The organism is Rhodanobacter sp. Root561, from assembly GCF_001427365.1.
In the GTDB taxonomy this organism is placed as follows: Bacteria; Pseudomonadota; Gammaproteobacteria; order Xanthomonadales; family Rhodanobacteraceae; genus Rhodanobacter.
This window is the reverse complement of sequence record NZ_LMGH01000016.1, coordinates 139708-196812: the sequence shown is the minus strand read 5'-3', so window position 1 is coordinate 196812 and position 57105 is coordinate 139708. Positions and strand designations below refer to the sequence as shown.

52 protein-coding genes (2 of these 52 cut by a window edge) are annotated in these 57105 nt (G+C 66.6%); 26 read left to right on the top strand and 26 right to left on the bottom strand.

Translation table 11 applies throughout. The features are described from left to right. Positions 1–996, top strand: the 3' portion of a protein-coding gene (gene rmuC, locus ASD55_RS17280) for a DNA recombination protein RmuC (protein WP_056768193.1). The gene continues 447 nt to the left of window position 1, outside the view; only the last 996 of its 1443 coding nucleotides appear in the window; its start codon lies beyond the left edge, outside the window; it ends in the stop codon at positions 994–996. 28 nt (positions 997–1024) lie between these two features. On the opposite strand, the gene ASD55_RS17275 is transcribed toward rmuC, so the two are convergent. Both ASD55_RS17275 and ASD55_RS17270 read right to left on the bottom strand, forming a co-directional pair. After that, positions 1025–1237, bottom strand: a complete 213-nt coding sequence (locus ASD55_RS17275; protein WP_056768190.1) for a helix-turn-helix transcriptional regulator — start codon at positions 1235–1237, stop codon at positions 1025–1027. Further along, positions 1234–1878 (bottom strand): hypothetical protein, encoded by a 645-nt coding sequence (locus ASD55_RS17270; protein ID WP_157599048.1) that lies wholly within the window; start codon positions 1876–1878, stop codon positions 1234–1236. Before ASD55_RS17270 ends, ASD55_RS17275 begins: the two co-directional genes overlap by 4 nt. A 165-nt stretch (positions 1879–2043) precedes the next feature. On the opposite strand from ASD55_RS17270, the gene folE reads away from it, so the two are divergent. Then, positions 2044–2646: a GTP cyclohydrolase I FolE gene (gene folE / locus ASD55_RS17265; RefSeq protein ID WP_056717997.1), complete on the top strand. Its 603-nt coding sequence runs from the start codon at positions 2044–2046 to the stop codon at positions 2644–2646. 8 nt (positions 2647–2654) lie between these two features. Next, a complete protein-coding gene (locus ASD55_RS17260; protein ID WP_056768186.1) occupies positions 2655–2978 on the top strand; it encodes a hypothetical protein in 324 nt (107 codons plus the stop codon). A 50-nt stretch (positions 2979–3028) separates the two neighbouring features. On the opposite strand, the gene ASD55_RS17255 is transcribed toward ASD55_RS17260, so the two are convergent. From ASD55_RS17255 to ASD55_RS17225, 7 genes are read right to left on the bottom strand one after another with little or no spacing between them, the layout of a single operon-like run. After that, positions 3029–4234 carry an ABC transporter permease gene (locus tag ASD55_RS17255; RefSeq protein WP_056768184.1) on the bottom strand — a complete coding sequence of 402 codons (1206 nt, stop codon included), beginning with the start codon at positions 4232–4234 and terminating at the stop codon, positions 3029–3031. After that, the gene (locus ASD55_RS17250) at positions 4231–4965 is read right to left on the bottom strand and encodes an ATP-binding cassette domain-containing protein (RefSeq protein WP_056717994.1); all 735 of its coding nucleotides are present in this window, start codon (positions 4963–4965) and stop codon (positions 4231–4233) included. Before ASD55_RS17250 ends, ASD55_RS17255 begins: the two co-directional genes overlap by 4 nt. Beyond that, positions 4962–6521, bottom strand: coding sequence for an alpha/beta hydrolase (locus ASD55_RS17245; RefSeq protein ID WP_056768182.1), 1560 nt, complete (start codon positions 6519–6521; stop codon positions 4962–4964). The genes ASD55_RS17250 and ASD55_RS17245 overlap by 4 nt, the downstream gene beginning before the upstream one ends. Before the next feature lie 9 nt (positions 6522–6530). After that, the gene (locus ASD55_RS17240; RefSeq protein WP_007806678.1) at positions 6531–6725 is read right to left on the bottom strand and encodes a helix-turn-helix transcriptional regulator; all 195 of its coding nucleotides are present in this window, start codon (positions 6723–6725) and stop codon (positions 6531–6533) included. Beyond that, complete coding sequence (locus ASD55_RS17235; protein ID WP_056768181.1) at positions 6718–7128, bottom strand: hypothetical protein; 411 nt, start codon at positions 7126–7128, stop codon at positions 6718–6720. The genes ASD55_RS17240 and ASD55_RS17235 overlap by 8 nt, the downstream gene beginning before the upstream one ends. A 43-nt stretch (positions 7129–7171) precedes the next feature. Next, positions 7172–7792, bottom strand: a complete 621-nt coding sequence (locus ASD55_RS17230) for a hypothetical protein (protein WP_056768177.1) — start codon at positions 7790–7792, stop codon at positions 7172–7174. A 9-nt stretch (positions 7793–7801) separates the two neighbouring features. After that, positions 7802–8719 (bottom strand): alpha/beta hydrolase, encoded by a 918-nt coding sequence (locus ASD55_RS17225; protein WP_056768175.1) that lies wholly within the window; start codon positions 8717–8719, stop codon positions 7802–7804. Positions 8720–9197: 478 nt separating this feature from the next. Here ASD55_RS17225 and ASD55_RS17220 point away from each other — a divergent pair, with 478 nt between their 5' ends. From ASD55_RS17220 to ASD55_RS18205, 4 genes are all read left to right on the top strand, one after another. Continuing rightward, the gene (locus ASD55_RS17220) at positions 9198–9740 is read left to right on the top strand and encodes a fimbrial protein (RefSeq protein WP_056717989.1); all 543 of its coding nucleotides are present in this window, start codon (positions 9198–9200) and stop codon (positions 9738–9740) included. Between the two features lie 91 nt (positions 9741–9831). Then, positions 9832–10575: a molecular chaperone gene (locus ASD55_RS17215; protein WP_056768173.1), complete on the top strand. Its 744-nt coding sequence runs from the start codon at positions 9832–9834 to the stop codon at positions 10573–10575. A gap of 104 nt (positions 10576–10679) precedes the next feature. Further along, the gene (locus tag ASD55_RS17210; protein ID WP_235577868.1) at positions 10680–13433 is read left to right on the top strand and encodes a fimbria/pilus outer membrane usher protein; all 2754 of its coding nucleotides are present in this window, start codon (positions 10680–10682) and stop codon (positions 13431–13433) included. Between the two features lie 224 nt (positions 13434–13657). Beyond that, a complete protein-coding gene (locus ASD55_RS18205) occupies positions 13658–14761 on the top strand; it encodes a fimbrial protein (RefSeq protein ID WP_082542843.1) in 1104 nt (367 codons plus the stop codon). Between the two features lie 584 nt (positions 14762–15345). On the opposite strand, the gene ASD55_RS17200 is transcribed toward ASD55_RS18205, so the two are convergent. Next, positions 15346–16092 (bottom strand): FAD-binding oxidoreductase, encoded by a 747-nt coding sequence (locus tag ASD55_RS17200; RefSeq protein ID WP_056768164.1) that lies wholly within the window; start codon positions 16090–16092, stop codon positions 15346–15348. A 91-nt stretch (positions 16093–16183) separates the two neighbouring features. Here ASD55_RS17200 and ASD55_RS17195 point away from each other — a divergent pair, with 91 nt between their 5' ends. From ASD55_RS17195 to ASD55_RS17185, 3 genes are all read left to right on the top strand, one after another. Beyond that, entirely contained in the window at positions 16184–17146 is a 963-nt protein-coding gene (locus tag ASD55_RS17195; protein WP_056717984.1) for an ABC transporter ATP-binding protein, read from the top strand. Next, complete coding sequence (locus ASD55_RS17190; RefSeq protein WP_056768159.1) at positions 17143–17919, top strand: ABC transporter permease; 777 nt, start codon at positions 17143–17145, stop codon at positions 17917–17919. Before ASD55_RS17195 ends, ASD55_RS17190 begins: the two co-directional genes overlap by 4 nt. Before the next feature lie 107 nt (positions 17920–18026). Beyond that, the gene (locus ASD55_RS17185; RefSeq protein ID WP_056768157.1) at positions 18027–18746 is read left to right on the top strand and encodes a pseudouridine synthase; all 720 of its coding nucleotides are present in this window, start codon (positions 18027–18029) and stop codon (positions 18744–18746) included. Between the two features lie 99 nt (positions 18747–18845). On the opposite strand, the gene tsaD is transcribed toward ASD55_RS17185, so the two are convergent. Then, complete coding sequence (gene tsaD / locus ASD55_RS17180) at positions 18846–19877, bottom strand: tRNA (adenosine(37)-N6)-threonylcarbamoyltransferase complex transferase subunit TsaD (protein ID WP_056768154.1); 1032 nt, start codon at positions 19875–19877, stop codon at positions 18846–18848. Between the two features lie 101 nt (positions 19878–19978). Between tsaD and rpsU the strand changes: the two genes are divergently transcribed. Both rpsU and ASD55_RS17170 read left to right on the top strand, forming a co-directional pair. Beyond that, entirely contained in the window at positions 19979–20194 is a 216-nt protein-coding gene (gene rpsU, locus ASD55_RS17175) for a 30S ribosomal protein S21 (RefSeq protein ID WP_007081639.1), read from the top strand. Between the two features lie 202 nt (positions 20195–20396). Further along, positions 20397–20843: a GatB/YqeY domain-containing protein gene (locus tag ASD55_RS17170; RefSeq protein ID WP_056768151.1), complete on the top strand. Its 447-nt coding sequence runs from the start codon at positions 20397–20399 to the stop codon at positions 20841–20843. A 24-nt stretch (positions 20844–20867) separates the two neighbouring features. Here the strand turns inward: ASD55_RS17170 and ASD55_RS17165 are convergent, their stop codons facing one another. Beyond that, positions 20868–21164, bottom strand: coding sequence for a hypothetical protein (locus tag ASD55_RS17165; protein ID WP_056768149.1), 297 nt, complete (start codon positions 21162–21164; stop codon positions 20868–20870). Positions 21165–21315: 151 nt separating this feature from the next. On the opposite strand from ASD55_RS17165, the gene ASD55_RS18200 reads away from it, so the two are divergent. Beyond that, complete coding sequence (locus ASD55_RS18200; RefSeq protein WP_082542842.1) at positions 21316–21486, top strand: DUF1328 domain-containing protein; 171 nt, start codon at positions 21316–21318, stop codon at positions 21484–21486. On the opposite strand, the gene ASD55_RS17160 is transcribed toward ASD55_RS18200, so the two are convergent. Then, the gene (locus ASD55_RS17160; protein WP_056768146.1) at positions 21483–22121 is read right to left on the bottom strand and encodes an N-acetyltransferase; all 639 of its coding nucleotides are present in this window, start codon (positions 22119–22121) and stop codon (positions 21483–21485) included. The two genes, ASD55_RS18200 and ASD55_RS17160, sit on opposite strands and share 4 nt — an antisense overlap. An 88-nt stretch (positions 22122–22209) precedes the next feature. On the opposite strand from ASD55_RS17160, the gene dnaG reads away from it, so the two are divergent. The 3 genes from dnaG to ASD55_RS17145 all read left to right on the top strand — a co-directional run bounded on the left by dnaG (position 22210) and on the right by ASD55_RS17145 (position 25708). Beyond that, positions 22210–23946, top strand: coding sequence for a DNA primase (gene dnaG / locus ASD55_RS17155; RefSeq protein WP_056768143.1), 1737 nt, complete (start codon positions 22210–22212; stop codon positions 23944–23946). Between the two features lie 130 nt (positions 23947–24076). Beyond that, a complete protein-coding gene (locus ASD55_RS17150; RefSeq protein WP_056717976.1) occupies positions 24077–24697 on the top strand; it encodes a DedA family protein in 621 nt (206 codons plus the stop codon). 9 nt (positions 24698–24706) lie between these two features. Continuing rightward, complete coding sequence (locus tag ASD55_RS17145; protein WP_056768140.1) at positions 24707–25708, top strand: bile acid:sodium symporter family protein; 1002 nt, start codon at positions 24707–24709, stop codon at positions 25706–25708. 798 nt (positions 25709–26506) lie between these two features. Here the strand turns inward: ASD55_RS17145 and mgtA are convergent. The 6 genes from mgtA to ASD55_RS17115 all read right to left on the bottom strand — a co-directional run bounded on the left by mgtA (position 26507) and on the right by ASD55_RS17115 (position 33271). Further along, positions 26507–29137 (bottom strand): magnesium-translocating P-type ATPase, encoded by a 2631-nt coding sequence (gene mgtA / locus ASD55_RS17140; protein WP_056768138.1) that lies wholly within the window; start codon positions 29135–29137, stop codon positions 26507–26509. 186 nt (positions 29138–29323) lie between these two features. Continuing rightward, on the bottom strand, positions 29324–29554 hold the full coding sequence (locus ASD55_RS17135; protein WP_056715427.1) for a hypothetical protein: 231 nt from the start codon (positions 29552–29554) through the stop codon (positions 29324–29326). Between the two features lie 303 nt (positions 29555–29857). Further along, entirely contained in the window at positions 29858–30760 is a 903-nt protein-coding gene (cyoE, locus tag ASD55_RS17130; RefSeq protein WP_056768135.1) for a heme o synthase, read from the bottom strand. A 2-nt stretch (positions 30761–30762) separates the two neighbouring features. Then, a complete protein-coding gene (locus ASD55_RS17125; RefSeq protein WP_056768133.1) occupies positions 30763–31938 on the bottom strand; it encodes a COX15/CtaA family protein in 1176 nt (391 codons plus the stop codon). Then, the gene (locus tag ASD55_RS17120; RefSeq protein WP_056768132.1) at positions 31938–32510 is read right to left on the bottom strand and encodes a hypothetical protein; all 573 of its coding nucleotides are present in this window, start codon (positions 32508–32510) and stop codon (positions 31938–31940) included. Before ASD55_RS17120 ends, ASD55_RS17125 begins: the two co-directional genes overlap by 1 nt. Further along, positions 32507–33271 carry an SURF1 family protein gene (locus tag ASD55_RS17115; RefSeq protein WP_056768129.1) on the bottom strand — a complete coding sequence of 255 codons (765 nt, stop codon included), beginning with the start codon at positions 33269–33271 and terminating at the stop codon, positions 32507–32509. Before ASD55_RS17115 ends, ASD55_RS17120 begins: the two co-directional genes overlap by 4 nt. Positions 33272–33330: 59 nt before the next feature. Here ASD55_RS17115 and ASD55_RS17110 point away from each other — a divergent pair, with 59 nt between their 5' ends. Next, positions 33331–33546: a twin transmembrane helix small protein gene (locus tag ASD55_RS17110; protein WP_007806734.1), complete on the top strand. Its 216-nt coding sequence runs from the start codon at positions 33331–33333 to the stop codon at positions 33544–33546. Positions 33547–33657: 111 nt separating this feature from the next. Here ASD55_RS17110 and ASD55_RS17105 read toward each other — a convergent pair whose 3' ends face one another. From ASD55_RS17105 to ASD55_RS17090, 5 genes are all read right to left on the bottom strand, one after another. Next, entirely contained in the window at positions 33658–34545 is an 888-nt protein-coding gene (locus tag ASD55_RS17105) for a cytochrome c oxidase subunit 3 (protein WP_056715413.1), read from the bottom strand. A 114-nt stretch (positions 34546–34659) separates the two neighbouring features. Then, positions 34660–34803: a hypothetical protein gene (locus ASD55_RS18595; RefSeq protein WP_157599047.1), complete on the bottom strand. Its 144-nt coding sequence runs from the start codon at positions 34801–34803 to the stop codon at positions 34660–34662. A 55-nt stretch (positions 34804–34858) separates the two neighbouring features. After that, the gene (gene ctaD, locus ASD55_RS17100; RefSeq protein WP_056768127.1) at positions 34859–36475 is read right to left on the bottom strand and encodes a cytochrome c oxidase subunit I; all 1617 of its coding nucleotides are present in this window, start codon (positions 36473–36475) and stop codon (positions 34859–34861) included. Positions 36476–36546: 71 nt separating this feature from the next. Beyond that, positions 36547–37458, bottom strand: coding sequence for a cytochrome c oxidase subunit II (gene coxB / locus ASD55_RS17095; RefSeq protein ID WP_056715406.1), 912 nt, complete (start codon positions 37456–37458; stop codon positions 36547–36549). A gap of 20 nt (positions 37459–37478) precedes the next feature. Beyond that, positions 37479–37919, bottom strand: coding sequence for a DUF2244 domain-containing protein (locus ASD55_RS17090; protein ID WP_056715440.1), 441 nt, complete (start codon positions 37917–37919; stop codon positions 37479–37481). Between the two features lie 260 nt (positions 37920–38179). Here ASD55_RS17090 and putA point away from each other — a divergent pair, with 260 nt between their 5' ends. The 9 genes from putA to ASD55_RS17045 all read left to right on the top strand — a co-directional run bounded on the left by putA (position 38180) and on the right by ASD55_RS17045 (position 53717). After that, positions 38180–41368: a bifunctional proline dehydrogenase/L-glutamate gamma-semialdehyde dehydrogenase PutA gene (gene putA, locus ASD55_RS17085; protein WP_056768126.1), complete on the top strand. Its 3189-nt coding sequence runs from the start codon at positions 38180–38182 to the stop codon at positions 41366–41368. A gap of 170 nt (positions 41369–41538) precedes the next feature. Beyond that, positions 41539–41730: a hypothetical protein gene (locus ASD55_RS17080; protein WP_157599046.1), complete on the top strand. Its 192-nt coding sequence runs from the start codon at positions 41539–41541 to the stop codon at positions 41728–41730. A 201-nt stretch (positions 41731–41931) separates the two neighbouring features. Continuing rightward, the gene (locus ASD55_RS17075) at positions 41932–43017 is read left to right on the top strand and encodes an AraC family transcriptional regulator (protein WP_056715396.1); all 1086 of its coding nucleotides are present in this window, start codon (positions 41932–41934) and stop codon (positions 43015–43017) included. Positions 43018–43241: 224 nt separating this feature from the next. Further along, positions 43242–44477 carry a parallel beta-helix domain-containing protein gene (locus ASD55_RS17070; RefSeq protein WP_056768121.1) on the top strand — a complete coding sequence of 412 codons (1236 nt, stop codon included), beginning with the start codon at positions 43242–43244 and terminating at the stop codon, positions 44475–44477. Next, a complete protein-coding gene (locus ASD55_RS17065) occupies positions 44474–45640 on the top strand; it encodes an SO2930 family diheme c-type cytochrome (RefSeq protein WP_056768118.1) in 1167 nt (388 codons plus the stop codon). The genes ASD55_RS17070 and ASD55_RS17065 overlap by 4 nt, the downstream gene beginning before the upstream one ends. A gap of 71 nt (positions 45641–45711) precedes the next feature. After that, positions 45712–48204: a TonB-dependent receptor gene (locus ASD55_RS17060; RefSeq protein ID WP_235577867.1), complete on the top strand. Its 2493-nt coding sequence runs from the start codon at positions 45712–45714 to the stop codon at positions 48202–48204. 159 nt (positions 48205–48363) lie between these two features. Continuing rightward, positions 48364–49773 (top strand): coniferyl aldehyde dehydrogenase, encoded by a 1410-nt coding sequence (locus ASD55_RS17055; protein WP_056768114.1) that lies wholly within the window; start codon positions 48364–48366, stop codon positions 49771–49773. Between the two features lie 93 nt (positions 49774–49866). Further along, positions 49867–50160: a YcgL domain-containing protein gene (locus ASD55_RS17050; RefSeq protein WP_056768369.1), complete on the top strand. Its 294-nt coding sequence runs from the start codon at positions 49867–49869 to the stop codon at positions 50158–50160. Between the two features lie 122 nt (positions 50161–50282). After that, on the top strand, positions 50283–53717 hold the full coding sequence (locus tag ASD55_RS17045; protein ID WP_056768111.1) for an ankyrin repeat domain-containing protein: 3435 nt from the start codon (positions 50283–50285) through the stop codon (positions 53715–53717). A gap of 44 nt (positions 53718–53761) precedes the next feature. Here ASD55_RS17045 and ASD55_RS17040 read toward each other — a convergent pair whose 3' ends face one another. Both ASD55_RS17040 and dcp read right to left on the bottom strand, forming a co-directional pair. Further along, a complete protein-coding gene (locus ASD55_RS17040; RefSeq protein WP_056768107.1) occupies positions 53762–55597 on the bottom strand; it encodes a monovalent cation:proton antiporter-2 (CPA2) family protein in 1836 nt (611 codons plus the stop codon). Between the two features lie 148 nt (positions 55598–55745). Beyond that, positions 55746–57105, bottom strand: partial view of a peptidyl-dipeptidase Dcp gene (gene dcp / locus ASD55_RS17035; RefSeq protein WP_056768105.1) — the 3' portion only. It continues 836 nt past the right edge of the window; 1360 of the gene's 2196 nt are visible here — the last part of the coding sequence; the start codon falls outside the window, past its right edge — the gene reads right to left on this strand; its stop codon occupies positions 55746–55748.

Below are 57105 nucleotides of genomic sequence, written 5' to 3'. Positions count from 1 at the left end.
AAGCGCATGGGCGAGATGCGCGCCACGCTGGAAGCCAAGCTTGGCGCGATCCAGCAGGACAACGCGGCGAAACTCGAACAGATGCGCGCCACCGTGGACGAAAAGCTGCACGCCACGCTGGAAACCCGCCTGGGCGAATCGTTCAAGCTGGTGTCCGAGCGGCTCGAAGCGGTGCAGCGCGGGCTGGGCGAAATGCAGAACCTGGCCACCGGCGTGGGCGACCTGAAACGCGTGCTGACCAACGTGAAGAAGCGGGGCATCTTCGGCGAAGTGCAGCTGGGCGCCCTGCTGGAAGATATGCTCACCGCCGAGCAGTACGCGTCCAACGTGATCACCGTGCCGGGCAGCAACGACCGCGTCGAGTTCGCGATCCGCATGCCGGGCCAGGACGAGGGCGAACACGTCTACCTGCCGATCGACGCGAAGTTTCCGGTGGAGGACTACCAGCGCCTGCTCGACGCCCAGGAAGCCTCCGATGCCGATGCCGCGCAGGCCGCCGGCCGCGCGCTGGAACTGCGCGTGCGCGAGGAGGCCAAGCGCATCCACGGCAAATACGTGGCGCCGCCGCACACCACCGATTTTGCCGTGCTGTACCTGCCCACCGAGGGCCTCTACGCCGAGGTGATCCGTCGCCCCGGCCTGTTCGAGAACCTGCAGCGTGACCACCGGATCACCGTGGCCGGTCCGACCACGCTCAGCGCCCTGCTCAACAGCCTGCAGATGGGCTTCCGCACGCTGGCGATCGCCAAGCGCAGCAGCGAGGTGTGGAAGATCCTCGGCGCGGTGAAGAACGAGTTCGGCAAGTTCGGCGTGGTGCTGGAAAAGACCCGCAAGCAACTCGACGCAGCCCGCAACAGCATCGACAGCGCCGGCCAGCGCACCCGCGCGATCGAGCGCAAGCTGCGCGACGTGGAATCGCTGTCCGGCGACAGCCCGTTGCTGCTGGATGATGTTCCCGCGCTGGATGACGGTGGTGACGACGCCACCGCGCCGTAGGACGAATGCGCCTACGGACAGACGGCGCTCACCGTTTCCACTGGAACACGTCTTCCACGCCCGCGCCGAACACGCGGGCGATGCGGAACGCCAGCTCCAGCGAGGGCGCGTACTTGCCCGCCTCCAGCGCGATCACCGTCTGCCGGGTGATGCCGCAGGCATCGGCAAGGGCCTGCTGGGTCATCTCGCCATGCTCGAAGCGCAGCTTGCGGATCAGGTTGTCGATCGGCGTGCCGGTCATGCGCCGCGCCGGTCGTGCCAGTAGGTGATGCCCGTCACCGCGTACTCGAGCAGGCAGGAGCCGATCAGGCCGGCCATCAGCAGGTTGGACATCGCCATCGGCCTTGCCCAGGCCAGATGATCCAGCGGCGAGAACGCGAACATCACCGCCAGCGCCAGCACGAAGACCGACAGCCCCCCGCGTGCCCAGCCGCTGGCGCGCGCCTCGATCTGGCGATCGCGCTCGTCGGCCTCCACGGTGTCGCGCCAGCGCTTGCGCAACACCTGCATCATCACCAGCCACGCGACCACCAGCCAGCCGACGTGCCGGCCGATCGCCGAGGCCTCCGGCGCCATCGAGCCATCCGCGGCGACCATCTGCGAGCCGCGCAGGGCGTAGTAGGCGAGGATGGCCGCGGTGAAGATCACGCCGATCCAGGCGCGCTGTTCGCCGGGGGACACCGTCGCCATCGACTCATCCGTCTTCGCCGCGGCCGCCGATTCGCGCATGGTCGACCACAGCAGGTACCAGACCAGCCATGCCGCCCCCAGCACGGCCACGCCACCAGGCCAGCCCAGGTCGATGTCCGGCAGCACGAACAGCACATAGAACGCGAGAACCGACAGCGGGATCAGCACCGCATAACGCAGGGATCGAGGCATGATGTCTACTCCATTGGACGTTATGTACGTTATACATTACATATTGTCCTGTCAACATGACCTTCAGCGGAGCAGCTTGCACCGGCCCGGCATCGGAACGAGCGCTGCACAGACGCCACTGGACACGGACGCTAAACTGGTACGTCCGCATACCGAGGCCTTCGCATGAGCGACCAGCGCAACCCGAACGATGTCAGCCAGGAACAAGCCGAGGAGGCGGTGCGCACCCTGCTGCGCTGGGCCGGCGAAGACCCCACGCGCGAAGGCCTGCTCGACACGCCCAAGCGGGTGGTGAAGGCTTACGGCGACTGGTTTTCCGGCTACGCCGAGGATCCGGCCGACTTCCTCAAGCGCACCTTCAAGGAGGTCGAGGGCTACGACGAGATGGTGGTGCTGCGCGACATCGAGTTCGAGAGCCATTGCGAGCACCACATGGCGCCGATCATCGGCCGCGCCCACGTCGGCTACCTGCCGACCAACCGCGTGGTCGGCATCAGCAAGCTGGCGCGCGTGGTCGACGGTTACGCGCGGCGCTTCCAGGTGCAGGAAAAACTCACCGCGGAAATCGCCCACTGCATCCAGGAAACCCTGCAACCGGCTGGCGTGGCCGTGGTGATCGACGCCAGCCACGAGTGCATGACCACCCGCGGCGTGCACAAGCGCGGCGTGTCGATGGTGACCAGCCAGATGCTGGGCACCTTCCGCGAGGACGCCAGGACGCGCGCCGAGTTCCTGCAATTCATCGGCATCCACGGCGGCCGCCGCTGAACACGCGGGTGGTCGCTGCCGCCGCGGCCCTGCTGCTGGCATCGACGGCGACCCATGCCCAGTCCAGCCGCGAGGAGTACCTGCGGCGCTTCGACGGCAACGGCGACGGCCGGGTCAGCGCGGCGGAATACGTGGCCTACATGAGCCAGGGTTTTCGCAACATGGACAGCAACGGCGACGGCATCATCGAAACCGATGAACTGCCCAGTGGCCGCGGCCAGCCGATCACGCTGCAGGAAAACCGCGACAACCTGCGCCGCCAGTTCCACAAGCTGGACCGCAACCGCGACGGTTACCTCAACGCCCACGAACTGACCGCGCCACCCGGATAATGCCCCACCCCTGCGTGCAGGGGAGGGGCCGGGGTGGGGTCGCCCCTGGCTCAGGCCGAGATCGCCAGCTTCTCGGAGCGATACAGCTGCGCGGTCACCAGCACCGCGAGCAGGGCCGCCGCCAGGCTGCCGGCCAGGCACAGGCCGAGCTGTTCGCCGGTGACACCATCGCCGCGCAGCAACTGCATGATGCCCAGGTTCTGCCCCAGCAGCGGGATCGCGTACATCCACGCCTGCGCCTTGATCGGCATGAACGACAGCAGCGCACTGGGAATGATCGGCACCAGCATCAGCAGCGAGATGTAGGTCTGCGCCTCGCGATAGCTCTTGGCAAACGCCGCCACCAGTGACTGCAGCGCGGACAGCAGCAGCACCAGCGGCAGCATCAGCAGCAGCACGTAGGTGGCGAAGTGCAGGCCAAGGTCCAGCTCCATGCCGATCTTCTCGGCGGGGATGAAGCGGCCGACCACGGCGAAGCCCAGCAAGGTGATCAGCAGGCTCGCGGTGGAGAACGCGCAGATCGCCGCCAGCTTGCCGCACAGGATCTTCCAGCGCGCCACCGGGTTGGCGAACAGCGGTTCCAGCGATTGCCGCTCGCGCTCGCCGGCGGTGAGGTCGATCGCCAGGTACATGCCGCCCATGAAGATGGTGATCACGAAGAAGTACGGCAGCATCGCGAACATCAGCACCGCGCGCGACTGCGGCGTGGCCTGGTCGCGCTTGGCCACCTGCAGCGGCCACGCGGTGCCGGGTGACATCCCCCGCGCGACCAGTCGCATCGCACCCTGTTGCCGCGCATAGTTCTCGACCAGGTCGCTGACCCGCTCCACCGACGTGTTCGCGTCACGCCGCGAGGAGTCGTAGAACAGCTCCACCTGCACCGGCTCGCCCTTGCGCCAGGCCTTGCCGTAGTCGGGGGCGATGCGCAGCACCACGTCGGCGTCCTGCTTGCGAACGGTCTGCGCGGGATCGGCCACCGCCGCGCCCGGCACCACGCCGCCGGCCTTCAGCGCATCGATCAGGTTGGGCGCATACCCGGCGCCCAGCACCGGCACCGGCAGCGGCTTCTCGGCCTTGTCCAGTTCGCGGTTGAGGGTGAGGTTGATCAGCATCACGAACAGCAGCGGCCCCAGCAGGGGGCCGGTGAGGAAGGCGCTCATCAGGGTGCGGCGGTCGCGCAGGTTTTCCTTCACCTCCTTCAGGAACACGGTGAGGAAGGCGCTGCTGCGCCGGATTTTCGTGGACATGTCGTTCATGCGGCGAGACCCTCTTCGCTGCCGATGATCTTCACGAAGGCATCCTCCAGGTTGTCCTCGCCGGTCTGGGCGCGCAGCGCGTCCGGCGTTTCGTCGGCCACCACGCGGCCGTGTGCGATCACCACGATGCGGTCACACAAGGCGCCCACCTCCTGCATGATGTGGCTGGAAAACAGCACGCAACGCCCCTCCTCCTTCAGCCGCGTCATGAACTGGCGCAGCGCACGGGTGGCCATCACGTCGAGGCCGTTGGTGGGTTCGTCGAGGATGACGTTGCGCGGGTCGTGCACCAGCGCGCGGGCGATCGCGGTCTTCACCCGCTGGCCCTGCGAGAAACCCTCGGTGCGGCGGTCGGCGATGTCGCCCATCTCCAGCGCCTTGACCAGGGCTTCGCGCCGGCTCGCCAGCAGTTCTTCGGGCAGACCGTGCAGGCGGCCGAAGTAGTCGATGTTCTCGCGCGCACTGAGCCGCTTGTACAGCCCGCGCGCATCCGGCAGCACGCCGAGCTGGCGACGCACGGCCAGCGGGTCGGCCGCCGCATCGATGCCATCCACCAGCACCTGGCCACGATCCGGCGCCATCAGCGTGTACAGCATGCGCAGCGTGGTGGTCTTGCCGGCGCCGTTGGGGCCGAGCAGGCCGGTGATCTCGCCGTCGCGGGCAGTGAAACTGACGCCGTCGACGGCCTTCACCGCGCCGAACGCCTTGTGCAAATCCCTTACCTCGATCATGGGGTCGCTCCGTTGAAGTCGATGAAGATCGGCGTCGGCTGCAACCGGTCCAGGCAACTCGCGTCCAGCGTCTTCGGGTCGAGCTTCTCGATGAAATGCTGGATCAGCTGCGGCGTGCAGCCGGTCGCCATGACACTGTGCGCCTGGCCCTTGAGGGTCAGCACCCGCGCGTTCGGCAGGCCCTTGGCCACTTCCTCGGCGTAGCGCGGCGGGGTCACCGGGTCGTACTGGCCGGCCAGCAGCAAGACCGGCTTGTCGGTCTTCAGCGGCGCATGGAAATCGGCCGGGCGCGTGCCTTTCGGCCACACCGAACACACCGCCTTCAGCGCGTCGACCATGCGCGTGCCGAGGATGGTCTGCGCATCCTGCGGGCGCACGGCCAGCAGGTCGGCGTCCTCGCTGCAGATCACCGAATACTGCATGCCGCTGCCCATCAACTCCGACAGTTCGCCGGACAGCAGCTTGGCCTGGCCCAGCAGCGGACCCACGTCGCCATGCGCCGCCGCGTCGATCGACAGCGGCAACAGCGCAGCGGTGGCTGGCGTGTAAGCGAACATGCGCACCACGCTGGCCAGCGAGTCCTCGTCCAGCATCTGCTTGACCGTCTGGTAGTTCTGCGGATCGCGAAAACTGACCTGGTGCGGATTGGCCCGCAACGCGTCGCGCAGCTGGTACAGGGTCTGGTCCGGATCGCCGAACTGCTTCTTGCAGGCCGGCTCGGCGGTGCAGCGGGCGAACTGCGCCTTCAGCGCGTCGTCCAGGTTGCGGGCGAAGTCCTCGCCCAGGGCCAGCGAATTCGGCACGGCGCTGTCCAGCACCACGCTGCGCACCGATTGCGGGAAGCGCATCAGGTACTGCTGCGCCATCCGCGTGCCGTACGACACCCCGAGCAGGTCGAACTGCGGCGAACCGATGGCCTTGCGCACGTCCTCCAGATCCTGTGCCGCGATCGTCGTGGTGTAGTAGCGCGGATCGGCGCGACCGGCCAGCAGCTTCAGGCACTGCGCCGCCGCTGCGCGCAGCTTGTCGGCGTCGAAGGTGCTGTCGTCCGGCGTGGTCGTGGCGGCGGACTCCTTGCAGCTGAGTGCGTTGGAGCCGCCGGTGCCACGCTGGTCGAGCAGCAGCACGTGGCGATGGGCCAGCAGCGGCTTCAGCACCGTCGCCACCTGGCCCGCTGAATCGGTGGCCGCCTGTCCCGGGCCACCGGCAAGAAAGGCCAGCATGTCGGGACTGGCCACCTGCGCCCGCGAACGCAGCACGGCCAGCTTCAGCTTGATCGTGCGGCTGTGCGGATCGGCCCGGTTTTCCGGCACGGGGAAGTCCGCGCACCAGGCCGCCGTGCTCAGGCCGCTGTTCGGCGCGGCAAGCTCGCACGCGGTCAGGGTCAGGCTGCCGAGTTTCCAGGTGGCGGCCGGAGCGGGTGCGACGGCTGCAGTCGAGGCCGAAGCCGGCGCAGGTGGCGCCGGGTCCTTCTCACGATGATGGGCGACGCGGTTGGCCGAGATGATCGCCACCGCGACGGCGACCATCACGCCCATGCGTTTTCCGGGTTTCATGCTCACGTATCATTCCCCAGGTTCAAAAATGGATTCGATCGTTTGCCCGAACAGACGGGCAATCTTGAAGGCCAGCGGCAAACTCGGATCGTACTTGCCGGTCTCGATGGCGTTGACGGTTTGGCGCGAAACGTCCAGCCGCTCGGCCAGGTCGGCCTGCGACCAGGCCTGCGCGCCGCGCAGTTCACGCACATGGTTATTCATGACTGCGATAGCGCCACAGCACCAGCAACTTGGCGATGCCGAAGCTGGCGAACAGGCACGGCATCACCCAGATGGCAACCACCTGTCCCGACACCGACCAGCCCACGTTGGCGCCCATCAGCAGGCCGAAACTGAAGAAGCCGAAGCCGGTGGCCATGGCGGAGATCGCGAACGCCTCCAGGTCGATGCGCCGCTCCAGTTCATCCTGGTCGCGAACCACGCGAACCATCGCGCGGATGGCCAGCAGGATGGGCAACAGAGGCAGCAAGGCCAGCACGACGCGCCAGGTGACACTGTCGACCCGAGCCGATACCAGCACCGAAAGGAAGATCAGCACGACATACGCGGCCATGGCCGGCAGGAATTCGCGCAGATAACGCTTGTGCACTTCACGCATGGCCATCAGACATGTCCCCCGTTTGATGGTGTCCTCGACGACGCGGGATTCATCCCTGCCTCCGGTCATCTGCCAGCGCCGCCTTCTGCCGACGGTGACGGATCAGCTGCAGCACGGCAAAAGCGATGAATGCCGCTGCCATCCCTGCGAACACACCCCACAACTGATCGTCGTTCTTCACGTAGGCAAAGACGGCCACCACCGCCATCAGCACGGCGATCAGCAAGGCACGCACGTAACCGGGAATGCCCGAATCGCCGGCGCAGGCAAACATGTCGCCGCCATAGCGCCGGACCAGCAGCGACCGGGTGATTCCGTAACTGGCCATCATCAGCGGGAACACCCAGATCAGGATCGATCCGTCGATGGCGAGCACGTGCGCCGCCGCCAGAAAGCCGCCGACCAGGCTGAGCGCCGCCGTAAGCATCGTGGCCACGCCCAGCGCCACCAGGTGCATGCGCTGCTCCAGTTCGTCGCTCTCGCGGATACGGCGGGCCATCAGCATGAACAGGTAGAGCATCGGCAGCACCGGCGCCAACGCCAGCAAGCCTTTGGCCGCCCAGCCCTCCACCGTGCGTGCCAATGGCCATACCAGCAACAGCAGCACGATGTAGACACTCATGCTGAGCAGGGTCTGCCACTGGTAGCTCTTGTTCGAAAGACGGGTCATCACGTGGCCTCAAAGCGACTTCAGGAAAACGTCCAGTGCCTGCTGAAACTTCGCTGGCTGGTCGAGCATCACGAAATGCCGCGACGGCGAGATCGAGACCACCTTCGCCTTCGGCGCATCGGCCAGCAGCGACTGGTAGTACGCCGCCTTCTGCGCCTCGCTCATCATCATCGGTGGCTGGCTGAAGTCAGATGCGTTGTATGGCGAGATCTCCAGGATCGGCACGTTCGCGTTCTTCAGCGCCGCGCGTCCGTCGAAGGCGAGATCCTCGGCCATGTACTGCGCGCTGGCCTTGATGTCGCTGCGCGCATTCATCGGCGCGTAGCGCGCGGCCAGCTGCGGATCGATCACGCCGATCTTCTGCATGTAGCCCAGCGACTGCGCCTGGAACTGCTCCGGCGTCACCGCCGACATCTGCTGCTGCATCTGCGCCGCCATCGCCTTGCGCTGCTCCGCGCTCACCCGCTCCATGCCGGGAAAAATCGGCAGTCCATCCACCGCCACCACGCCCGAGATCAGTGCCGGATGCTCGCCGGCAAAGCGCAGCGCCAGCGTGCCGCCCAGGCTGTGGCCGACCAGCACAGGCTTGTCGATCTTCCGCTGTTCGATCAACTGCTCCAGCGACGCATCCGCCCGATCGAACAGGTTGCCGCCGTCAGCCGGCGCCGGCACGCCATCAAAACCCGCCAGCGTCACCGCGTACACCACGTGATCCTTCTGCAACTGCTCGATCGTCCGCTGCCACACCCACGGCCCACCCTGCAGCCCGGGGACCAGGATCACCGCACGACCATGGTCGCCATGACGCTCGACCTTCAGCGTGCCGACCGTGCTACCTGCCGGTGACTGCGCCAGCGCCACCGGCGCACCGGTCAGCAGCGCCAGTGCCAGCACCGGGAAAATCCAGCGACGCGATCCTTTTTTCATGGCGATATCTCCTCGGAAATGATGTCAAGCAACCTTGACAAATCCAGAGTAAGGAGTCCGCCCACAAAATGTCAAGCGACCTTGACTAAACTTCTCAAACCGGTGGCGGCAAGGTCGGAACGCCGTGAAAAACTTCCGACATCGCCACCATCAATTGGTGACCAAGTTCGCACTTTCTGGTGCCAAATTTTGTCAGGGAATCCTGACAACTGGCCGAAATTCGTTGGCCTGCCTCATTCCGTCCATCGTCGAGGCCTGCCTCGCAGCCCAAGTAATCGTTTACGCGATAACATGGCACGCATGTTGCTTGAGGCGTGTTGGTCACGGCGAAATTCGCGACTGACACTTCGTCCGGGGGGACGCAAGACGTTGGCCCAGGCGAATCCCGCAGTACTGAATCCTGCAGATCGCAGATTCCGTCTCATCGTCCATCCCAAGTTCAAGTCAAACCCAACCGCTACCCACCAAGGAAACTGCAATGAACAAGACCCTGCTTTCCAGCGCCCTGGTTGCCGTCATGGCTGCCGTCGCTTTTGCCCCGAGCGCCCAGGCGACCGACGGCACCATCAATTTCACCGGCGCCGTCACGGGCTCCACCTGCACCGTCCAGATCAACGGCGCCGCTGGTCCGGCCACCGTCACCTTGCCGACCGTCTCGACCACTGCGCTCTCCGCCTCAGGCGCCACCGCCGGCCAGACCGCATTCAAGATCAACCTGTCCGGCTGCGCCGGTTCGCCGACCGCCACCAAGGCCTCGACCTTCTTCGAGAACGGCCCGACCGTGAATGCCGCTGGCCGCCTGGCCAACACCGGCACTGCCACCGGCGTCGATGTGCAGCTGGTCAACAGCGACAACAGCGTGATTACCGCCGGCAGCGCCGCTCCGACCACGGGCGCCGGCGTGGCCACGATCACCGCCAACGCCGCCACCCTGAACTACTACGCCCGCTACTACGCCACCGCCGCCGCCACCGCCGGCACCGTGGCCAGCAGCGTGCAGTTCTCGGTGATCTACCAGTAATACCGCAACACCACGTGGGCACCGCGACCGGCCACGCCGCGTCGCGGTGCCACGCCAGGATTCCTGTCCAGCAATCGCCTGAGGCTGCCCCGTGAAAAATTCCATCCACGCCCTGGCTGTGGCGTTGCTGCTGTTTTGCCTGAGCGTTGCCACTGCCCAGGCAAACGTCGTCATCGGCGGAACGCGAGTGGTGTTTCCCGCTCAGGACGGCGAAGTCACGGTCCGATTGACCAACGACAACGATATGCCTGCCCTGGTCGAGGCCTGGATCGACAGCGGGGACGAACATTCCACGCCGGACAAGGTCAACACGCCGTTCCTGATCACGCCACCCATCTTTCGGATGGATCCGCACAGGGACCAGAGCCTGCGCATCATCGCGACCGCGGCACCGTTGCCGACCGATCGCGAGTCACTGTTCTGGCTCAATGTGCTGGAAATCCCACCCAAGCCCAGCGGCAAGGCATTTGCCGGCAAGAACCTGCTGCAATTCGCGATTCGTTCGCGCCTCAAGCTTTTTTATCGCCCCGCTCGTCTTGCTGGCGATCCAGCCAAGGCACCTTCGCTGGTGACCTGGACGAGCGCGCCCGATGGACAAGGCTACGCACTGGAAGTGCACAACCCCACGCCCTATCACGTCACCATCGTGCAGGCCACGATCCTGGTCGACGGCAAATCCTATGTCAGCGATTCCGGCATGGTCGATCCATTCGGCAAGCTTGCGCTGAAGTTCAAGAATCTTGCCGCGAAGCCCGTGGCCGGTACGACGGTCACCTATGACATCGTCAATGACTACGGCGCCACCACGTCGCTCAAGGGCAGCGTGGCACCGTGAAGGCAAGGCACACCACTGACCGGGCGATGCCATCGCACCGGCATGGGGTGTGCCGGCAGGCATTGCTGAGCGCGGCGATCACGCTGGTACTTGGCGCCTGGAGCATGTCGACTCTGGCTGCCTCGGCCAATGCAACAGCAGCGGTGGATGCGGCCGGCGGGGCGATCGCCGGTCCTGTCGCGACCGGTGCCGACTCCACCAGCAACGTTGCGGACGCCGGAACCACCAGTGATGGTGAGGCCGACATGGCGTTTTCGTTCGATCGCAGCATGCTGTCCGGCGCGGGCAGCAACACCACCGACCTTTCCCGTTTCGAGCATGGCAATCCGGTGTTGCCCGGCTCGTACAACGTCGACATCTATCTCAACAACAACTGGGCAGGCAGGCGCGATGTGCGCTTTGCATCAGCGGCACCCGATGCCAGTGCAGCACCATGCGTCGATCGTCAACTGCTCGCCCTCTTGGGATTGCATCCGGCCAATCTGTCCAGCGAACTCGTCAAGGCGCTGGCGGACCCTGTCACCTGCGTCAGCATTGGCGACCTGATCCCCGGGGCGTCGATGAGCTTCGACATGGGCAATCTGCGCCTGGATACCAGCGTGCCGCAGGCTTACCTGCAGCAGCGCGCGCGCGGCTATGTCAGCCCGGAATACTGGGATGAGGGTGTGCCGGCGGCACTGCTCAACTACAACTTCAACAGCTACCGCAGCAGCAGTCACGGGCAGACGCAGACCACCTCCTATCTGGGCCTGAATGCCGGCTTCAACCTCGGCGCCTGGCATTTCCGTCAGGACTCGACCGTCAACTGGCAATCCGCCACCGCCGGCATGCGTGCGCGCAAACGCTGGCAGAACATCGACAGCTACGTGCGCCGTGATCTGCCGTCGCTGGGCGCACAGGTGACGATCGGCGACAGTTACACCGATGGCCAGGTCTTCGACAGCTTCGGCATTCGCGGTGTGCAGTTGGCCACTGATGACCGCATGCTGCCCGACTCGCTGCGCGGCTATGCGCCGGTGGTGCGCGGCGTGGCCAACACCAACGCCAAAGTCACCGTGACCCAGAACGGCGTGCAGCTCTACCAGACCACGGTGGCACCGGGACCGTTCGTGATCAACGACCTGTATCCGACCGGCTACGGCGGCAACCTGGACGTGACCGTAACCGAAGCTGACGGCCGCACGCATACGTTCGCCGTGCCGTATGCGTCGGTCGCGCAGTTGTTGCGCCCCGGCACCACGCGTTTCGACGTGGCCGCCGGTCAATTGCGCAACACGGCCTTGCTGAACTCGCCGAACGTGTTGCACGCCACCGTGCAGCACGGCTTCAACAACCTGCTGACCGGCTATGCCGGTATCGAGGGGTCCCGGGGATATGCCGCGCTCCTGCTGGGCAGTGCCATCAACACGCGCTACGGTGCCTTCGCTCTCGATGTCACCCAGGCGCGCACGGCCATTCCCGGTTTCGGCAGCCACTCCGGGCACAGCATGCGCCTGAGCTACAGCAAGATCCTGCCCGACACCCAGACCTCGCTGACGGTTGCCGCCTACCGCTACTCCACCAGCGGCTTCCTGAGCCTGACTGATGCGGCACTGGCTCGCGATTATGCGCGCCGTGGACTGGATGCCTTCAGCTACGCCGCGCCGACGAATGTCACCCTGATCGACGGCATGCCTCTGCAAACCGTGCTGACCCCGGCGCAGCAGGCGGCACTGGCCGGCCACAGCTACGACCCGGTGATCAATCCGACCGGGCTGCAGCGGCAACGCAACCGTTTCCAGCTCAGCATGAACCAGCGCCTCGGCATGCGCGGCGGCTCGCTGTATGCCAACGTATCGGCCAGCGACTACTGGAACCGCACCGGCAACGATACGCAGTTCCAGGTGGGCTACAGCAATTCGTACCATCGACTGAACTACGGCATCTCGGCGACCCGCACCCGCGACGCACTGGGCCGCTACGACAACGAGTACTTCGCCACCTTCAGCCTGCCACTAGGTGGCAGCGCACACGCACCCAGCCTGATGCTCAACCTGGCCCATGACAGCAGCGGCGACAACCGGGATCAGGCCATGCTGAACGGGTCGCTCGGTGCGGACAATCAATTCAACTATGGTGCCACCGTCGCGCACAACAGCGGCAACGACGCCGGCGGCAGCAGCGGCAGCGTCAACCTCGGCTACCGCAGCCCTTACGCCATATTCAATGCCAGCGCCGGTACCGGCAGCGGCTATTCGCAGGCATCGCTGGGCATGAGCGGCGCTGTCGTGGCCCACCCCGGCGGCATCACCTTCGGCCAACCGATCGGCGATACCGTGGGCATCGTCTACGTGCCCGGCGCCGCCGGCGCACGACTCGACAACGCCGCCGGCGCGCGAGTGGACCACTTCGGCTATGCCATCGTGCCCTACCTCACGCCCTACAGCCTTAACACCATCCAGGTAGACCCCAAAGGCCTGCCGCTGAACGTGCAACTGGACGCCACCAGCACTCAGGTGGCGCCGCACGCCGGCGCGGTGGTGATGATGAAATTCAAGACCGAAAATGGCCGCACCATCCTCGTGCGCGCACGCCTTGCTAGCGGCGACACGCTGCCGTTCGGCGCGCAGGTCTTCAATGCCGAGGGAGCCGCGCTCGGGGTGGTCGGGCAGGCGGGGCAGATTCTTGTTCGTGGCGTCGACCCGGCCGGCACGCTGACCGCGCGCTGGCAAGATGATAGCGGGACAGCGCAATCGTGCTCGTTCCACTATCAAGTCGAGCCGCATGGCAAGGGGCGCCACTTGAGAAATTATCAGGGGGTCAACGCAACATGCAGCCCAGCCACCGTAATTAGCGCTACAAGCAGGGAAGGCACTTAAGGCATTTGCTGAGCATGAACGCCCATGAACCGACAGACTGGCAAGAGGAATACCAGGTTACTGAGTTGGCTTTTTCAACCATCTTTTTGATGCTGATGAAGCCTGACCATGTTAAATGAAGCGGGCTTCGCTTCCGGCGATTTTATGTGATGAATCCAAGGTGCCCAGCAAAGTACCCTTCCGTACCGTAAAACATCGCACCTCTTGAATATGCCGAGACCGATATGCACCATTCACTCATCGCGGCCATGCAAGACCCCGTGTCCTGCAACCGGTTCAGTCGATCAAGCCCAGCTTGGACTTGGTTGTGCCTGCTGATACTGCTGTCGGTTTTGTTTGCCTGGCCGGCGGCTGCCTTTGCGCAAGCCCAGTGTTACTACGAAGACGGCAACGGCAATGCCATCAATGCGCCGGCTACGCAAATTGTCACCTTCAGCAGTGTCACCATTGCGCTCTCAAGCCAATCCGCTGGTAGCACCATTGGCCCCCCGCGGACAGCCACGACCACAGGCGACACCATCTACATAGCATGTCTAAACGGCGGCACTCCAGGCGGCCTGCAACCATCCTATGGTACCTATGACGCCGCCACTAAGACCATTTACAGCCCAACGCCAGGAGTCGCATTCAAAATATTGCGATCAGGCACCCCCATACCGTTATACCCAAACGATTCGTTGACGAATGGCACATCGACTTTTTCCAATACGACGACATTCCAGCTGATTTCGACCGGAGTGCTTCCAAGCAGCGGAAATCAAATTCCCGCGGGCACGGTCTTGGGTCAATGGAATTTCGACGATGTGTGCACCAAACCGGTCATTAGAAATAATGGCGACTATAAAAGTTGCGACATCAACGCACCCATAAAAACCGTCATTATATTTCAATCAGGCGGCGTCACGTTCACAGCTTCCACATGCACTGTGTCCACAGGCAGTCAAAACTTGACCGTAGCCTTGCCCTCCGTATCCGCCAATGCGCTCGGTGCTGTCGGAGCCACGGCGGGCACGACGCGATTCGGAATCAACCTCACTGGCTGCACATCCAATCTTGCCGTCAGCGCCACGTTGAGTAGCAGCAACGCCTATACCGTCAATGGCGTCATCGCACCCACAATCGGCGCCGGCTACGCCAGCGGCGTGGGTATCCAGATCCTTCGCGCCGATGGCATAACACCGGTTACATTCGACAGCGCGTTTCCGACAGGTACCACGAACGGCGCCAATTACAGCTTCAATCTCTACGCACGCTACTACCAGACCGCCACACCAGTAACGCCTGGCCAGGTTCAAGCCACGGCAACCTATACGTTGACCTACCAGTAGCGGCGACCGCGGTTGTTTCGAACACCGATGCCGGCTATTCGTAAGTCTGCGTGACCAGCATCGGTGCGGCGTCGACTCGACTGGCGCTGAGGTAGCCGTAGAAGTACTTCAGCACGCGATCCGATTCCGCATGGGTCAGCCGTCTGACTGTCACGACATGGGTTCGTGGTGACGACATCGGCGAATCAAGTTCGGCACAGCTCTGTCGATAACTTCGTCGCGGGGCAACCGAAGCTTGAGCCGAAGCGCTGGTATCCGTTGCCACATGGCACGTTGGCACAACGATGCGGCCCGAAAAAGTGATTCGGCCGTCTGCTGCTTCCGCAGCAGGCACGAACAGCATCCAAGTGCACATGCAACCGGACAATACGGTACAAAACCGATCAGTCACGTCCATGCCCTCCATTGCATCCCGCCGCGCAAGATGACCGGAGGTGTTGCCGCAGATTCCTCCGGCTTCCCGAAGATCCACTAGGGGCGGATTCTCAGGGATGAAGCTAATTACACTTCAGATGTGAGGTACTCGTGAAGATTCGGTGCACCGAAGGAAGCGAAGGCCCGGCCACGCTGCCGATCCGAGGCCTTCACCGCGACGAAATGTACTTCTCGCGCCTGATCTGCTTCACCGGCAGGCCGAACTCCTGCAGCGCCGCAAACGCCGCGTCGACCATGTTCGGGTTGCCGCACAGGTAGGCGATGTCGCGGTCGGCGTGGGGGCCGAGTTCGGCCAGCACGTGCTGCACGTGGCCGCTGCGGTCGCTGCTGCGGGGCACGGCGCGGGCTTCGCGGCTGAGGCAGCCATGGAAGTGGAAGCCGGGATGGGCCTGGGCGAAGGCCTCGAACTCCTCGCCGTAGAGCAGCTCGGTTTCGTTGCGGGCGCCGTACAGCAGCACCACTTCGCGATCACCGGCGGCCAGCAGCTTTTCGATCTGCGGCAGCATGGCGCGGTACGGGGTGACGCCGGTGCCGGTGGCCAGCAGCAGGTAGCGCGGATGGGTGTCCGCTTCCTGCAGGCAGAAGCGGCCGTACGGGCCGCTGGCGTCGATCACGCCGCCGTGTGCCAGCCCGCCAAGCAACTTGGTTGCCGCACCGCCGTCGACATAGCTCACTGCGATCTCAATGCGCTGCACGGGTGAACTGCCGTCGCCGACGCTGCCCACCGAATAACTGCGCTTGGTCGCGGTGCCATCGTCGTAGTGGAAATGCACCTGCAGGAACTGCCCGGGCTGGAACGCCAGCGGCTGGCCGTCGACGCGCTCGAACACCAGGTGGCGCACGGTGGGCGCCAGCATGACGCTGTCGACAAGACGGAGCTGGAAATGATCGGCCATGGGGTTTCCGGAAACAGTGTGTGCCGCCAGACAGGCTCGGGCGGTGCGGCTTGGCCCGCTATAATAAGGGCTAACCCCCTCGGTGCAGCCCATGTCCCCGGAAATCCGCCCCACGGCACCCGCGCTTGTCGTCGACAATCTGCGCAAAACCTATCGCAATGGCGTCGAAGCGCTGAAAGGCATCAGCCTGACCGTGCAGCCCGGCGATTTCTTCGCCCTGCTCGGCCCCAATGGCGCCGGCAAGTCGACCCTGATCGGCATCCTGTCGTCGCTGGTGAACGCCACCGACGGTGACGCCCAGGTGTTCGGCGTGTCGGTGAACAATCAGCGCAGCGAGGCGATGAAGCTGATCGGGCTGGTGCCGCAGGAGATCAACTTCAACCAGTTCGAGAAGCCGTTCGACATCTGCGTCAACGAGGCGGGCTTCTACGGCATCCCGCGCAAGCTCGCTGCGGAGCGCGCGGAAAAGTACCTGAAGGAACTGCGCCTGTGGGACAAGGCCTTCCACCAGGCGCGCGAGATGTCCGGCGGCATGAAGCGGCGGCTGATGATTGCCCGCGCGATGATGAACGAGCCGAAGCTGCTGATCCTGGACGAGCCCACCGCCGGCGTCGATATCGAGATCCGCCGCTCGATGTGGCAGTTCGTCAGCGCGATCAACGCGGCCGGCACCACCGTGATCCTGACCACGCATTACCTGGAGGAAGCCGAGTCGCTGTGCCGCAACATCGCGATCATCGACCACGGCACCATCATCGAGAACACCAGCATGAAACGCCTGCTGGCCACGCTGGACGTGGAGACCTTCGTGCTCGACGTCAGCGAAGTGCCGCCCGAGCTGCCGCAACTGGACGGCATCGGCTTCCGCCGCATCGACGAGCGCACGCTGGAGGCGGAAATGGCGCGCACGCAGAACCTCAACGCACTGTTTGGCGCGCTCACCGCCGGCGGCATCACGGTGAACTCGATGCGCACCAAGACCAACCGGCTGGAGGAGCTGTTCGTGCGGCTGGTCGAGCAAGGTCGAGCGCCAGCCCGGGAGAAAACGGCATGAACGCCTCGACCAACCTTGTCGCGCTGTACACCGTGGCGCGCCGCGAAATCGTGCGAATCGTGCGCATCTGGACGCAGACGCTGATCCCGCCCATCATCACGATGACGCTGTACTTCATCATCTTCGGCAAGCTGATCGGCAGCCGCATCGGCATCGTCGAGGGCGGCTTCAGCTACATGCAGTACATCGTGCCGGGGCTGGTGATGATGAGCGTCATCAACAACAGCTACATGAACATTTCCAGCTCGTTCTACGGCGCCAAGTTCCAGCGCTCGGTGGAAGAGATGCTGGTGTCGCCGATGGCCAACTGGGCGATCCTCTACGGCTACGTGATTGGCGCGGTGGCACGCGCCCTGGTGGTCGGCGCGCTGGTCCTGCTGGTGGCGCTGTTCTTCACCTCGCTGCACGTGGCGCACCCCTTCATCGCGCTGGGTGCGGTCACCCTGGGCGCGGTGATCTTCGCGCTGGCCGGCTTCATCAATGCCGTGTTCGCCAGCAAGTTCGACGACATCGCGCTGGTGCCGACCTTCGTGATCACCCCGCTGACCTACCTCGGCGGCGTGTTCTATTCGATCAACATGCTGGGCGAACCGTGGCGTGGCATCTCCCACGCCAACCCGATCCTGTACATGGTCAACGCGTTCCGCTACGGCGTGCTCGGCATCAGCGACGTATCGGTGGGCGGCGCGTTCGCGGTGATGCTGGTGTTCATCGTCGCGTTGACGGTGGCGTCGCTGCAGTTGCTCAAGCGCGGCGTGGGGCTGCGGTCTTGAAAGCCGGGATTCGGGATACGGGATTCAAGATTCGCAAAAGCCGCAAGCTCGCGAGAACGCGCCTTGCCCAACCCCAAATCCCCAATCCCACATCCCGGCCCTGATTCATGCGCGTCAACAAATACATCAGCGAAGCCGGCCTGTGCTCGCGCCGCGAGGCCGATGAGCTGCTGCTGGCCGGTCGGGTCAGCATCAACGGCGAGGTCGTCTCCACCGGCGCCAAGGCGTTGGAGGGCGACGAGGTGCGGGTGGATGGCGAGATCGTCAAGGCGCGCGTGCTGGCCGCCACGCCGGGCGCGAAGAAGGCGATCTACGTGGCACTGAACAAGCCGGTCGGGATCACCTGCACCACCGACCAGAGCGTCGATGGCAACATCGTGGACTTCATCGATCATCCGCAGCGGATCTTTCCGATCGGCCGGCTGGACAAGGATTCCGAAGGGCTGATCCTGCTGACCAGCAACGGCGACATCGTCAACGAGATCCTGCGCGCGGAGAACCACCACGAGAAGGAATACCTGGTCGGCGTCAACAAGGCGGTCACCGACGAATTCCTGGCCGGCATGGCCAAGGGCGTGCGCATCCACAACCAGATGACCCAGCCGTGCAAGGTGCGCCGCATCGCCAAGTTCGGTTTCTCGATCGTGCTGACCCAGGGCCTGAACCGGCAGATCCGGTTGATGGCCGCCGCGTTCGGTTACCGCGTGACCCAGTTGCGCCGCGTGCGCATCGACAACGTGAAACTGGCCCACCTGAAAGTTGGCCAGTGGCGCAATCTCACCGAGGCGGAACTGAAGGGCCTGCTGCCCGGACGCACGCAGTGGTGAACCCGTAACCCGGGAACGCGACCGTGGGGCGGGTACTGTCCGCCGGCCCTTCCGGTGCCGTGAAAAACGGCGGGCAGTGCCCGCCCTACAAAAACCGGATCAGGCCGCCGGCAGTGTCTGCAGATCCCAGCGCGGGCGCACCTGGATGGTGTCATCCTGGTGCTGGCCGCTGGCCAGGCGGATCGCGCCGGCCAGCGCGATCATCGCGCCGTTGTCGGTGCAGAAAACCAGCCGCGGGAAATACACCTGGAAGCCGTCCTTCTCGCCAGCTTTGGCCAGCTCGCTGCGCAGATGCCGGTTGGCGCCCACGCCTCCGGCGATCACCAGCCGGCTTGCGCCACTGGCTTGCAGCGCGCGGCGGCACTTGATGATCAGCGTGTCGACGATCGCCTCCTGGAAGGCGCGGGCCACGTCGGCGCGGGTCTGCTCGCTCTGGTCGGACTTCTGCCAGGCCAGCAACACTTGGGTCTTCAGGCCGGAGAAGCTGAAATCCAACCCGGGCCGATCAGTCATCGGCCGCGAGAAACGGAACGCGCCTGCGGTGCCCTGTTCCGCCAGTTTCGCCAGCGCCGGGCCGCCCGGATACGGCAGGCCCATCAGCTTGGCGGTCTTGTCGAACGCCTCGCCGGCCGCGTCATCCAGGGTGTCGCCCAGGATCGTGTACTGGCCGATCGCCTTCACCTCGACCAGCAGCGAATGGCCGCCGGATACCAGCAAGGCCACGAATGGCGGCTCCGGCGGGTTTTCCTCCAGCAGCGGCGCCAGCAGGTGGCCTTCCATGTGATGCACCCCGATCGCGGGCACGCCCAGCGCCCAGGCCAGCGCGCGGCCCAGCGAGGCGCCCACCAGCAGGGCGCCGACCAGGCCCGGCCCGGCGGTGTAGGCCACCCCGCCCAGGTCCTGCACGGTCAACCCGGCCTCGGCCAGCGCCTCGCGAATCAGCGGCACCAGCTTGCGCACGTGGTCGCGGCTGGCCAGCTCCGGCACCACGCCGCCGTAATCGGCGTGCAGCTTGATCTGGCTGTACAGCGTATGGGCCAGCAGCCCCTTCCCGGGCGCGTCCGGTTGCCAGCGCAACAGCGCCACGCCGGTCTCGTCGCAGGAGCTCTCGATGCCCAGAATCGGCTTCATCGGCCCGGCCTTTGAAAATTCTTCGTCATGCACGGTATAATTCCCGGCTCACCACATTCAGCTGTCCTGCAAGAGCAGGCAGATTACCACCCGGAGTTTCCATGCCCAACGTAAAAGTTCGCGAGAACGAGCCGTTCGAGATCGCACTGCGTCGTTTCAAGCGTACCTGCGAAAAGGCCGGCGTCCTGGCCGAAACGCGCAAGCGCGAGTTCTACGAGAAGCCGACCCAGGAACGCAAGCGCAAGCGCGCTGCCGCCGTGAAGCGTCACCTGCGCCGTCTGTCGCGCGACGTTTCCCGCAAGGTTCGCCTGTACTGAGTTTCCCGACCTGCCGCCCGGCAGGTCATGCGGCGCCCCGGCGCTGCGCACCCGGAAACACGGTCGGCGCCAGCTCTTCGACGAGAGCCGCTCGCAGCCACCGCAGGCACAGCCGATACGACATGGCCGGTGTTGTCCCCAGGGGCAACGCCGGCTTTGTCGTTTCCGTAGAATGGTCCATTCATCCCATAAGGCCCCGCCCATGACGCTCAAGCAGCAGCTCACCGAAGACATGAAGAACGCCATGCGCGCCGGCGAAAAGCACCAGCTGGGCGTGATCCGGCTGATGCTGGCCGCGATCAAGCAGCGTGAGGTCGATGAGCGGATCGAACTGGACGACGTCCAGGTGCTGGCCACGCTCGAGAAGATGATGAAGCAGCGCAAGGATTCGGTCAGCCAGTTCGACGCGGCCGGTCGCGACGACCTGTCGGCGATCGAGCGCGCCGAGATGGTGGTGATCGAGACCTATCTGCCGGCCAAGCTGGACGAGGCCGAGATCGACGCGCTGATCACCGCCGCGATCGCCGAGACCGGCGCCAGCTCGCCGCGCGACATGGGCAAGGTGGTGGCCGCGGTGAAGGAGAAAGCCGCCGGCCGCGCCGACATGGGCGTGGTGTCGGGCCGCATCAAGAGCCGCCTGGCGGGCTGATCTCCGTTCGCGGCGTACGCCGCCTCAGCCCTGTCGCAGCAGCACCATCAGCGCCAGCAGGCCGAGCAGGATCGCCATGACGGCCAGCGCCACGCGCTGGCGCCGTTTGCGCAGCCGCTGCCAGTTCGCCATGTCCAGGAAATAGCGCCCCTCGCCGGGGCAGCGCAACACCGCGTGCTGCACCAGCGAATACCAGGCCATGCCCTGCTTCAGGCCCAGCTGTTCCGGGCGGCACGCGGTGGCGGGCGTGGTTGCCGCCGCCCGCTCGAACGCGCGGACGATCTTCCGCTGTTTCACCATCATCACCGCGATGATCACCACGATTCGTCACTCCCGGCTGGCCCGGCAGCTTGCCGCGGCCAGCCGGTGCGGGCAAGTGGCGTGATGCATCGGCTTCACGCCACTGGCGCTACAAAGCAAACCGAGCCGGTGGAGTCCCGCCGCGCCTAACCCGCAGTTGCAGGAGATCGTCATGCTGAAGTGGGCCATCATTTTCGCCATCATCTCGCTGGTCACCGGCTGGCTCGGCTTCGGTGGCGTGTCAGGCGCCAGCGCGACCATCGCCAAGGTGCTGTTCGCCTGCTTCGTGATCCTGTTCCTGCTGGCCGTGCTGGCGGTGATCGGCGTCTTCCACATCCTCTAGGCGTGCTCCGCCGGCGCCTGCCATTGCATGCGCCGGTGGCCCGGCACGCGGCCCTGCGGATTGGCCAGCGTCGATGGGCGCTCGGCAGTCACCACGAACCCCAGCCGCTGATAGAGGCGCTGGGCATCGGGGTTGGTCACGGCCACGTCCAGCACGACGGGGCCGAGCGCAGCCACCGGCCGCTGCGCAAGCAGGTGGGCGACCAACGCAGTGCCGGCGCCCTTGCCGCGCAGGGCCGGGTCGACGCCGAGATGTCCCAGGTAATACAGGTCGCCGGCCGGCGGCGGGATCACCGACTCGGTGCGCAGGCCACGCCCGATCACCCCGGGCGCATGGCGCCAGCCGTAATGGCGCACGATCTGCCGCGCCGCGGCCAGGGTGAACGGCCACTTGGTGTCGCCGCCGTAGCCCGCCCCGACCGCCACCACCACGCCGTCGCGCTCGCCCACCACGTGGTTGCGCCAGCCAAACTCGCCCGCGCCGTCGACGAAGGCCCGCCGCAGGAAGGCCTGCGCATCACCCACGTCCGGCACCGCGAAAACATAGTCGAAGGCCGCCGGCCCCGAGCTGTGGATCAGCGGCACCGCCGCCTCCACGTCGGAGGCGGCCGCCGGGCGGAACAGCCATCCAGCCATCGTCGTCACATTCCCGTTGAGACCCCGGCCGAGATTAGCGCAGTCCGCGGACGCGGCGGGGGCGCCGACCGACTAAACTAGGCCGCTTATGCGTGGCCTGATCCCCGACAGCTTCATCGATGAACTGCTTGCCCGCGTCGACATCGTCGACGTGATCGAGCGGCGGGTGCCGTTGAAGAAGGCCGGGCGCGAGTGGACGGCGTGTTGCCCGTTCCACAACGAGCGCTCGCCGTCGTTCTACGTCAGCCCGGCCAAGCAGTTCTTCCACTGCTTCGGTTGCGGCGTGCACGGCAGCGCGATCAAGTTCCTGATGGACTACGACCGGCTGGAGTTTCCCGACGCCGTCGAGGAACTGGCCCAGACGGTGGGCCTGACCGTGCCCCGCGAAGGCGGCCGCGAAGCGGTGCCGCGCGAGGACAAGACCGACCTGTACGCGCTGCTGGATGCCGCCGCCGGCTGGTACGAAGGCGAGCTGCCGCGCAGCAGCGATGCCCAGGCCTATTGCAAGAAGCGCGGACTGGACGCCGAGACGATCAGGCGTTTCCGCCTCGGCTGGGCACCGGCCGGCTACGACGGCGTGATCAACGCGCTGGGCAACACGCCGCGCCGGATGGAGCTGCTGAACGAGGCCGGCATGGTCGCCTCCAGCGAGCGCGGCAGCAAATACGATCGCTTCCGCGAGCGGCTGATGTTCCCGATCCTCGACCGCCGCGGACGCGTGATCGCGTTCGGCGGCCGCGTACTGAGCTCCGAACAATCCCCGAAGTACCTCAACTCTCCCGAGACCCCGCTGTTCCACAAGGGCCGCGAGCTGTTCGCGCTGTGGCAGGTGAAGCAGGCGAACGCGAACCTGCTGCGGATCGTGGTGGTCGAGGGCTACATGGACGTGATCGCGCTGCACCAGGCCGGCTTGCCGATCGCGGTGGCCACGCTGGGCACGGCGACCACGCCGGAACACACCGAGGTGCTGTTCCGTGCCGCGCCGGACGTGGTGTTCTGCTTCGACGGCGACCGCGCCGGCCGCGCCGCCGCGTGGAAGGCGCTCGAATCCGCGCTGCCGCGCCTGCGCGACGGTCGCCAGGCGTACTTCCTGTTCCTGCCCGACGGCGAGGACCCGGACTCGCTGGTGCGCAAGGAGGGCAAGGACGGCTTCGAGAAGCGCATCCGGGAAGCGATGCCGCTGTCGGACTATTTCTTCAACGAACTGTCGCACGACGTCGACATGGCCAGCCTCGACGGCCGCGCCCGGCTGGCCGAGCGCGCTCGTCCGCTGATCGGCAAGCTGCCCGATGGCGCGTTCCGCGACCTGATGGCGCAGGAGCTGGAAAAACGCAGCGGCGCGCGGGCGATGCTGCAGGCCGACCCGGCCGCGCACCGCGCGGTGCAACGCCCCACCGCGGTGCAGCGCAGCCTGGTGCGCAGCGCGATCTCGCTGTTGCTGGCCCAGCCTGGCCTGGCCGACCAGGTGGAAAAGCCCTATCGCTTCCTGCGCCTGGACAAGCCTGGCGTGGAGCTGCTGGCCGAATTGCTCGACCTGGCGCGCGCCCGTCCAGGCATCAATCCGGCGATGCTGGTGGAGCATTTTGCCGAGCGCGAAGCCTACCCGTCGCTGCAAAAACTGATGGCGACCACGGTCGTCGGCGAACCCGAGGCGCAGGCGGCGGAATTCTTCGATGCCCTGCAGCGCATGGAAGACCAGGCGGTCACCCAGCGCCGCGATGCGCTGACCGCGAAGAGCCGCGAAGGCACGCTGGACAGCGCCGAGAAGGCCGAACTGCGCGAACTGCTGGCCGCCCGCGTGCGCCCGCCGGTGGCCTCGGCGTGACTGCGGTGAACTGCCGCAGGCGCCGCCCCGGCGTGCGCCCTGGCCTCACGCCCGCGACGGACGGTCATGCGAGTGTGGGATCATGCGTGGCTTCGGCCTGGCGGATCACGCAGGACGCACGGGAAAACTGATGGATCTGTTGCAGCAACTGGTGACGATTTTCGCCGAGAACGGTTACCTCGCCGTCTTCCTCGCGCTGATGATCTGTGGCGCCGGCCTGCCCCTGCCCGAAGACATCACCCTGGTCGCCGGCGGCGTGATCGCCGGGCTGGGCTATGCGAACGTCCACGTGATGGTCGCCCTGGCGATGTTCGGCGTGCTGCTGGGCGACTGCGCGATCTTCCTGCTGGGCCACCATTACGGCGCGCGCATCCTGAAATGGCGTTTCGTGGCACGCATCCTCACGCCCTCGCGCTACTGCAGGGTGCAGGACAAGTTCCAGCGCTATGGCAACCGCGTGCTGTTCTTCGCCCGCTTCCTGCCCGGCATGCGCACCACCATCTACCTCACCGCCGGCATGACCCATCGCGTGTCGTTCCTGCGCTTCCTGCTGATCGACACCGTGGCCGCGCTGATCAGCGTGCCGTTCTGGGTCTACCTGGGCTTCCTGGGCGCCGACAACCATGCATGGCTGGTGAAGTGGATCCATCGCGGCCAGAGCAGCCTGTGGGCCCTGGTCGGCATTCTCGCGGTGATCGGACTGGTGCTGTGGTGGCGCAGGAAGCACCGCGACCAGTGCGGGCTGGACTGAATCCCCGACATGTCGTCGCGTCGCCTGCTGCCGGACCCTTTCACCCTCGCCCTGCTCGCCACCGTCGTACTGGCCTCGTTGCTGCCTTGCCGGGGCGAGCTGGCGCAAACCTTCGACGTGATCACCGACGCAGCCATCGCGCTGCTGTTCTTCCTGCACGGCGCCAAGCTGCCGCGTTCGGCCATCATGCAGGGGCTGGCCCACTGGCGCCTGCACCTCACCGTGTTCGCCGGCACCTTCGTGCTGTTCCCGCTGCTGGGCCTGGCCCTGCGGCCGCTGGGCCACGCACTGCTCACGCCGGATCTCTACCTTGGCCTCCTGTTCGTCTGCGCGCTGCCCTCGACCGTGCAGTCGTCGATCGCGTTCACCTCGATCGCCGGCGGCAATGTCCCGGCCGCCGTGGTCAGCGCCTCGATGTCGAACCTGATCGGCATCGCGCTGACCCCGCTGCTGGTCGGCCTGCTGCTGGCCACCCGTGGCGCCGACGCCTCGTGGCACGGCGTGCTGGACATCGTGTTGCAGTTGCTGCTGCCGTTCGCGCTCGGCCATGGCGCGCGGCGCTGGATCGGTGGCTGGATCGATCGGCACAAGCCCGTGCTTGGCTACACCGACCGCGGCACGATCCTGCTGGTGGTCTACACCGCCTTCAGCGCCGCGGTGGTGGAAGGCCTGTGGCGCGACACGCCGCTCTCGGCGCTGCTGTCCACCCTGGCGATGTGCGGCCTGTTGCTGGCGCTGATGATGCCCATCCTGACCTGGGCCGCACGACGGCTGGGCTTTTCCCGTGAGGACGAGATCACGATCGTCTTCTGCGGTTCCAAGAAGAGCATGGCCAGCGGCATCCCGATGGCCAAGATCCTGTTCGCCGGCCAGCTCGGCGGCCTCGGCGCACTGGTACTGCCGCTGATGATCTTCCATCAATTGCAGCTGATGGTGTGCGCGGTGGTGGCGCGTCGCTATGCGGCGCGCGGGGTGCGCCGCGTTGGCGAGGATGATCGCGACGCGGATTGATTCGGGGGTGTCGCCGAGCGGTCGTTCGCAAGCGATGCTTTTGCCGGATTCGGACCTCATCCTGCCGAGGGCGTGTCACTTTTCTCCTTACGATGCGACTCAAAAGCTCAGTGCAGAGCGGTCGATCGCCTCCGGCGACCGAGTCACTTTTCTCTTGCGTGGCCAAGAGAAAAGTAACCAAAAGAGAAGGCCACCCCGCTTGGCGGCGCTTGTTGGGCATCCTGCCCAACAAGTCCGTGAGCCGGGGCCGGGCTTTTCGACAGCACATCCTTGTGCTGGCGAAAAGGCATCGGCATCCATGCCTATGCCCGCTACGCGGCCTGTCGCCCCCGTCTCACCGCCGCACAAGGGGCCCCGGGTAAAGCAGCGGGCCATCGTGGCCCGCACTCGGTGATGAAGCTGAAAGGCAAAGGCAAAAGCCAGAGCCGAAGCAAAAGCTCCGGGTCGCCGCTTTGCTCTTGATCCGGCTCTTCTGAAAAGTACGCGCAGGATGCGCGTCGCTCTACCCGGGGCCCCTCTGTAGCGGCGAGGCGGGGGCGACAGGCCGCGTAGCGGGAGCCGACAGGGATGTCGGCTCCTTTTCGCACGGACAGGATGTCCGTTCGAAAAGCCTTGCGGACAGGATGTCCGCAAGGCGCGGAAGCGGGGTGGCCTTTCTCTTGGGTTACTTTCTCTTTGGCCACTCAAAGAGAAAGTGACTCGCCCTCCGCAGGAGGACGAAAGCTCTTTGCTCTGAATGCAACAAGAACACCTCGCTCTGGATGCACGCTTGCCGGATCGCCAGAGCGCAAAGCGTAGTCAGAGCCAGCGACCGTACCGTCGGATGTAGATCAGCTTCATCAGCTGGGTCAGCACGCAGTAGCTGACCAGGGTCAGCGCCAGCCAGGCGAAATACATCGGTGGCAGCGGCACCATGCCGATCTTCGCGCCCAGCGCGCTGAACGGGATCAGCATGCCGATCACGATGACCGCGATGGTCAGGCCCAGCACCGGCGCGGCGGCGATGCTTTGCACGAACGGGATGCGCCGGGTGCGGATCATGTGCACGATCAGGGTTTGCGACAGCAGGCCCTCGATGAACCAGCCGGACTGGAACAGCGACTGGTGGGCCGTCGTGCTGGCGCCGAAGACGTGCCACATCAGCCAGAACGTGGTGATGTCGAAAATCGAGCTGACCGGGCCGATCCACACCATGAAACGGCCGATGTCGCCGGCATCCCACTTGCGCGGCCGGCTCAGGTATTCCTCGTCCATGCGGTCGAACGGGATCGACAGCTGCGAGATGTCGTACAGCAGGTTCTGCACCAGGATCTGCAGCGGCAGCATCGGCAGAAACGGCAGGAAGGCGCTGGCCACCAGCACGCTGAACACGTTGCCGAAGTTCGAGCTGGCGGTCATCTTGATGTACTTCATGATGTTGCCGAAGGTGACGCGGCCTTCCAGCACGCCCTCCTCCAGCACCATCAGGTTCTTTTCCAGCAGGATGATGTCGGCGGACTCCTTGGCGATGTCGGTGGCGGTGTCCACCGAGATGCCGACGTCGGCGTCGTGCAGCGCCGGTGCGTCGTTGATGCCGTCGCCAAGGAAGCCCACGGTGTGACCGAGCCGCTGCAGCGAGCGCACCACGCGCGCCTTCTGCAGCGGCGACATCTTGGCGAACACGGTGACGCGCGCCACCAGGGTGTCCAGTGCGGCGTCATCCAGCACCTCGATCTCGCGGCCCTCGACCGAATGGGTGACGTCGAGCCCGACCTCGCGGCAGATCTTGCGTGTCACCGCCTCGTTGTCGCCGGTGATCACCTTGACCTCGACACCGTGCTGGTGGAGTGCGCGGATCGCGGTGGCGGCCGAATCCTTTGGCGGGTCGAGGAAGGCCAGGCAGCCGACCGCGACCAGGCCGCTTTCGTCGGCCACGCCGTAGGGACGTGCGTGCGCGGATTCGCGCCGCACGGCGACCACCAGCACGCGCAGGCCGTCCTCGTTGAGGCGGTGGGTCATCGCCCTGATTTCGCGGCGGCGCTCGTCGGTCAGCGGTTCGGTGACATCGCCGGTTTTCGCGAACGCGCAGATCGCCAGCATTTCCTCGACCGCACCCTTGCAGATCAGCACGTGCTCGCCGTCGCCGTCGGCGACCACCACCGACATGCGCCGGCGCTGGAAGTCGAACGGGATTTCGTCGATCACTCGATAGCGCCGGGCCGCCGACTCCAGGTCGCGATGCTCCAGCACGGCCTTGTCCATCAGGTTCTTCAGACCGGTCTGGAAACGACTGTTGAGGTAGCCGTATTCCAGCGCCTCGTCCGACTCCTCGCCATCGAGGTCGAGGTGCCGCTCCAACACGATCCGGTCCAGCGTCAGCGTGCCGGTCTTGTCGGTGCACAGCACGTCCATCGCGCCGAAGTTCTGGATCGCGTTGAGCCGCTTGACCACCACCTTGCGCCGCGACATCGCCAGCGCCCCCTTGGACAGGTTCGCCGTGACGATCAGCGGCAGCATCTCCGGAGTCAGGCCCACCGCGACGGAGAGGCCGAACAGGAAGGCCTGCAGGAAGCTGCCCTTGTCGATCCAGTTGATCGCGATCACCACCGGCACCATCACCAGCATGAAGCGGATCAGCAGCCAGCTGACCGAGTTCACCCCGCGATCGAAGCTGGTCTGCACGCGCTGGCCCGACATACTGTGCGCCAGCGAACCCAGGTAGGTCTGCATGCCGGTGGCCACCACCACGGCGGTGGCGGTGCCGCTGACCACGTTGGTGCCCATGTAGCAGACGCTGGCCAGGTCCAGCGGATTGCCGCCGTCGTCGGAATCGACGCGGGCAGGCGTGGGAGCGGACTTCTCCACCGGCAGCGATTCGCCGGTGAGGATCGCCTGGCTGATGAAGAGGTCTTTCGCACCGAGCAGGCGCAGGTCCGCGGGCACCATGTCGCCCGCGCCCAGGTGGACGATGTCGCCGGCCACCAGCTCGACCACCGGCACCTCGATCTGCTCGCTGTGGCCGTCGGAAGCGCGCCGCGTCACCGTGGCGGTGTTGCGCACCATCGCCTTCAGGCTTTCGGCAGCGCGGGTCGAACGGTATTCCTGGGTGAAGCTCAGCAGCACGCTGATGCCGACCATCACCGCAATGATCAGCGGCCCGGTGAGGTCGCCGCCGTCGGTGAACAGCTGCACGCCGGCCAGCACCAGCAGCACCACGATGAACGGGTTCCTGAAAGCGCGCAGCAGCTGCAGCGTCCAGTGCGGCGGCTTTTCGTGCGAGACCTCGTTCGCCCCGTCGCGGTGCAGGCGCGCCTCGATCCGGCTCGCGTCGAGCCCGCCGGTCGAGGTTTCCAGCTCAGCCAGCAAGGCGCCGCTTTCGCGAAACGCGTGCGCGGCCACGACGGCGGCCTTGCCCGGGCGATGGGCAGGCGTGGGAAGGATCTTGCTCATGCTTCGTTTCCGTGGGCGGAATGCCGATGCGGCGCAGCGCCAGCCGCGTCGGGCCAGCGTCACGTCAACCGGAGTTGCAGGGACTCGGGAGCTCTTGCGGCGGGCGGCGCACGGCGCCCGTTGGCGTCGGCTACGCCAGCCCTGGCGATGGCGGAGGCCACCCCGGACGGCGAATTACGACCTTCATCAGCGCGCGGCACCGCGGCGGTGATGACGCGAGGATTTCAGGAAGGACGCCGGCTCGCGGCGAGCGGTGCCGCGGCTGTCGGGCGTTGCACAAGCCGTGTCCTCGGTGACCTGCGCTGCCAGGGGCGCGGGCACGGTCACGCTGAACTCGGGCATGGCGGCACCGCCGCGAACGGCTGACGCGCGCCGGCCTGCAAGGTGCAGGCGGAAAAAATCGTGAAGGAGCTTCATCAGCCCATCTCCTCATGACGACGCCGGGGGCGTCCTCAGGAGTGGGCCGGACTTTCCCTAGCGGAAAGCACCAGCCGACCGCAGGCGGTCGCCGCAGGCGTTCAACTTTTTGTTATGCGGCGCCGGCACCCGAAGCGAGCGGATGTCGACGTTGCGACTAGGGTAAACGTCCATATGCCTTGGTTAGTCAGGACAGGAAGCCGGCCGGCGCGAGCGCGCCGGAGGGCGCGCGCATTTTGGTGCGGCGCCGCGCGAGTGTCAATCGAAAAAATCGGCGCCGTCGGGCGAACGGGTGCGAGCCGTTCAGCTCACCTGGAGCACGGTCACCGCCTGCCGCACGATCGGCGCCACCAGCCAGTGGTCGGCCAGCAGGAACGCGAACAGCGCCATCAGGTAGATGATCGAGTAGTTGAACACCTTCATCGAGTACAGCTCGTCGGGCGGGTTCAGCAGGCGCACCGCGTAATACAGGAAGGCGCCGCCCAGCACCACGGCACCACCGAGGTAGACCAGCCCGCTCATCCCCGTCAGCGCAGGCAACAGGGTCACCAGCACCAGCAGCACGGTGTAGAACAGGATGTGCCAGCGAGTAAACACCACGCCGTGGGTCACCGGCAGCATCGGTACCTGGGCGCGCGAATAGTCGTCGCGACGGAAGATCGCCAGCGCCCAGAAATGCGGCGGGGTCCACACGAAGATGATCAGGCACAGCTGCAGCGCGTACGGGTGCAGCGCGCCGGTGACCGCGGTCCAGCCCAGCACCGGTGGAATCGCACCGGCAAGGCCGCCGATCACGATGTTCTGCGGCGAGGCCCGCTTCAGGAAGGCGGTGTAGATCACCGCGTAGCCGATCAGTCCGGCAAAGGTCAGCACCGCGGTCAGCGTGTTGACCAGCAGCACCAGCACCACCATCGAGGCGATGCCCAGCGACAGCGCGAAGACGAACACCTGACGCACGTTGAGGTGACCGGTGGCCAATGGCCGGTGTGCGGTGCGCACCATCAGCTTGTCGATGCGCTGGTCGATCAGCTGGTTGAACGCGGCGGCCGACGAGGATGCCAGCCAGATGCCCAGCGTGCCGAACACCAGCGCCCGCCACGGCGGCATGCCCGGCACAGCGAGGAACATGCCGATCACCGCGCAGAACACCAGCAGGGCGACGATGCGCGGCTTGGTCAGTTGCAGGTACTCGCGAAAAACGCTCATCTTCAGTGTCGCCCCAACGACAGGAACATCGATTCGTCATGCCGCCGCTGCGTACGTGCCAGCGTGGCCAGCAGGGTGAACAGCAGCAGGGCTGCGCCACCATTGTGTGCGGTCGCCACCGTCAGCGGCAGGCCCAGGTAGACATTGCTGATGCCCAGCATGACCTGGATCGCCAGCGCCAGCGCGATCGCCAGGCCGGCCAGGCGCAGGCCGCGCCGCGCCGCGCCGACCGCCAGCACGCCGAGGTAGCAGAACACCACCAGCGCGCCGATCCGGTGGGCGATCTGGATCGCGCTGCGCGCGGCCATGTCCAGCACGCCGCCCTCGTAGTTCACGCCGATGCCACGCCACAGCACGAAGCCTTCGTGGAAGTCGGTCGGCGGCGCCCACTGGCCGAGGCATTGCGGGAACGAGCCGGGACCGTAGCCGCAGGCCAGCGCGGCGTAGTTCGCCGAGGTCCAGCCGCCCAGCGCGATCTGGCAGAACAGCAGCACCACGCCGAGCGCCACCCAGCGGCGCAGGCCGGCGTGCCGGTCGTCCGCCGCGGCCACGCCGGCGAAGCGCAACGCGGCCCAGGCCAGCAAGGCGAACGTGGCCATGCCGCCGAGCAGGTGGCCCATCACCACCACCGGCTTCAGCAGCAGGGTCACCGTCCACATGCCGAGCATGGCCTGGAAGATGATCACCGCCAGCGCCAGCACGCAGATCCTCCATGCGCCCGGACGCGGCAGCCGGGCCGCGGCGATCAGCGGCAGCGCGATCGCGCAGGCGGCCAGCAGCGATGACCACAGGTGTTCGCCGCGCATGTACAGGCCCACCCCGAGCGCCGCGAACAGCGCGCCGGCGATGACCGCCAGCAGCGCAGCGCGACGGCGCCAGCTCGCCAACAGGGCCAGCAACAGCACCATCACGCCCAGGGTGCCGGCGAGGAAGCGGTGCACCTGCTCGCGCCAGGCCTTGTGCGCCTCGTACGGACGATCGGGGAAGCTTGCATCGGCGTGCGCCACCGCCTGCGCGTGCTGCGGCCAGGTCACCTGGCCGTAGCAGGTCGGCCAGTCCGGGCAGGACAGGCCGGCGTTGGACAGCCGCACGAACGCACCGAACATCACCAGCCCGAACGCGAACACGGTGGCGAACAGGGCCAGCCAGCGCAATGCCTTCACCGTACGCTGGGACATCACTTGATCACCTTCAACATGTCGCGCAGCAGGCCGGGCTCATCGAAACCTGCCGGATACAACGACAGCGCGGTGCCGTTGGACTCGACCAGCACCGCACTGATGCTGTCCGGCGTGGACGGCACATACGCGGCCAGCTTGCCTTCGACATCGCTGCCGAAGGTCCAGTACGCCTGCATCGCGGTGCGCTGGTTCGCATCCGCCGGTGGCGCGCCGATGTAGAGCAGGCGCAGGCGCGACTGATTGCGGTTGAGCATGACTCGCGCCTTGGCGATGCCGGTCAGCGTCTCGAAGCATTGCGCCGCACAGTCCGGGCCGGCCAGCGCAACCAGGGTGAAGCGCGGCGAGCTGTCGCGCCACGCATAGGTCCTGCCGTCAGCGAGTTGCACGCGCAACTGCTCGGCCACGAAATTGCGCTGCGGCAGGATCGCCTCGCCGTTGCCCTTGGTGCCGGGCATCCAGCCCGCCCAGCCGAGCAGGGCGGCGGCGATCATCGGAGCGGCGAAAACCAGCGCGACCAGCACCAGGAAGATTCGGCTTTTGCGCACGGCGGCGGGATCGGCAGCTTTCATCGGACGTCATCAACCCTGGTGGAATCGGATTTGCGCGGTTTGCGCTTGCGATGCACGACCAGCAGGATCACCACCGCGGCAAGCGCAAAGGTGAACCACTGGAAGGCATAGGCCCGATGCCGCGCCGGCGGCATCGAGGAGAAATCGAGCGTGTGCACGCGCACGTAGATCGACGCGGGGTCGGCATCCAGCGCCAGCAGGTGCGGATACAGCGGCTGGCCAAGATCGCGCGCGACTTCGCTGGTGTCGAGGAAGATCGTGCTCTTCGGCCAGCCGGCCTGCTGCGCAAGCGCATTGCCGCCCATCTCGAAACCGGTCGGCGGCGGCGGCACGTACAGGCCCTGCAAGGTCACCTCGCCGGCCGGAAGCGGCGGCAACTGGGGCGTCTTGCCATTGCCGTTGCCGGGCAGGAAGCCCAGGTCGACCAGCAGCAGGTGCGAGTCGCCATGCAGCGCCAGCGGGACGAAAACCTCCACCCCGCCAAGCCCGTCGTGCTTGGGGTTGTCCAGCAGGTAGATGCGGTCGGCCAGGTAACGGCCGCGGACCCGCACCCGGGCGAAGCGGTCCGCCGCCGGTGTCGACGATCCCGACGCCGGCGGGAAGTCCTGCACGGGCGCCGTGGCCGCCGCGGCATACCGTCGCAGAAGGGCTTCCTTGAAGTCGGCACGATGCAGTTGCCAGAAGCCAAGACGCACGAACAGCAAGGCTCCGGCCACGGTCAGCAGCAGCGCCCACCACGACGGACGGCGAAAACCGCTCACGCCGGGCGCCTGCCAGCGACCGCTATACTGGCCATGTCGAACTGGATCGGATCAATCACGTGGAAACCGTCTATAAATTTGCGCTGGTCGTGGTGCTGCTGGTGGTGATCTTCAGCCTCGGCCAGGCGCTGTTCTTCATGATGAAGGATCAGGATGACGACCGGCGCACGGTGTGGGCCCTGACCCGCCGCATCGGCCTGTCCCTGCTCCTGATCGCGATGGTGATCATCGGCTGGAAGATGGGCTGGATCCATCCCCACGACGTCGGCCAGTAATTGTAGCGGTTGTGCCGCCGCCCCGCCCGCCGGGGCCGATCCAGCGGCAACAAAAAACCCGCCGATGGCGGGTTTTTTGTTGTCCGGTCTCTCCGCGAGAAGGATGTCGCGTCAGAGAATATAGACGAACATGAACAGGCCGAGCCAGACCACGTCGACGAAGTGCCAGTACCAGGCCACGGCTTCGAAACCGAAGTGGTGCTCCTTGTTGAAATGACCCGCCAGCACGCGGAACCAGATCACCGCCAGCATGATCGTGCCCAGCGTCACGTGCAGGCCGTGGAAGCCGGTCAGCATGAAGAAGGTCGAACCATAGACGCCACTGTGCAGGGTCAGGTTGAGCTCGCGGTAGGCCTCCATGTACTCGTGGGCCTGGAAGTACAGGAAGGTTGCGCCGAGCAGGACGGTGAGGCCCAGGAACAGCAGGATCTTGCCGCGGTGACCCGCGCGCAGCGCGTGGTGCGCGATCGTCACGGTGACGCTGGAGGTCAGCAGGATCAGCGTGTTCAGCAACGGCAGGCCCCAGGCCGGCACGGTGTGGAAGGAACCACCGATCTGTTCCGGGCCGTTGCCGCCGTTGGCGCCCCAGGCGGCAGCGTAATCGCTCCACAGGAACTGGTGGGTCAGCACGCCATGGCCGTTGCCGCCCAGCCACGGCACCGAAAACATGCGGATGTAGAACAGCGCGCCGAAGAACGCGCCGAAGAACATCACCTCGGAGAAGATGAACCACATCATGCCCATGCGGAACGAGGTGTCGACCTGGTGGTTGTAGCTGCCGGCCAGTGATTCGCGGATCACCGAGCGGAACCAGCCGAAGAACATGGCCAGCACGCCGATCACGCCGACGGTCAGCACGGTCTTGCCGAAGCCAGCCTCACCGGGCGCTGCATTCAGCCAGTGCGCGGCACCGAACACGGTGAGGAACATGACCACCGCGGCCACAATCGGCCACTGGCTCTTGGCCGGTACGAAATAAGCGTCGTGCTGCTGACCCATGGTGTAACCCCGTGGATTTCTCTTGATGGCTCTGCCCCGTCATGTCGCCCGGGGAACTGCGTGCCGGCCGCCGCCGCGGCGAACCGGTGAAAACTTTGTGGCAATCGCGACCGATTACTTCATCAACACGATCTGCACGAACGAAATCAGGAAGAAGAACGCCACGATCGCCACCAGCACCGTTACGGTGCGTCGTACGCCCCGGCGGCGGCTGTCGTCGCCATCGGCGACCGGAGACTTCGTCGTTTCCTGCTTCATCTGCTGCCTGTTCCTGTGCGACATCCCGGCGCTGGCCAGGATGTCGCGAAAACCGTCAGTCGTTCACGTGACCGTGCGCCAGCTCGTCGTCGTTGATCACCGGCGGCACTTCGAAGGTGTGATGCGGTGCCGGCGACGGCACGGTCCACTCCAGGCCCTTGGCACCTTCCCACACGCGGTCGGTGGCCTTCTTCTTGGAGAAGAACGCGCAGTGGATCAGCACGCCGATGAAGATCAGCTGGGTGGCGCCGAACAGGAAGCCACCGATCGAGCTGATCATGTTGAAGTTGGCGAACGCGACGTTGTAGTCGGGGATGCGGCGCGGCATGCCGGCCAGGCCCAGGAAGTGCTGCGGGAAGAACAGCACGTTGACCCAGATCACGCTGTTCCAGAAGTGCACCTTGCCCCAGAACTCGCTGTACATGTTGCCGGTCCACTTCGGCATCCAGTAGTAGGCCGCCGAGATGATCGCGAACAGCGCACCGGTCACCAGCACGTAGTGGAAATGCGCCACCACGAAGTAGGTGTCGTGATACTGGAAGTCGGCCGGGACCAGCGCCAGCATCAGGCCGGAGAAGCCGCCGATGGTGAACAGGATGATGAACGCCAGCGAGAACAGCATCGGCGTCTCGAACGTCATCGAACCGCCCCACATGGTGGCGACCCAGTTGAACACCTTCACGCCGGTCGGCACCGAGATCAGCATGGTGGCGTACATGAAGAAGATTTCGGCGCCCAGCGGCAGGCCGACCGCGAACATGTGGTGCGCCCACACGATGAACGACAGGAAGGCGATGCAGGCGATCGCGAACACCATCGCCTTGTAGCCGAAGATCGGCTTGCGCGCGAAGGTCGGCACCACTTCCGAGATGATCCCGAACGCGGGCAGGATCATGATGTAGACCTCGGGATGGCCGAAGAACCAGAAGATGTGCTGGTACAGGACGGGGTCGCCGCCGCCGCCCGGGTTGAAGAAGTTGGTGCCGAAATACTTGTCGGTGAGCAGCATCGTCACCGCACCGGCCAGCACCGGCATCACGGCGATCAGCAGGAACGCGGTGATCAGCCAGCTCCACACGAACACCGGCATCTTCAGCAGATCCATGCCCGGCGCGCGCATGTTGAGGATGGTGGCGATGATGTTGATCGCGCCCATGATCGAGCTGATGCCCATCAGGTGGACCGCGAACACCACGTAGGCCAGCGAGTCGCTCTGCAGCGCCAGCGGCGGATACATGGTCCAGCCACCGGCCGGGCCACCACCGGGCATGAACAGGGTGGACAGCATCAGGATGAAGGCGAACGGCAGGATCCAGAACGACAGGTTGTTCATGCGCGGCAACGCCATGTCCGGCGCGCCGACCATCAGCGGGATCATCCAGTTACCGAGGCCGACGAAGGCCGGCATGATCGCGCCGAAGATCATCACCAGCGCATGCATGGTGGTGAGCTCGTTGAAGAAGTACGGCTGCATCAGCTGCATGCCGGGCTTGAACAGCTCGGCACGGATACCCATCGCGAAGCTGCCGCCGATGAAGAACATCGTCAGCGCGAAGATCAGATACAGCGTGCCGATGTCCTTGTGGTTGGTGGACATGACCCAGCGCTGGAAGAAATTCTTCGGCGCGCCGTGGTGATCATCATGGTGATCATGGGTGGCTGCGTGGGACATGACGTACCTCTAACCTGAAAGTGGAATGCAACTGCGAAAATGAAGTCGTGCCGACAAGGCTGACCCGCGGGTCAGCCCTGCTTGCCACCAGCCGGGATGGCGACCTGTGCGGTTTGCGGCGTGGCGGCGGGCGCAGCGGATTGCGTCTCCTGCTCGGCCAGCCACTTGGCGAAATCCGCCTTGGACTTCACCACCACCACGATCGGCATGAAGCCGTGATCCTGGCCGCACAGCTCGGCGCACTGGCCGCGATAGGTGCCCGGCGTGGTGAAGTTCGCCCACGCGGCATTGATGATTCCGGGGATGGCGTCGATCTTCCAGCCGGTCGCCGGCACCCACCAGGAGTGGATCACGTCGCCGCTGGTGATCACGAAGCGGATCTTGGTGTCGACCGGCACGACCAGCGGCTTGTCGACATTGAGCAGATAGGTGCTTTCGTCACCGACCTTGACCGCGAACGGGTCCATGCCCGAACCGAGCTGGCGGGTCTGGTCGCTCTGCGTATCCAGCTTGGACATGAAGCCGACCTTGTCGATCGACTTGCCCATGTAGTCGACGTAGTCGTAGCGCCATTTCCACTGGTAGCCGGTGACCTTGACGGTCATCTGCGAGCCGGTGGTGTCGGCCCAGCTGGTGAGGCCGCCGGTGGCCAGCCACGCCAGAGTGATCAGGATCAGCACCGGGATGGTGGTCCAGATCACTTCCACCATGGTGTTGTGTGACCACTTCTCGGCGACCGCACCGCGCGATTTGCGGAAGCGGAACATCGCCACGAACATCGCGCCGAACACCAGCACGCCGATCACGGTGCACACGGCCAGCGAGATGTTGTTGAGATGGTACGGCACCTGCGACCAGGTGCTCGAACCACGCTCCATGTTCAGTTGCCACGGACCGGGGGCGGCCAGGGCCACGCTGCCGAACGAGGCAAGGGCGAGAGCCGCCGCTGCCGTGAATGATCGCCTGATGCCGCCAGATGTCATGTCTTGCACCTTTGTTGAACCTACCTGCGTAGCTGTCCGTTGAGATCGGCCAGCAACACCATGAGTTTCTTCGACAGCTCGACGCGTTCCTGATCCGCCAGGAATGCGCCGATCTCCAGCTCGCGCCCATGCGATGACAGCAGCAGCCGCTGGCGCCCGTTGGCGGGCTCCAGCAACACGCGTACCCAGTACGACTGGAAACGCATGCGGCGCCGGCCTGGCAGCGATTGCACCTCCAGCGACACGGCGTCGAGAGTGATGCGCTCACTACGGTCACCGGCCCGCCATGCCACGCTCAGGGCGAAGGCCACGGCGGCGGATTCAACCAGGGCAAACAGCGGAGCGAACACATTCCCCTGCCAAGATCCCAGTCCAGCCGTCATCAGCACCAGCGCTGCCAGAACCATGATCAGTCGACGCAGACCGCGCCGGCTGAGCGTGCGATTGGGCTTGAGCCACATCGTCACGCAGGGCAAGCCGGCGGTAGCTGGTCGAAGCACGATCATGGGGATCCGGCGTGCCTGGAACGCGGGAATGATAGGCCGCGGCGGCGCAACGGGCAAGAATGTCGCACCCTGTTGACCTGGATCACGTCTCGGGGCAGGGCCTGCGGACATGCTCGCCTGCCCTGCGGAAAGCGGCCGCAGCCGCCCGAAATGGCGAGCTGCGGCGTACAATCCCGCGCTTCCCTCCGCCCCGAGCGGATTCTGGCAAGCTTCCCGTGACCCAAGCCATTCTCAGCCCCGAACTTCCCCTCGACTGCACGCCCGCGCGCGCGCGCATTACTGCGGCCTGGCTGCGCGACGAGACCGAAGCGGTCAACGATCTGCTGGTCCAGGCCAGCCTGCCGCCGGCCGAACGCGAACAGGTGATCGACGTGGCCGCCGGCCTGGTCACCCGCGTGCGGTCACGCGCCAGCGACCAGAGCGCGGTCGAATCCTTCATGCGCCAGTACGATCTTTCCTCCGAGGAAGGCGTGCTGCTGATGTGCGTGGCCGAAGCCCTGCTGCGCATTCCGGACAAGGCCACCGCCGACAAGCTGATCCGCGACAAGCTGGGCGACGCGGACTGGAAGAAGCACCTGGGCCAGAGCGAATCGCTGTTCGTCAACGCCTCGACCTGGGGCCTGATGCTGACCGGCCACCTGGTCAACCTCGCCGAGGACACCCGCCACGACTTCACCGGCGCGCTGAAGCGGCTGGTCGGTCGTGCGGGCGAACCGGCGATCCGCCTTGCCGTGCGCCAGGCCATGCGCATCATGGGCCACCAGTTCGTGATGGGCCGCAGCATCGACGAGGCGCTCGACCGCTGCGCGAAGAAGGAATACGCGGTCTACCGCTATTCCTACGACATGCTGGGCGAGTCCGCGCTGACCAGCGCCACGGCCGAGCGCTACCAGGAAGACTACCGCCGCGCGATCGCCGCGATCGGCGCGCGCGGCCCGTTCGCCAACCACACCGACGCGCCGTCGATCTCGGTGAAGCTGTCCGCGCTGCATCCGCGCTACGAAGTGGCCAAGCGCGAGCTGGCACGCCGCCAGCTCACCGAAAAACTGCTGGAACTGTCGCAGCTGGCGATGAAGCATGGCATCGCGCTGTCGGTCGACGCCGAGGAAGCGGAGCGGCTGGAGCTGTCGCTGGACATCATCGGCGACGTCTTCGCCCATCCGTCGCTCGAAGGCTGGAACGGCCTGGGCATCGTGGTGCAGGCGTACGCCAAGCGCACGCCGTTCGTGATCGACTGGCTGGTCGAGACCGCGCGCGCCGCCAACCGCCGCTGGTACGTGCGCCTGGTCAAGGGCGCCTACTGGGATGCGGAGATCAAGCGCGCCCAGGAAAACGGCCTGGCCGGCTATCCGGTGTACACGCGCAAGCCGAACACCGACGTCTCCTACCTGGCCTGCGCCCGCAAGCTGTTCGATGCCGGCAGCGAGCTGATCTATCCGCAGTTCGCCACCCACAACGCGCACTCGATCGCCGCCGTCCATCACCTGGCGCACGGCCGTCCGTTCGAGTTCCAGCGCCTGCACGGCATGGGCACCGACCTGTACGCCGAGGTGATCGGCCCGCAGAATCTGAACGTGCCCTGCCGCGTGTATGCGCCGGTGGGCACGCACGAAGACCTGCTGCCGTACCTGGTGCGTCGCCTGCTGGAGAACGGCGCCAACACCAGCTTCGTCAATCGCGTCGTCGATGAAAGCGTGCCGGTGCGCGAGCTGGTCGCCGATCCCTGCGAGACGGTGCGCAGCTTCAGTTCCATTCCGCATCCGCGCATCCCGCTGCCGGTGAATCTCTACGGCGACAACACCGCGCCTGCGCAGCATTCCAATTCGATCACCCGGAAGAATTCCATGGGCGTCAACTTCTCCAACGACAACGAACTGAAGGCGATGGCCGACGCGGTCAACGCACACACCGGCCCGTGGACCGCTGCTCCCCTGGTGCCGGGCGCGAGCGCGAACGGCCCGACCGTGCAGGTGACCAACCCGGCCGATCGCCGCCAGGTGGTGGGCAGCTATACCGGCGCCGACAGCGCCGCCGTCGACAAGGCGCTGGGCAACGCGGTCGCCGCCCAGTTCGGCTGGGATCGCCTGCCGGCGGCCAGCCGCGCCGCGATCCTCGAACACGCCGCCGACCAGCTCGAAGCGCGCCGCGGCGAGTTCATCGCGCTGTGCGTGCGCGAGGCCGGCAAGAGCCTGCCCGACGCGATCGCCGAGATCCGCGAGGCGGCCGACTTCCTGCGTTACTACGCGGCCATGGCGCGCCGCCTGTTCGGCCAGCCCGAACAGCTGCCCGGCCCCACCGGCGAGAGCAATCAATTGTTCCTCAACGGTCGCGGCGTGTTCGTCTGCATCAGTCCGTGGAACTTCCCGCTGGCGATCTTCCTGGGTCAGGTCAGCGCCGCGCTGGCCGCCGGCAACAGCGTGATCGCCAAGCCTGCCGAGCAGACCTCGCTGATCGGCCATGCCGCGGTGAAGCTGCTGCACGAAGCCGGCGTGCCGGTCGACGTGCTGCAGTATCTGCCGGGCGACGGCGCTACCGTGGGCGCCGCGCTCACCAGGGACCCGCGCGTGGCCGGTGTCGCCTTCACCGGCTCCACCGACACCGCGTGGGCGATCAACCGGAGCTTGGCCGCGCGCAATGCACCGATCGCCGCGCTGATCGCCGAGACCGGCGGGCAGAACGCGATGATCGCCGACTCCTCCGCCCTGCCCGAGCAGATCGTCAAGGACGTGATCGCCTCGGCGTTCCAGTCCGCCGGCCAGCGCTGCTCGGCCGCGCGCGTGCTGTTCGTGCAGGAAGACATCGCCGACAAGGTCACCGCCATGCTCACCGGCGCGATGGCCGAGCTGAAGGTCGGCGATCCGGGTCTGCTGTCCACCGACGTCGGCCCGGTGATCGACGAGGACGCGAAGCAGATCCTGGTCGACCACGCCGCGCGCATGGACAAGGAAGCGAAGAAGATCGGCGAGGTCGCGCTGGACCCCGCGCTCACCGCCAACGGCACCTTCTTCGCGCCGCGGGCCTACGAAATTCCCTCGCTCGCCACGTTGACCCGCGAAGTGTTCGGCCCGGTGCTGCACGTGATCCGCTGGAAGGGCAGCGAGCTGAAGCAGATCGTCGACCAGATCAACGCCACCGGCTACGGCCTCACCCTGGGCATCCACAGCCGCATCAACGACACCGTCGACTACATCGCCAGCCACGCCCGCGTCGGCAACTGCTACGTCAACCGCAACCAGATCGGCGCGGTGGTCGGCGTGCAGCCGTTCGGCGGCGAGTGCCTGTCCGGCACCGGCCCCAAGGCCGGCGGCCCGCACTACCTGCTGCGTTTCGCCGGCGAGCGCACGCTCACCGTCAACACCACCGCGGCCGGCGGCAACGCCTCGCTGCTGACGATCGGCGAGTAAGTCCCGCGCCGGAATCCGCCCGGAGATCCGGCGCATCCTCAGCGGGGCTTCATCCAGCTGAACGACAAGTGCCTTGCGGATGAACGGGAGCCGTCACCGACGGCTCCCATGGACGACGGCGCGCTCACCGGCGTGCTACTTCTTGCGTCCACCGCCACGAGGAAGCCGCCATGCGTCGATTCATGACCACCACCCTCATCGCCGCCAGCGTGCTGGTGGGCAGCTTGTCGCTCAATGGCTGCATCGTGGTACCGCCGCGCGATCACGGCTACGTCGGACATCACCGCGACCATGACCGCCGCCATGACAACGACCGCCACCACGACCGCGACCGGGATCGCGACGGTGACCGCTGGCACTGAGGCCTGGCGGGTGCGGACTGGGGAGCGATGCGATACCGCGTCGCCTTGATCGCGTGGTGCCATGCCGTCGCTTCGATGACCTGCGAATCGTCAGCAACACCGATGTTGTGCGGCGCGCAAACGGCGGGGCGCCGGGCCATGTTATAGAGACCCTTTCGTCGCCGGCCCGGTGCCGGCAGGCTTTCCTGGAGCACTCGCAGCATGGCACGTCCCGCCGGCATGATCGGCCCATCACCCGTCGCCAGCCCCGCCATCGCTAGCGACGATCCGCGCTATACCGCCGCGGAATTTCCGCCCAACAAGCTGCTCTACCTGGTGCAGCTGGCCGATGCCGCCGGGGTGGACAGCCGGTCCTGGTTTGCCGGCCTGGCGCTGAGCCGGGAACAGATCGCCGACCCCGCCTTGCGCGTGTCCTATCGCCAGGCCAATACCTTCGTGCGTCGCGCGCTGCAGGCCCTGGATGTTCCCGATGCCGGCCTGCGCATCGGGCGCGAAGGCACCATCGGCGGCTTCGGCCTGCTCGGCCTGGCGATGATGACCTCGCGCACGCTGGGCGAGGCGATGTTCGCCGGCATCGCCCATCACAAGATCTGCGGCTGCCTGCTGGAGGTCGCCGTCGAGCCGGTCAGCGAGCGCGAGGTCGCGCTGCTGGCGTGGCCGCGCTTCGGCGACACCGAACTGATGCCGTTCTTCTGCGAAGAACTGTTCGCCAGCTGCCTGATGATCGCCCGCGAACTGGTCGGCGCCGAGCTGTGCCCGGTGCGGGCGGACTTCGCCTACCCCCGGCCCGCCTATGCCGCCAAGTACGAGGCGCTGTTCGGCTGCGAGGTGCGTTTCGGCGCCCCGCGCAACCAGTTGCTGATCGACACCCAATGGCTGGCGCGGACGCTGCCCGGCTACAACCCGCTGACCGCGCAGCAAGCGCTGGCCCTGTGCGCGCAGCAGCGCACGCCGGACGGCGGCGAGCCGCACCAGGAAATCGTCGCCGCGGTGGAACGCCTGCTGCGCAGCCAGCTGGCGCAGCAGCCCAAGCTCAACGACGTGGCGCGCACGCTCAACCTCAGCGAGCGCTCGCTGCGGCGCAAGCTCGCCGAGAGTGGCCGCATCTTCCGCGAGATCCACGACCGCGTGCGGGCCGAGCGGGCGCTGCAGCTGTTGCAGGCCGGCACCCTGAGCGTGGCCCAGATCGGCAGCGAGGTCGGCTTCAACGACCCGCGCGAATTCCGCCGCGCCTTCAAGCGCTGGACCGGCATGCCGCCACAGGACGCCCGCCGCAACGCGATCTGATGGAACAGGAGTGAGTGCGGGGAGGAGAGAGGTGAGAAATGGGAGAAGAGCCTGGCGCACCGCGCTCCAGCTTTCCCATCTACCCACTCCTCACCCCCCCATCGCCCCGCCACGCTGACCGGTTTGCCCCCCGTACCCTGGCCGTTCTGCCCTCCCCCTTTGGCGTGGATTGAGGGAGAGTGGGGTCATTGTCGGCATTCGATGCCTAACGGGGAGTCAGCAACATGCGCACATTGTTCATCACGGTGGCGATCGCCGCGGCCCTGGCCGGCTGCGGCAAGTCCGAGCCGGCGTCACAGACCGGCACCGATGCCAGCTTCGAAGCCAGGTTGCAGGAACAGTTGCTGGACGCCAAGCCCGGCAGCGTGATCGAGATTCCCGCCGGCCACTACTCGCTGCGGCGCGGTCTCAGCCTGCGCACCGACGGCGTCACCATCAAGGGCGCCGGCATGGACAAGACCGTGCTGTCGTTCAAGGGCCAGGTGGTCGGGCCGGAAGGCCTGCTGGTCAACGCCAGCGACTTCACCATCGAGAACCTGGCGCTGGAAGACACCAAGGGCGACGCGCTGAAGATCAACCAGGGCAAGAACATCACCATTCGCGGCGTGCGCATCGAGTGGACCGGCGGCCCGAAGACCACCAACGGCGCCTACGGCCTGTATCCGGTGAAGACGCAGAACGTGCTGATCGAGAACTCGGTGGTGATCGGCGCTTCCGACGCGGGCATCTACGTAGGCCAGTCGCACGACATCATCGTGCGCAACAACCGCGCCGAGTACAACGTGGCCGGCGTGGAGATCGAGAACTCGGTGAACGCCGACGTCTACGGCAACACCGCCACCAACAACACCGGCGGCATCCTGGTGTTCAACATGCCGAACCTGTCGCAGGAAGGCCACAGCACGCGGGTGTTCAAGAACAAGATCTACTCCAACAACACGGGCAACTTCGCCGCCAAGGGCGCCGCGGTGGCCAGCGTGCCGGCCGGCTCGGGCGTGGTGGTGAACTCGAACGACAAGGTGGAGATCTTCGACAACGACATCTCCGACAACCAGACCGCGAACCTGATCATCGCCAGCTACTTCTCGACCAACTACTACAACACCCGCGGCGTCTCGCCGAGCTACAACCCGTATCCGAAAGGCATCTTCATCTACGGCAACCGGCTCAAGGGCGGCGGCGATTCGCCGGACGGGATCAAGCTGAAGACGCTGAAGACGGCCATGTACGGCCTCACCGGCCACTTCCCCGACGTGCTGTGGGACGGCTACGTCGACGCGAAGAGCCTGGTCGACGGCGTGCCACCGGCCGCCGACCGCATCTGTATCCAGGACGTCAGCGGCGTGCTGAACGCCGACGGCCCGCACGACTACAAGAGCCCCAGCAACGACATGAAGCCCTACCAGTGCACGCTGCCGAAGCTGTCGCCGGTGGTGCTGAACCCGGAGCCGAAGGCATGACTGCAGGGCGACACTGGCGTTACGCACTTCCACTGCTGGGATGGCTGCTGCTGGCGGGATGCCAGCAGGGCATGGCGCCGGTGGCCTTCCATGCCGAGGGCCGCCCGCAGAAGCTCGGTGACTGGCACGTGGTCGAGGTCCACGACGGCAAGCTGCAGCTCAACGCCGGCGTGGTGCCGTACGACCTCAACACGCCGCTGTTCACCGACTACGCGCACAAGCTGCGCACGATCTGGATGCCCGCGGGCACGTCGGCAAAATACAACCCGACCGACACCCTGGACTTCCCGGTCGGCACGGTGATCAGCAAGACCTTCTATTACCCTCGCGCCGCCGACGGCAAGGTGGGCGAAGTCCTGCGCAATGACGACTACTCGCGCGACTTCGCCGGGCAGGGCCTGGACATGGCGCACGTGCACCTGGTCGAAACGCGCATCCTGGTCCATCGCAAGGACGGCTGGGCGGCGATTCCCTATGTGTGGAACGAGGCGCAGACCGAAGCCACCCTGGCGCGCACCGGCGCGGTGCTGCCGATGACCCTGGTCGCCGACCAGCCGGCCGCCGGCATACCTGCCCGCGAGGACTTCAACTACGTGGTGCCCGACGAAAGCCAGTGCGCCAGCTGCCATGCGCAGGACTGGGTCAGCCGCAAGATCCATCCGATCGGGCCGAAGGCGCGCCACCTCAACAAGGACTATCACTACGCCGAAGGCAGCGCCAACCAGCTCGAACACCTGGTGAAGCTGGGCTACCTCGGCGGCCTGCCCGCCGCGGCCGACCTCCCCCGCGACGCGAACTGGGAAGATCCGCACGCACCGCTGGACGCCCGCGCCCGCGCCTACCTCGACATCAACTGCGGCCATTGCCACAACGCCAACGGCGCCGCCAACACCACCGGCCTCACGCTCGACTACACCACGCCGGAAGACCGTCACCTGGGCATCTGCAAGCCGCCGACCGCGGCCGGCCAGGGCACCGGCGACCACTTCTTCGACATCGTGCCGGGCCAGCCGGACGAGTCGATCCTGCCGTACCGGCTGTCGTCGACCGAACCGGGCGTGATGATGCCGGAGCTCGGCCGCAGCACCGTGCACCGCGAGGGCGTGGCGCTGATCAAGGCATGGATTGCGGCGCAGCCGGGGAGCTGCGTGGCGATCCACTGATTCCACAAGACAACTGTGCGCGGCTGTCCATGGCCGCGCGGTCCGATGCAAGGGGAGAGCACCGAATGAACATGCGTCAACGCCCACTTTCGATCAGCCTGCGCAAACTGCTGTTCGGCGGCAGTACGCTGCTGTTGCTGTGCAGCCCGTCGCTGGCCTTCGGCGCCGAGGCGCCGCCGCAGGATGCCGCCGGCAGCAATGCGCCGGCGAGCGACCCGGTCAAGGACGTCACCCAGCTGGGCAAGATCACCGTCACCGCGCAAAGCCGCTCGCAGGAAATGCAGGAAGTGCCGATCCCGCTGCAGATCGTCACCGCGAAGCAGATCGACACGCTGGCGGCGACCGACCTCAGCCGGATGGACATCTTCGTGCCCGGCCTGGTGGTCGGCGCCGACCAGCCGACCCAGCCGAGCTACCAGATGCGCGGCATCGAGACCAGCAACTTCGGCATCGGCACCGAGTCGGCCGTGGGCGTCTACGTCGATGGCGTCTATGCGGCCCGCTCCGGCGGCGCGCTGCTGGCGTTCAACGACATCGCACGGATCGAAGTGCTGAAGGGGCCGCAGGGCACACTGTTCGGCCGCAATGCCGCCGCCGGCGCGATCTCGATCGTCACCAACGAACCCAGCGACCACTTCGAGGGCAAGGCCCGCGTGCGCTTCGGCAACGACGGCCGCAAGTACGCCGACGCCCTGGTCAACGTGCCGGTGAACCGCGACATGGCCGTGCGCATGAGCGTGCTGGACAACCGCAGCGACGGATGGATCAAGGACGCCGCCACCGGCGAAAGCTACGGCAAGGACCACGACTGGGGCAGCCGCCTGGTGTGGCGCTGGAACGCCACGCCCGACACCCGCGTGCTGCTGGCGTGGGACCACGAACAACTCAAGCAGCCGCCGCAGCCGGCGATCGGGCTGATCGCGAAATCGGACTACGTGACGCGCCCCGCCCCGTTCAACGACCAGGTCCCGCCGTTCCCGGCCGATTCGTCGAGCTACCTCGATCCGCGCCATGCGCCGCTGTACAACGACACGGTGAACGCGGGCGAGAAGCGCCACTTCGACGGCGCCACGCTCACCGTCGACCACTCCTTCAGCTGGGGCAGCCTCACCTCGACCACCGCGTGGCGGCACTTCAACACCTACAACCGCGGCGACTACGACGGCACCAACAACCGCGCCACCTACCTCGACACCGCCAACATCGAGAGCAACAACAGCTGGTACCAGGAGTTCAAGTTCGCCGGCACCGCCGGCATCGCCGACTGGGTCGGCGGCGTCAGCTACTACGACGAGCATGCGCGGCAGACCAGCCAGACCAACGTATTCACCGACAGCGTCGATTCGCTGGCGATGAACGTGGGCGGCAATCCGTTCACCGACACCTTCGCCTTCTACGATTCGGTGTTGCCGTTGCTGGGCTTCGGCCAGTACCACCTGCTGGGCAATCCCTGGCGCGAGCAGATCGACAACGTGGGTCGCTTCAAGGCCTACGCCGCGTACGGCGACGTGATCTGGCATCTCACCGATCGGCTCAGCCTCACCACCGGTGCTCGCTTCACCCGGGACGAAAAGCAGTTCTCCTGGTTCAATCCGCTGCGTCAGGCGCCGGAACTGGACGCCACCATTGCCGAACTGCTGCCGCAATTGGCCGCACTCGGCATCGTCATTGACCCCAGTCCCTTCCAGCAGAACCTGATCTTCAACGCCGCCGGCGGCGCTCCGGTCAACGTGCTGGTGAAGGACAAGAACAGCTGGAACGACTTCAGCCCCCGCGTGGTGCTGGACTACAAGTTCACCCCCGACGTGATGGGCTACGCCTCGGTGACCAAGGGCTACAAGGCCGGCGGCTACAACAGCGTGCAGATCGGCTCGCGCTTCGACCCGGAGAAGGTGCTCAACTACGAGGCCGGCCTGAAGACCCTGTTCCCCGAGCAGCACCTGCTGCTGAACGGCTCGGTCTACTACTACCGCTACGACAACAAGCAGTCGCTCACGCTCGATCCCAACAGCGCCGGCTCCGGCGTGCCGCGCTACCTGGTCAGCAGCACCGACCAGGAAGCCCACGGCCTGGAGTTCGAGGCGCAATGGCAACCGGTGGATGCGTTCAAGCTCAGCTTCACCGGAGCCTACATCGACGCCACCTACCGCCAGGCGGTGGCGCCGTCGGGCGCCGACCTGTCCGGCCAGCCCACCGGCGAACCGCTGTTCTCGTTTGCCAGCTCGCTGTCGTACACCTGGCAGGGCGTGGCGGGCGGCGCGCTGGAGTTCGACCTGTCGCATGCCTACCGCGGCAAGTCGCGCTGCAACCGCGACTCGCAACTGCAGGGCACCTGCCAGATCAGCCCGAACTTCGACACCGGCGTCGCCCAGCAACGCACCGACGCGCGGCTGGACTGGCATGCGGCCGACGACCAGTGGGGCGTCGCGCTGTACGCCAACAACGTGTTCAACAAGCGCTACGTGACCGGGGTGAACAATATCTCCACCAGCGTGTTCGGCACGCCGTTCGCCAGCATCACCCCACCACGCGCGGTCGGCGTCGAACTGCGCGTGAAATTCTGAGAGGTGGTGATTTTTCAAGCTCGAAGTCCGGCCAGGGATGGCTGGACGCGGATCGGTCACGCAAGTGACTGATTCGCGCGAGCGCGTCCGGGCATGTACCGGACGTGCGATAGAAGAAAGCGACAGGAAGTGGCTTTCTTCACAGACTCTGAGAAACCCATGACCGAGAACCAGCCGCTGACCGCCGACCTGCAACGCCTGCGCGAGGCGCAGGCGCGCGAACCGATGCCGGGGTGGGCGCTGCGCGCGCAGCGCCTGCGCAAGCTGGAGACGATGCTGCGCGAGCAGCGCAAGGCTTTCGCCGCCGCGATCCACGCCGACTTCGGCCAGCGCCCGGTCGAGGAAACCGACCTGCTGGAGATCTTCCCCAGCCTGTCGGCGATCCGCCACGCGCTCGGCCATGGCCGGCGCTGGATGAAGCCGCGGCGGCGCCTGGCCGACTGGCTGTTCCTGCCCGCGCGCACCGAACTGCGCCCGCAGCCGCTGGGCGTGGTCGGCATCATCGTGCCGTGGAACTATCCGCTGTACCTGGCCGTCGGTCCGCTGGTCGACGCGCTGGTGGCCGGCAACCGCGCGATGCTGAAGATGAGCGAGTTCACCCCGCGTTTCTCGGCGCTGTTCGCCGAGCAGGTGGCCCGCTATTTCGCCGCCGACGAAGTGCTGGTGGTGAACGGCGACGCGGCGGTGGCGCAGGCGTTTTCCGCGCTGCCGTTCGACCACCTGCTGTTCACCGGCTCCACCGCGGTCGGCCACCACGTGATGCGCGCGGCGGCCGCCAACCTCACCCCGGTGACGCTGGAGCTGGGCGGCAAGTCGCCGGCGATCATCGGCCCCGGGGCGCGCTTCGACCACGCGGTGGAGCGCATCGTGTTCGGCAAGCTGGTCAATGCGGGGCAGACCTGCATCGCGCCCGACTACGTGCTGCTGCCGCGCGCCCGGATACCGGCGTTCATCGAGGCCGCCGGCAAGGTACTGGCGCGGATGTACCCCGCGCTCGGCCAGAACGGGCAGTACGCCAGCATCGTTTCCGACCGGCAGTACCAGCGCCTCACCGGCCTGCGCGATGACGCGCTGGCCGCCGGCGCGCAATTGCACCGGCTCGGCGAGGCCGGCGAGGACGCCGCCAGCCGGCTGCTGCCGCCGCAGCTGCTCACCGGCGTCACCGACGACATGGCGGTGATGCGCGAGGAAATCTTCGGCCCGCTGCTGCCGCTGGTGCCGTACGACCACCTGGACGACGCGATCGCCCACGTCCGCGCGCGGCCGCATCCGCTGGCCCTGTACCTGTTCGAGCACGACCAGGAGCTGGTCGACCGCGTGCTGGCGCGCACCCACGCCGGCGGCGTCAGCGTCAACGACACGCTGTACCACATCGCCCAGCACAAGCTGCCGTTCGGCGGCGTCGGCGCCTCGGGCATGGGCGGCTATCACGGCGAAGCGGGCTTCCGCACGTTTTCGCACCTGAAGCCGGTGTTCCGGCAGGCCCGCCTGAACGGCACCGGCCTGCTCAACCCGCCGTACGGGGCGCGCTTCCGGCGCATGCTCGAGTTGTTGTTGAAGCGCGGTTGAACCGCGGGCCGCAGCCGGGCACGCCCGGCTTGCGCACCTGCTACCCTCGATGCGATGCCGGGGCCGGCCCGGCACTTTCCGATGGGTTTCGCGATGCCATGTTTCGTCTACGCCAGCCTGCGCAAGGCTGGCAGCTACCTGTGGCTGGCCGAACGCGACGCGTTCGCCAGGCTGCCCGAGTCGCTGTTGCTGCTGCTGGGCGAGCTGCGTTTCGTGATGGAAGTGCAGCTGGACGAACAGCGCAAGCTGCCGGTGGAAGACACCACGCAGGTCCTCGCCCACCTGCGCGAGCAGGGCTGGCACCTGCAGGTGCCGCCCAACGAAACGCTGGCCGCGGCCAACCACCTGCCGTATACCCACTCCCCGCAGGATGACCGGGACGAGTGACGCGCCGACCTGCGCGCGGATTCCGCCGGCCTGTTCGCGCCGGCGGATCTACATCGGCGGATTTCCATCGGCATTAACACTTGGTTACCGTCTGCCCATCCAACGATTTCTATACTCCCTCCATGACCCAGCCCAAATCACGTCGCCGCCCTCCCTTTCTGCAAGCCCTGGCCTGGTTCGTTCCCGGTTTGCTGGCGGTCTTCGTGGCCGGCCTGGTCAACCATCCGCTGACCCTGATTCCGCTGCTGGTCGCCAACGCGCTGACCCTGGCGGCGGTCTGCCATGCGATCGGCTTCGATCCGGAACCGAAGTTCATGCGCACCGTGCTGCGCCGTGGCGCCGCGCACCTGGTGATGTTCACCGGTTACACCGTGGCGGTGTTCGTGCTGGTGGCCTGGCCGATGATGCAGCTGACCCACGCGCCCAGCCTCAGCGGCGCCCTGCTGCTGGCTGCCGCCCTGGTGCTGGCGCTGGTCGCGCTGTGGCGGCTGTGGCCCGCGTTCGGGCTGGTGTTCCTGTGGGATGACGCCTATCCGAGCCAGCGTGACGGCTCGTGGATCTTCACCGCCACCCTGCGCAGCGTCGCATTCGGCCGCCACCTGTCGCGCGAGGAACACTTCTTCAGCCACTTCCTGCCGGTCGCGTTCTCGCTGCTGGTGCTGTCCTTCGGCGCGATCACGCTGACCGGCCTGTACGGCGTGGTGCCCTCCGAGCCGCGCATCGCGGCGCTGGCCCTGTACGGCATCGTGCTGCTGCCAGCCGGCTGCCTGGTGATCGCCAACCGCACGCTGCGGGCGCTGTTGTGCGAAAGCCGGCATGCGCGCCGGCGCTCCGACCTGGCGCCGACCCCGGTGCATCGCCCGATCCTCACCGAGGTCGAGCGCACCGCCGGCACGCTGGAACAGGCCGCCGCGCTGCTCGCCGCCACCCGTGACGGCGACATCGAACGCGCGCTGGCGCTGGTCGAGGTGGGCGCCGACCCGGACACCGCGCCCGCAGCGGACGATCGCGACCAGCGGCCGGTGCTGATGCTGGCCGCCTTGCTGCCCGACACCCGCCTGCTGCGCGCGCTGATCGCCCGGGGCGCCGACGTCAATCGCGCCAGCGGCGGCATCACCCCGCTGCTGGCCGCCACCCGCGACAGCTGGCACGGCCGCGCCGAGGCGGTGCTGACCCTGCTGGCCAACGGCGCCAGCCCGCTGGTCACCGATGCCGAAGGCAACACCGCGCTGCACGGCGCGGTACTCAGCGCCGACGCCGGCGTGGCCGCGATGCTGCTGGATGCCGCCGCACCGATCAACGCGCTGAACCAGGCCGGTATCAGCCCGCTGGCCACCGCCTGCCGCGCGGCGAATTGGCCGCTGGCGAAGTTCCTGCTGGAGCACGGCGCCAAGCCCGTCGTGCCCGACGGCGAGCCGGCCCTGGTCGCCGCCAGCGGCATCGCCGACGACGACGTCGAAGGCGTGAAGCTGCTGCTCAAGCACCGCGCCCCGGTGAATGCCTGCGATGCACGTCACCGGCACGCCCTGCTCGGCGCCGCCGCCGAAGGCCACGAACAGATCGCCCGCGCGCTTTGCGCCGCCGGTGCCGACGTGAACCTGGTCGACCACCGCGGCAGCAGCGCGCTGATGGAAGCGGCCCGCGCCGGCGCCGGCGGCATCGTGCAATTGCTGGCCGAGGCGAAGGCCGACGCGGGCCTGCGCGACAGCCACGGTCGCGACGCACTGACCCTCGCCTGCCAGTCGCCGCATGCCGACGCCGGCACGATCAGCGCCCTGCTTGCCCTGGGCGCCGACCCGAAGGCGCCGGCCAGCGACGGCCGTAGCGCACTCGACCATGCCGCCGCCGCGGGACGCTGGGACCTGGTCGCCGTGCTTGATCCGGATACGCCGCTGCCGACCAGCCTCAGCCAGGACGTGCTGGCCGAAGGCGCCGACACCCCCGGACACCTGCTCGATGCCCTGCGCTTCGGCCACTGGGCGATCGTCTCGGGCTTCGTTGCCCGCGTACGCGAATGGCCGCAGGCCGAGCTGGCCCGCATGTATCTGGAACTGGCCTCGCCCGGCCTGGGCGCCGCCCGCCGCTGGCTGCTCGAACACGGCCTGGCCGCCGAAGCGCGGCTGGACGCACCGCAGATCGACGACGCCGACACCGGCGACACGCCGCACCTGCCGCCACCGGGCCAGCGCCTGTTCGATGCGCTGCTGCAGCAGCTGCCCGATGCCACCGAAGCGCTCGACGACCTGCTGCAAGCCGGCGCCACGCCCGCCGGCGCCGGCCTGCTGGCGCAGGCGCTGCTGAACACGAACGGTGCGGCCCAGTCGGCCGCGCTGCCGTTGAAGATGCTCGAAGCAGGCGCCGATCCGTTCGGCCCTGACGCCCGGGCGCGCAGCCCGCTGCAACTGGCCGCGGTGAACGACCAGGTGGAACTGCTGCAGGCACTGCTGCAACGGGGCTGCGATCCCAACACACGCGACCGCGACGGCCGCACGCCGCTGTTCGCCGCGCTGGAACACGGCGCCCAGGCGCTGCCGCTGGTGCGCGCACTGATCGCCCACGGCGCCGACCCGGAAGCCACCGACGCCAACGGCGAAACGCCGCTGGGCCTGGCGCTGGAACATCCCGCGGTGGAGCGCTGGCTGGACTGGCGCGACTGGTCGCGGCCGGATCGCGCGCTGCGCGCCAGCGACCTTCCCGCCGCCGCGCGCGCCGGCGCGCTGGCCAGCGTGCAGCGACTGCTGGAACTGGGTTTCGCCGTGGACACCCTCGACGAACAGGGCGCCAGCGCCCTGCTGCACGCCTGCGGCGCCGGTCACCGCGAGATCGCCGCCTGCCTGCTGGACGCCAACGCCGACGCGACCCGCGCCGCCCGCAGCGGCGTGACCCCGCTGGCCGCCGCGGTCGCCGCGCGGCGCGAATCGCTGGTGGCCCTGCTGCTGCAGCGCGAGGTCGCCGTCGACCAGCGCCTGCCGAACGACGCCACCGCGCTGATGGCAGCGGCGGCGATGGGTTATCCGGAAATCGCCGAACAGCTGCTCGATGCGGGCGCCGACATCAAGGCGGTCGACAACGCCGGGCGCAGCGCGCTGCACGCGGCGGCGCAGTTCGGCTTCGAGCACAACGACAGCCTGCGCGCGCGACGCCTGTTCGACGCGCTGCTCAAGCGCGGCGCCGACATCAACCACGCCGACCACGAAGGCAAGACGCCGCTGCTGCTGTTGCTCGGCGCCCAGCTGCGGCCGGGCAGCAGCTGCGACGCCACCCACATCGGGGCGCTGGTGCCGCTGTTGCTGGACGCGGGCGCCCAGGTCGGCCACGCCGACCAGCGCGGCGTCACCGCGCTGCACGCCTGCGCCATGCACGCCTTGTTGCCGCCCGCCCGCGTGCTGCTGTCCCGCGGCGCCGACCGCAACGCGGCCGATGCGTTCGGACGCAGCGCGGCGGACGTGGCGCGGCAACTCGGTTATGTGGACATCGCCCACGAACTGGCCGCGCGCAGCAGCGCGATCCCCAGTGTGCGGCAGACCCTGCGCCAGCCCGCCCAGCCGGCCGACTGAGGCGCGGCCGCGCGCCGCGGCGCAGCCATCGCCCGATCAGCGCCTCACTCTTCCCCGGTCAGCGGGGTGCCGGCATCGCGCTCGCGCGCACGCTCGGCCTCGGGCGAGGCATCGGCCTCGAACAGGCGCTCCAGGTCAGCCAGCGCCTCGCGCGTGGTCTGCACCAGCTTGGTTTCGTCGTCGTAGACCAGGTATTGCGCCTTGATCAGCTCCGCGTCCTGGCGCCGGAAACGTTCCACCTGGTCGACCGCCTGTTCCGGCGTGAGGCCCAGCGCGACCAGGGCCTGCTTGGTCATCTTCAGGCTGGAATACAGCGTCTCGCGCACCGGGTCGTCGACGCCCAGGTCCATCAGCCGCCACACATGCTGGCGGTTGCGTGCCCGCGCGATGATCTTCAGGTGCGGGTACTGTCGGCGCACCACCCGCGCCACGCGCAGGCTCGATTCGGGGTCGTCGCTGGCCAGCACGAACACCTCGGCCTTGTCCGCCTGCGCGGCGCGCAGCAGTTCGGGCCGGGCCGGATCGCCGTAGAAGATGTCGGTGACGTTGCCGAATCGCTGGATCAGGTCCATCTGCTCCACCGAATGGTCCAGCGCCACGAACGGAATGCTCTGCGCGCGCAGCACGCGCGCCACGATCTGGCCCATGCGGCCATAGCCGGCGATGATCACCCGCGGCACGTGCGTGTCGATGGTGTCGTAGGCGCGCGTGGGCTTCTTCGCCTTGCCGCCGAGCAGCCGCGACGACACGGCGACCAGCAGCGGCGTTAACGCCATCGACAGCGAGATCGCCAGCACCAGCAGGTTGTGCTGCGGGCCGTTGAGCAGTTGCTGCTCCTGCGCCAGCTTCAACACCACGAATGCAAACTCGCCGCCGCAGGCCAGCAGCACCGCCAGCCGCAGCGCCTCGGCGCGATCCAGCCCGCCGACCAGCCGCCCCAGCGGCCACAGCAGCGCCCCCTTCAGCAGCATCAGGACCAGTACCACCGCCAGCACGTGCAGCGGCTGATGCAGCAGCAGCGAAAGATCCATCGACATGCCGACGCTGATGAAGAACAGCCCCAGCAACAGCCCCTTGAACGGTTCGAGATGCGATTCCAGGTCGTGCCGGTATTCGGAATCGGCCAGCAGCACGCCGGCCAGGAAGGCGCCCAGCGTGGCGGACACGCCGGCCAGCTCCATCAGCCAGGCGGTGCCCATCACCACCAGCAGCGCGGTGGCGGTGGAGACCTCCACCGCATCGGCCTTGGCCACGAAGCGGAACACCGGCCGCAACAGGTAGCGACCACCGACCACCACCGCCACGATCACGCCGATCGTGCGCATGGCGCCGGTCAGGTCCACGCCATGCCGGGCGGAGGCCGTGGCCAGCAACGGCACCATCGCGATCAGCGGGATCGCCGCCAGGTCCTGGAACAGCAGGATCGCGAACGCCTGGCGCCCGTAGGCCGAGCCGGCCTCCTTGCGCTCGGCGAGGATCTGCAGGCCGAACGCGGTGGACGACAGCGCCAGGCTGCCGCCCACGACCACCGCCGTCTTGCCGGGCAGGCCTTCCAGGAAGTACACCACCGCCGCGATCACCACGCTGCTGGCGAGCACCTGCAACAGGCCGGTGCCGAACACCGAGCGGCGCATCACCCACAGCCGTTGCGGCGACAATTCCAGGCCGATCACGAACAGCATCAGCACGATGCCGAACTCGGAAATCGTGCTGACCCCGGCGGTATCGCCGACCAGCCCCAGCAACTGCGGCCCGATCACCACGCCGGCCAGCAGGTAGCCCAGCACCGAACCCAGCCGGAAGCGCTTGGTCAGCGGCACCGCGATCACCGTGGCCAGCAGGAACACCAGCGCGGTCTGCAGGTAGTGGTGGTTGTCCAAGCGCGTGCGGCTCCGGTCGGGGAGGTTCGATTATTCCACGTGAAGGCCGGCGGCACCCGCTGTCGGTTCGGTTTCATCCCGCAGTTTCCCAAAACGATCAGGCCCGCTTGCGGCGGGCCTGATCTTCCAACACGGATGCTGCAACGGCTTACTTCTTCGGCGCGTCCTTCAGGCCACGGTTTTCCAGCATCGGCTCGATCTGCGGATCCTGCCCGCGCCAGTCCTTGTACATCTTCGCCAGCTCCTCGGTGTTGCCCCGCGACAGCACCATCGCGCGGAAGCGGTCGCCGTTCTCGCGGGTCAGGCCGCCGTGTTCCTTGAAGCCCACGAAGGCGTCGTCGGCCAGCATCTCGGTCCACAGGTAGGCGTAGTAGCCGGCGGCGTAGCCGTTGCCCCAGATGTGCTGGAAGTAGCTGGAGCGGTAGCGCGGCGGCACGTAGCCGAGGTCGATGCCGTCCTTCTTCAGCGCGGCGGCTTCGAACTTGTCGGCGTCCTGCAGCGGCGCGTCGGCGCCCAGCATGTGCCAGTTCATGTCCAGCAGCGCGGCCGAGACCAGCTCGGTCATGTTGTAGCCGGAGTTGAACTTGCCGGCCTTGGTCATCTTGTCGACCAGTGCCTTGGGCATCGGCTCGCCGGTCTTGTAGTTCTTCGCGTAGTGGGCGAACACCTTCGGATCGGTGGCCCAGTGCTCGTTGAACTGCGAGGGGAACTCGACGAAGTCGCGCGCGGTGTTGGTGCCGGACAGGGTCGGGTACTGCTCGTCGGCGAAGATGCCGTGCAGGGCGTGGCCGAACTCGTGGAACATGGTGATCACGTCATCGAACGACAGCAGCGCCGGCTGGCCCGCGGCCGGCTTGCTGAAGTTGCCGACGTTGTAGATCACCGGCTTGGTGCCCAGCAGCTTCGACTGGGTGACCAGGTTGTCCATCCAGGCGCCGCCGTTCTTGTTGTCGCGCTTGAAGTAGTCGCAGTAGAACAGCGCCATCGAGCTGCCGTCCTTGTCGAACACCTCGAACACGCGCACGTCCGGCTGGTACACCGGGATGTCCTTGCGCTCCTTGAAGGTCAGCCCGTACAGCTGGTTGGCCGCGTAGAACACGCCGTTCTGCAGCACGTTGTCCAGTTCGAAGTACGGCTTGATCTGGTTTTCGTCGAGGTCGTACTTGGCCTTGCGCACCTGCTCGGCGTAGAAGTTCCAGTCCCACGGCTGCAGCTTGAAGCCGCCGTGCTGCTGGTCGATCACCGCCTGGATGTCGGCCGCCTCCACCCTGGCGCGGCCAGTGACGGAAGGCACCAGGTCCTGCATGAACTTCAGCGCGGTTTCCGGCGTCTTCGCCATCTGGTCGTCGAGCTTCCACGCGGCATAACTGGGGAAGCCGAGCAGCTTCGCCTGCTCGGCGCGGATCTGCGCCAGCCGCTCGATGGTCTTGCGGGTGTCGTTCGCGTCGCCCTGCTCGGCACGGTTCCAGGAAGCCTCGAACAGCGCCTGGCGGGTGGCGCGGTCGGTG

Bases quoted from the DNA above. Each gene is read 5' to 3' on its own strand.
- ASD55_RS17275 (WP_056768190.1), bottom strand. From the start codon at position 1,237: ATGACCGGCACGCCGATCGACAACCTGATCCGCAAGCTGCGCTTCGAG.
- ASD55_RS17270 (WP_157599048.1), bottom strand. From the start codon at position 1,878: ATGCCTCGATCCCTGCGTTATGCGGTGCTGATCCCGCTGTCGGTTCTC.
- folE (WP_056717997.1), top strand. From the start codon at position 2,044: ATGAGCGACCAGCGCAACCCGAACGATGTCAGCCAGGAACAAGCCGAG.
- ASD55_RS17255 (WP_056768184.1), bottom strand. From the start codon at position 4,234: ATGAACGACATGTCCACGAAAATCCGGCGCAGCAGCGCCTTCCTCACC.
- ASD55_RS17250 (WP_056717994.1), bottom strand. From the start codon at position 4,965: ATGATCGAGGTAAGGGATTTGCACAAGGCGTTCGGCGCGGTGAAGGCC.
- ASD55_RS17245 (WP_056768182.1), bottom strand. From the start codon at position 6,521: ATGAAACCCGGAAAACGCATGGGCGTGATGGTCGCCGTCGCGGTGGCG.
- ASD55_RS17240 (WP_007806678.1), bottom strand. From the start codon at position 6,725: ATGAATAACCATGTGCGTGAACTGCGCGGCGCGCAGGCCTGGTCGCAG.
- ASD55_RS17235 (WP_056768181.1), bottom strand. From the start codon at position 7,128: ATGGCCATGCGTGAAGTGCACAAGCGTTATCTGCGCGAATTCCTGCCG.
- ASD55_RS17230 (WP_056768177.1), bottom strand. From the start codon at position 7,792: ATGACCCGTCTTTCGAACAAGAGCTACCAGTGGCAGACCCTGCTCAGC.
- ASD55_RS17225 (WP_056768175.1), bottom strand. From the start codon at position 8,719: ATGAAAAAAGGATCGCGTCGCTGGATTTTCCCGGTGCTGGCACTGGCG.
- ASD55_RS17220 (WP_056717989.1), top strand. From the start codon at position 9,198: ATGAACAAGACCCTGCTTTCCAGCGCCCTGGTTGCCGTCATGGCTGCC.
- ASD55_RS17210 (WP_235577868.1), top strand. From the start codon at position 10,680: ATGTCGACTCTGGCTGCCTCGGCCAATGCAACAGCAGCGGTGGATGCG.
- ASD55_RS18205 (WP_082542843.1), top strand. From the start codon at position 13,658: ATGCACCATTCACTCATCGCGGCCATGCAAGACCCCGTGTCCTGCAAC.
- ASD55_RS17200 (WP_056768164.1), bottom strand. From the start codon at position 16,092: ATGGCCGATCATTTCCAGCTCCGTCTTGTCGACAGCGTCATGCTGGCG.
- ASD55_RS17195 (WP_056717984.1), top strand. From the start codon at position 16,184: ATGTCCCCGGAAATCCGCCCCACGGCACCCGCGCTTGTCGTCGACAAT.
- ASD55_RS17190 (WP_056768159.1), top strand. From the start codon at position 17,143: ATGAACGCCTCGACCAACCTTGTCGCGCTGTACACCGTGGCGCGCCGC.
- ASD55_RS17185 (WP_056768157.1), top strand. From the start codon at position 18,027: ATGCGCGTCAACAAATACATCAGCGAAGCCGGCCTGTGCTCGCGCCGC.
- tsaD (WP_056768154.1), bottom strand. From the start codon at position 19,877: ATGAAGCCGATTCTGGGCATCGAGAGCTCCTGCGACGAGACCGGCGTG.
- rpsU (WP_007081639.1), top strand. From the start codon at position 19,979: ATGCCCAACGTAAAAGTTCGCGAGAACGAGCCGTTCGAGATCGCACTG.
- ASD55_RS17170 (WP_056768151.1), top strand. From the start codon at position 20,397: ATGACGCTCAAGCAGCAGCTCACCGAAGACATGAAGAACGCCATGCGC.
- ASD55_RS18200 (WP_082542842.1), top strand. From the start codon at position 21,316: ATGCTGAAGTGGGCCATCATTTTCGCCATCATCTCGCTGGTCACCGGC.
- ASD55_RS17160 (WP_056768146.1), bottom strand. From the start codon at position 22,121: ATGGCTGGATGGCTGTTCCGCCCGGCGGCCGCCTCCGACGTGGAGGCG.
- dnaG (WP_056768143.1), top strand. From the start codon at position 22,210: ATGCGTGGCCTGATCCCCGACAGCTTCATCGATGAACTGCTTGCCCGC.
- ASD55_RS17150 (WP_056717976.1), top strand. From the start codon at position 24,077: ATGGATCTGTTGCAGCAACTGGTGACGATTTTCGCCGAGAACGGTTAC.
- ASD55_RS17145 (WP_056768140.1), top strand. From the start codon at position 24,707: ATGTCGTCGCGTCGCCTGCTGCCGGACCCTTTCACCCTCGCCCTGCTC.
- mgtA (WP_056768138.1), bottom strand. From the start codon at position 29,137: ATGAGCAAGATCCTTCCCACGCCTGCCCATCGCCCGGGCAAGGCCGCC.
- ASD55_RS17135 (WP_056715427.1), bottom strand. From the start codon at position 29,554: ATGAAGCTCCTTCACGATTTTTTCCGCCTGCACCTTGCAGGCCGGCGC.
- cyoE (WP_056768135.1), bottom strand. From the start codon at position 30,760: ATGAGCGTTTTTCGCGAGTACCTGCAACTGACCAAGCCGCGCATCGTC.
- ASD55_RS17125 (WP_056768133.1), bottom strand. From the start codon at position 31,938: ATGTCCCAGCGTACGGTGAAGGCATTGCGCTGGCTGGCCCTGTTCGCC.
- ASD55_RS17120 (WP_056768132.1), bottom strand. From the start codon at position 32,510: ATGAAAGCTGCCGATCCCGCCGCCGTGCGCAAAAGCCGAATCTTCCTG.
- ASD55_RS17105 (WP_056715413.1), bottom strand. From the start codon at position 34,545: ATGGGTCAGCAGCACGACGCTTATTTCGTACCGGCCAAGAGCCAGTGG.
- ASD55_RS18595 (WP_157599047.1), bottom strand. From the start codon at position 34,803: ATGAAGCAGGAAACGACGAAGTCTCCGGTCGCCGATGGCGACGACAGC.
- ctaD (WP_056768127.1), bottom strand. From the start codon at position 36,475: ATGTCCCACGCAGCCACCCATGATCACCATGATGATCACCACGGCGCG.
- coxB (WP_056715406.1), bottom strand. From the start codon at position 37,458: ATGACATCTGGCGGCATCAGGCGATCATTCACGGCAGCGGCGGCTCTC.
- ASD55_RS17090 (WP_056715440.1), bottom strand. From the start codon at position 37,919: ATGTGGCTCAAGCCCAATCGCACGCTCAGCCGGCGCGGTCTGCGTCGA.
- ASD55_RS17080 (WP_157599046.1), top strand. From the start codon at position 41,539: ATGCGTCGATTCATGACCACCACCCTCATCGCCGCCAGCGTGCTGGTG.
- ASD55_RS17075 (WP_056715396.1), top strand. From the start codon at position 41,932: ATGGCACGTCCCGCCGGCATGATCGGCCCATCACCCGTCGCCAGCCCC.
- ASD55_RS17070 (WP_056768121.1), top strand. From the start codon at position 43,242: ATGCGCACATTGTTCATCACGGTGGCGATCGCCGCGGCCCTGGCCGGC.
- ASD55_RS17065 (WP_056768118.1), top strand. From the start codon at position 44,474: ATGACTGCAGGGCGACACTGGCGTTACGCACTTCCACTGCTGGGATGG.
- ASD55_RS17060 (WP_235577867.1), top strand. From the start codon at position 45,712: ATGCGTCAACGCCCACTTTCGATCAGCCTGCGCAAACTGCTGTTCGGC.
- ASD55_RS17055 (WP_056768114.1), top strand. From the start codon at position 48,364: ATGACCGAGAACCAGCCGCTGACCGCCGACCTGCAACGCCTGCGCGAG.
- ASD55_RS17050 (WP_056768369.1), top strand. From the start codon at position 49,867: ATGCCATGTTTCGTCTACGCCAGCCTGCGCAAGGCTGGCAGCTACCTG.
- ASD55_RS17045 (WP_056768111.1), top strand. From the start codon at position 50,283: ATGACCCAGCCCAAATCACGTCGCCGCCCTCCCTTTCTGCAAGCCCTG.